Origin of the sequence: Nitrobacter hamburgensis X14, assembly GCF_000013885.1 — a bacterium.
GTDB classification, from domain to species: domain Bacteria; phylum Pseudomonadota; class Alphaproteobacteria; order Rhizobiales; family Xanthobacteraceae; genus Nitrobacter; species Nitrobacter hamburgensis.
In genome coordinates this window covers 1421089-1478759 of sequence record NC_007964.1, presented here as the reverse complement: position 1 = coordinate 1478759, position 57671 = coordinate 1421089, and the positions used below count along the sequence as shown (strand labels likewise).

Genomic DNA, 57671 nt, shown 5'->3' with positions numbered 1-57671 from the left:
ACCGATATCGGGCATTTCGTCAACGAGAAGGTGCAGGTCATTCCCGGTATTCAGGATACCCACACCATCATCACTTTCAAGGCATTCGGAACGAAGTAGGCTCGCCCTCCGATACCCGATGCGGCCAGACGGTTCGGACGAAACGTCGGCGCGTAAAACATCCTGAACGGCGGAATGGCGAGACCTCCACCGAGCCGGGTCCGATCGGACGGTTTGGGGTTTGGGTACACCGCGCGGCCAAAGGAACATCCGACGGCGGTGAACGTTGTCAGGCCCGGAGTCGAGGCCCGGCAGCGTGCTGGCCGGAACGAACCTATGAGCCCAGGATCGTCAGCCACGGCACCCGGCCAAACCTCCGACGCACGCAGTCCGAAACAGTTCGGCAAAAATTGCGAATACCCTTGTTGGAACTTACGCCAACCCTGAACACTATGAGGAGAAAACGATGAAAACCACCAGGATTTTTCTCGCCGCCCTCACCCTCGCGGCTATTACGTTCGCAGGTCAGGCATCCGCTGAAAAGCTGAAAGCAACCCTGAACGGCGCATCCGAAGTGCCCGCCAATACCAGCAAGGGCACCGGGACGGTCGATGCGAATTACGATCCCGCGTCCAAGAAATTGACCTGGAAACTGACCTATTCGGGTCTGACCGGTCCGGCGACGGCCGCCCATTTCCATGGTCCGGCAGCCGCCGGCCAGAATGCGGGCGTTGCAGTTCCAATTCCCCATGCGACGTCGAGCCCGGCCGAAGGCAGCGCCACGCTGACCAATGCGCAAGCCGCCGAACTCCTGGCCGGCAAGCTCTATGTCAACGTCCATACCGCAGCCCATCCGGGCGGCGAAATCCGCGGTCAGGTTACGAAGTAAGCTCCGACCCAAATCGCGCGCACAAGACGTTCGGTAAAAGGGGCGAATCCGTTATTCGCCCCTTTTGTTGTTCGCCGGACAGTCACAGGCGATGCTGGCGCTGGCGCTCGCGGATCGCCATCCAGACCCGCTCGGGCGTGGCCGGCATGTCGATGTGGTCGATCCCGTACTCCCGCCACAGGGCGTCGATGATGGCGTTGACCACCGCCGGGCAGGAACCGATGGCGCCGGCTTCGCCCGCCCCCTTCACCCCGAGAGGATTGGTGACGCAGGGAACGTTGTGGGTCTCGAAGGTGATCGAGGTGCCGTCGGCCGCGCGCGGCAGCGCGTAATCCATCAACGTGCCGGTAATGAGCTGTCCGTCACTGGTATCGTAGACCGCTTGCTCCATCAACGCCTGACCGATGCCCTGCATGGTGCCGCCATGGATCTGCCCGGCCAGCAGAAGCGGATTCAACGTCATGCCGAAATCGTCGACGACGACATAGTTCACCAACTGGATCTTGCCGGTCGCCGGATCGATCTCGACTTCCACGACATGGGTGCCGTTCGGATAGGTGCCGTCGGCGCTGCTGAAGCTTTCGTTGGCCGTCAGCTTTGCAGGATCGGCGGCGCGCTTTGCGAGATCGACGAAGGAGATGGAACGGTCGGTGCCGGCGATCCGAACCGAGCCGTGGCTGATCTCGAGGTCGGCTGCACTGGTTTCGAGCGCCTCGGACGCGATTTCGCGGAGCTGGTCGCCGAGCTTGCGGGTCGCCCGCTCGACGCTGACGCCGCCAGAGGGAATCGAACTCGATCCGCCGGTGCCGAGACCGGAGACGACCACGTCGGTGTCGCCCTGGATCATATGAACCCGCTCAGGCGGAATCCCGAATTGATCGGCGATGATCTGCGCATAGGCGGTGGCATGGCCCTGCCCGCTCGACTGGGTGCCGATCAGCACCGTGACGTCGCCGTTGGGATCAAGCCGCACGTCGGCCCGTTCCTGGCCCATGGTGCCGCAAACCTCGACATAGCTTGCAAGCCCGATACCGCGCACCAGCCCCCGCTTTTTTGCGGCCTTGGCGCGCTTCGGAAATTCCTTCCAATTCGCGATCGCCATGGCACGCTTCAAATGCGCTGCGAAATTGCCGGAGTCGTAGACCTTGCCGGTCGCGGTCTTGTACGGCATCGCTTTCGGCGAAATGAAATTCCTGCGTCGGATCGCGTCCGGCGTCATGCCGAGCTTGCGCGCCGCGGCGTCGACCAAACGCTCCACCACATAGGCCGCCTCCGGGCGGCCCGCGCCGCGATAGGCGTCGACCGGCACGGTGTTGGTGAACACGGCGCGGACACGGCAATGAAACGCCTGGATATCGTAAAGGCCCGGCAGCATCCCGGCCCCGCCATACGGAATGTAGGGAGCGAAGGTCGAGAGGTAGGCGCCCATGTCTCCCATCAGATCGACATCCATGCCGAGAAATCTGCCGTCTGCCGCCAACGCCATGTGCGCGGTCGTGACGTTGTCGCGTCCCTGCGAATCTCCGATGAAATGATCCGACCTCTCGGCCGTCCATTTAATCGTCCTGCGAAGTTTTTTCGAGGCGACCGCCATCAGCGCATATTCGCGATAAGGAAACAGCCTGGTGCCAAATCCACCGCCGACGTCGGGGCAGATCACGCGCAGCTTCTCCATCGGCATCTTCAGAACAGACCGGCAGAGAATTTCGCGTAAGCGATGACTACCCTGACTGCCGACCGTCAGCGTCAGGCGATCGCGCCTGGCGTCATATTCGCAGACGGCGGCGCGCGTCTCCATGTAGTTGGTGACGATGCGCGGATTGACGATCGAAATTTCGGCCACGGCATGCGCCGTGGCGAGGGCTGTACCAGCCGCTGTCTTGTCGCCGATCGAAACGTCGAACAGCACGTTGCCGGCGTGATCGGGCCAGACCTGAGGCGCCCCCGTCTTCACCGCATTGGCGACACCGACGACCGAGGCAAGCGGCGTCCATTCGATCGCGATGGCCTCGAGCGCGTCGCGCGCGTGCTCGACCGTGTCGGCGACCACGAAAACAACGGCATCGCCGACATGCCGCACCTCGTCGCGGACGAGGATCGGATACGGCGGCGCGGTGAAGGGCTGGTCGGGTAGATTGAACTGGCAGGGCAAGCCGCCGAGTTCGGCGACGTCGGCTGAGGTGAGGATCAGGGCGACGCCCGGCAGACCGCAAGCGCGGGACACATCGATCTTGAATGTCGCATGGGCGTGCGGCGAACGCAGCATCAGCGCATGCAGCGCATCGGACGGCGCATGATCGTCGGTATAGCGGCCCTTGCCACGAATGAGCGCATCGTCTTCCTTGCGCCGAACGCTCTGGCCGATGCCGAATTTTACGGGCGCCATGGTATCTCCAGCTACATTCTCGAATGATCGTGATATTGCAGCGGAACCGCAGCGAGGGCAATGCTAGGCTCGCACCAGCGCCTTCAGCCAGCGCGGCCCGAACAGCAGTAAAATCGTGCCCGCATAGACGGCCGCGCCGACGATCATCAGCACCCCAAGAGCCGCTTCATCGCGCATCGTGCTCCAGTGCGCGAACTGCCCCGAGGCGAAGCGCGCGGTGAACCACAGTGCCGCCGCGAGCACCGCACCCGCGATGAGGAATTTGCCGAGCGAGACCAGCAACGGACGGCCGACCTCGAAGTATCCCGCCCGCACCGCAAATCCGATCACGAGCAGCAGATTGATCCAGGCGCCGACCGCCGTGGCAAGCGCGAGGCCGATCTGCGCGAGCGATCCCACAAGCGCGATTTTCAGCGCGACGTTGACCGCGACCCCGGTCAACGCGGCCTTCACCGGCGTCGCGGTGTTCTTGCGTGCGTAAAAGGCAGCAACCGCGCTGCGGATCAGGACAAAGGGAATGAGCCCCACCGCATAGGCGGCAAGCGTGGCGCCGGCTGCTGCCGCGTCCGCTTTCGAAAAAGCGCCGCGTGCGAACATCGCCCGCATGATCACATCGGGGACAGTCAGGAACGCGGCCACGAACGGCACCGAAAACAGCAACGTGAAATCGAACGCCCGGCGCTGCGATGCCATCGCGCCCTGGTGATCGCCGGCGGTGATCCGCCGCGACATCTCGGGCAGCAGCACGGTGCCGATGGCGATGCCGATCACGCCGATCGGCAGTTGATTGAGCCGGTCGGCGTAATACAGCGCCGACAACGCGCCGGCGGCGAGGAAGGTGGCGATGATGGTGTCGGCGAACATCGCGATCTGCGTGCCCATCGAACCGATCGTGGCCGGCCCCAGCGCGCGAAAGAAGCCGCGCACGTCGGCGTCGAGCGTTGGTCGCGTCAGGCGCGGGAGCAGACCCTGCCGCGCGGCGTCGGTCGCCAATAGAAAATATTGCAGGAAGCCCGAGATCAGCACGCCCCACGCCGCCGCATACCCGGCATTGGGGAAGAATGCCGCAAGCGCCAGCGTCACGATCATCGACAGGTTGAGGAAGATCGGCGCCGCAGCCGCGCTGGCGAAACGGTGCATGACGTTGAGCATCCCGCCGTACAGCGTCACCAGCGTGATCAAGAGAAGATAAGGAAAGGTAATCCTCGTTAGCGAAATGGCGAGTTCGCCGCGCACCGGGTCATCGACGAATCCGGGTGCCAGCAGCGCGATGACCTGCGGCATGAACAGCCATGCTATCGCCAGCAGGATCACCTGCGACAGCAACAGCAGCGTGAAAATGCGGTTGGCGAACAGCTTTGCGGAAGCCGGGCCGCCGCCAGCGACATGCGCGTAAGCCGGCACGAACGCCGCGTTGAAGGCTCCTTCGGCGAAGATCGCCCGGAAATGATTCGGCAGCCGCAGCGCTACGAAGAAGGCATCTGCGACCGGTCCGGCGCCGAGGATCGCCGCAAGCATGATGTCGCGCGCAAACCCCGTCAGTCGCGAGAGCAGCGTATATCCGCCGACGGTGAAAATGCGTCCAAGCATCCGGCGTTTCTACAGGATCGCCTCCCGGCGCAAAACGCCGAAATCAGTTCGGAAGCGCGGCGCGCACAGCCTCGATGATCCGGTCCTGAGTCGATTCATCCAGATAGGCATGCATCGCCAGGCTGATGACCTCGGTCGAGAGCTTTTCGCTGACCGGCAGGCCGGCGGCCGCGACCGGGAAATTCCGGTACGCGGTCTGTTGGTGCAGCGACCTCGGATAGTAGATCGCGGTCGGAATACCCTGCGCCTTCAGCGTCGATGCCAGCGCATTGCGACCCCCGTTCGGCGGCCGGATGGTGTATTGCGCCCATACCGACGTGCAATCCGGCGCCACGCGGGGCACGATCGCAACATGCCCAAGGCCTTCATTGTAACGCCTGGCGGCCGCGTCCCGCGCCGCAATTTCATCGGGAAATATCTTGAGCTTTTCGATCAGGATGGCCGCCTGCACGGTATCGATGCGTCCCGTGAGACCCAGCCGCACGTTGTCGTACTTGTCGGAACCTTGCCCGTGCACGCGGACGCTGCGCAATGTGTCCGCCAGCTCAGCATCGTCGGTGAAGATCGCTCCACCGTCACCATAGCAGCCGAGCGGCTTGGCGGGGAAGAAGCTGGTCGCGGTCGCGAGGCCGAACGTACCCAGCCGCCGCCCTTTGTAGGTCGCGCCAAAACCCTGTGCGGCGTCATCCAGAACGAACATGCCCTCGGACGCGGCCACCGCCGCAATCGCATCGTGATCGGCGGGCTGACCGAACAGGTCGACGGGAATGATGGCTTTGGGCTTGAGGCCCTGCTTTTTCGCGACCGCAATGCCGCTTTTGAGCGAGGCGATGTCGATATTGAACGTCGTCTCATCGACATCGACAAATACTGGCGTGGCTCCGAGCAGCGCCACGACTTCACCCGTCGCGCAGAATGTGAATGTCGGGCAGATCACCGCGTCGCCAGGACCGACATTTTTCGCCAGCAGCACCATCAACAGCGCATCCGTGCCGCTGGCGCAGGCCACCACATGCTTCGCGCCGCTGAAAGCCGCGAGATCGGCCTCCAGACGGGCTACCTCCGGCCCGTTGATGAACTGGCAATGCGTCAACACCCGAGCAACGGCGTCGTCGATACGCTTGCCGAGACGACGGCGCTGTTCGACAACGTCGATGAACGGAATCGCCCGAGCAGGCATGTGTTGCTGCATTCAGTCCTCTAAACAATCAGCCGGCGATGAGGCGCGCGGCTGGCCGCATCGGCGGCGCGACGGAAGACGGGGCTTCGAGGCACTTGATCGCGATCTCGAGGCTGGCGACGCCTTCGCCGCCACTCACCGCCGGATCTTTGCCCGAACGCACCGCATCGACAAACGCAATCAGTTCGGCGCGCAGGGGTTCGTCGTGGCCCACCGGAAGGTGGCGCATGGAGTAACTGCCGTCCGGTTGGAAACCGAAGCATTCGGCCACCTGGCGGGTCAGCAGATCACCCATCACGTATTTGCCACGGGTTGCGACCGTGACGTTGCGGGCCTTGAAGGGCGTCAACCAGTTCGTATTGATGTGCGCGAGCACGCCGGACGCGGTCCGGAACTGAAGCAGCGCGATATCCTCCCGCTCGGCGACGGCGCTGGAGAGTTGGGGCTGCACGTCGATGATTTCGGATCCGGTAAACCAGCGGATCAGGTCGATGTCATGCACGGCAAGGTCGATCACAACGCCGACATTCGACATGCGCGGCGGGAATGGACCGACCCGCGTAATCGCGATCGAGAGAATGTCCTCACCCTTGATCGCCTGCTTGATGGCAGCGACAGCAGGGTTAAAGCGCTCGACATGGCCGACCATCAAGGTCAGACCGGCTTGCCGAGCCGCGGCGACGATCCTGAGGCCCTCCTCGACCGTCGAGGCGATCGGCTTCTCGACCAGAACGTGAACGCCGCGCGCAATGCAGGCCAGCGCGAGCTCACAATGAAGGTGTGTCGGTGCGGCAATGGTGACAGCGTCGACGCCGGCCGCGAACAGCTCATCGAATGTCTCGAAGGTTCGGCACCCGATCATCTCGGCCGCGCGGGCTCGATGCGCGGCCAGGGGGTCAACGATGCCGACCAGCCTGACGCCGGCAAGACCGGCCAGCACGCGGCCGTGATTGCTGCCCATGACGCCGGCCCCGATCACACCGACGCGCAGCAAGCGCTCGGGCCCTGCAGTCTTCACTGCAGATGGCTTCAATGCAGGCGGCTTCAATGCAGATGGCTTCGAACTCATCAGGTACCCCAAAATCGATTGGCTAGCGCGTATTCCACAAAACTGGATACCGGCTTTGCGATCAGAATACGCGCAAGTTATGGTCGAGAGCATTTTCTCTCGGCTAACCGGATTCCACTTAGCCAGAAAACGTTCTCAGCACCCCCGAACCCGACCGTGCGCTCTCCCTAGCACGCCCTCACAACAGTGGCGATTAGAGGAATAACAATCCCAACACGTTTTGATTCAAAGAATTACATGACGCTTAAACTTGTACGACGATTAATAGCGTCGCTGGAACAGGGTCTGGACCATGTTTCCACAGATTAGCCGATTCGGCGCTCGCATCGAAGCTCAGCTTCGCCGATAGTCATCCTCGATGCGGATAATGTCGTCGTCGCCAAGATAGCTGCCGGTCTGCACTTCGATCAGTTCCAGTGGAATCTTGCCGGGATTTTCCAGCCGATGGGTGGCTCCGATCGGAATATAGATCGATTCGTTCTCGTGCACGGTCTTGACGAGGTCATCGACCGTTACCTTCGCGGTGCCCCGGACCACGACCCAGTGCTCCGAGCGATGATGGTGTTTTTGCAGCGACAACCGCTCGCCGGCCGTCACCGTGATGTGCTTGACCTGATGCCGCTCGCCCCTGTCGATCGACTGATAGGCGCCCCAGGGCCGATGGACCCGGAGATGCTCTTCCGTGACCTGCGGCGCCAGCGCCTTCAACTTTGTGACCAGGCGTTTCAGCCCGTTGGCGTCCTTCTGGCGCGAAACCAGCACGGCATCCTGCGTCGCCACCACCACGAGATCGTCGACGCCTTCCAGCGCGACCAGCGCCTTGTCGGTCGAAACATTGCAGTTGCGGGAATCCTCGAACACTGCGGTCCCTTGCGCCGCATTGCCCTGACCGTCCTTGTCCGACAACTCCCATACCGCGTGCCACGATCCGACGTCCGACCAGCCGCAATCGACCGGAACCACGGCGGCATGCGCGGTCTTTTCCATCACCGCGTAATCGATCGAAATCGCCCGCGCCTTCGAAAAGGCGTCCGGGTCGAGCGTGACAAAGCCGAGATCCCGGCCGGCCTGGGCCACCGCATTGGTCACCGCCCGGACGCTTTCGGGATCGACGCTACGGTATTCATCGAGCAGCATCGCCGCACGGAACATGAAGTTGCCGCTGTTCCAGAGATACCCCGCCTCGACGTAGCCCGAGGCGGTTTGCGAATCGGGCTTCTCGACGAACGTCGCCACCGCGCGCACCTCGCCCGCAACCGCCGCACCCAGGCTGATATAGCCGTATTCGGTTGCCGCCCGCTCCGGCCTGACGCCGAAGGTCACGATGCGGCCGGCATTCGCTGCAGCTAATCCCTGACGGCAGGCGGAGACGAACGCATCCGTGTCGCGCACCACGTGATCCGCCGCAAGCGCGAGAACAACGGCCGCGTTGTCACGCATCTGCGCGAAGGCGGCTCCCGCGGCGATCGCCGGTCCGGAGTCGCGCCGTGCCGGCTCCAGCAGAATGTCCGCTTCAAGTCCGATCTCCGCGAGCTGTTCAAGCACCATGAAGCGGTAGGCGGCGTTGGTGACCACGATCGGCCGCTCGAACAGCGCGGGATCGGAAACCCGCCTCAGCGTATCCTGAAACGTCGAACGCGGCCCGAACAGCGGCAGAAACTGCTTCGGGCGGTCCTCGCGCGAGGCCGGCCACAGCCGGGTTCCAGCACCGCCACACATGACGAGCGGAATGATACGCTCACTCACAAGACAATCTCCACTTGTTGATTTGTCCATTAGCGTGTCGGTTCCGACGTTCGCATATCCCTTGCAGCCACCTTGATGCGAACCCGGATCATAGGGATACTCAAAACCTTATGATCATGACGTGCTTGGACTGAGACGTTCGCTGGACGGGACGGGATCGGGTCATGAGGCAATCCTAGAGCCGGATCACTAGCCGACCCGATGATAACGACAATACCACGCTGCAAAACGATGGATACCGTCTTCCAGCGGCGTCGAGGGACGGAAACCCACGTCGCGGATGAGATCGTCGATATCGGCGAACGTGGCCTGCACGTCGCCGGGCTGCATCGGCAGCATTTCCTTTTGCGCGGTCCGCCCCAGCGCCTTCTCAAGGAAGGCGACGACGCTCATCAACTCCGCCGGCTTGTTGTTGCCGATATTGTAGATCCGCCAGGGCGCCGGACTGGTCCCGGGGTCCGGCGCATCGCCCGACCAGTTCGCTTCGCCACGCGGAACATGATCGATCAGGCGGATAACGGCTTCGACGACGTCATCGACGTAGGTGAAATCGCGCCGCATGTCGCCGTGATTGAACAGCCTGATCGGCTGCCCCCCGACGATCGCGTCGGCGAACTTGTAGAGCGCCATGTCGGGCCGGTACCACGGACCGTAGACCGTGAAGAAGCGCAGTCCCGTTATCGGAATGCGGTAGAGGTGACTGTAGGCATGCGCCATCAGTTCGTTGGATTTCTTGGTCGCCGCATACAGGCTGATCGGGTGGTCGACGTTGTCGCGGACGGAAAACGGAAGTTTTGTATTTGCACCGTAAACAGAGGACGACGAAGCAAACAGCAAGTGAGGGCACTCGGCGTGCCGACATCCTTCGAGGACATTTGCAAAAGCCGTGAGGTTGGAATCGACGTAGGCGTCCGGATTTTGCAATGAATAGCGCACGCCCGCCTGGGCTGCGAGATGGAGCACGACCGAACGGCGGTTTTCAGCAAACAGGGCGGCCGTCGCCGCGCGATCGGCAAGATCGGCCTTGACGAAACGGAATCGCGAATCCTTGCGCAGGATTTCGAGCCGGCCGTCCTTGAGCGCGGGATCGTAATAATCGTTGAGACTGTCGATGCCGACAACCCGGCGGCCCTCCTTCAGGAGCCGGCCAGCGACGTGAAATCCGATGAAGCCCGCCGCGCCGGTGACCAGTATCGGGTAATCCGACATTTCACTCCTCAGGGTGTGCAGGTCGCGACATACGATATTTTGTTACCCATGGCCTCGAAGGGATCGCCATGCTCGGCCGGGCGACTATTGCCAGATGCCGTCCAAAACCATACCAAGGCAACCGGGCCCACTGATTGTCGTCCCGAAGATCCCGACGGCCAACTTAACCTCGGCACACACAAGCGCAATGCGCCAGATCCTGCTTTCAACGGCAAAAATACTGGTCTCGGCTGCGCTGCTCTACCTTGCGCTCCGCAAGGTCGATGTCTCCGACCTCGTCTCGCGCCTCGGTTTCACCAGCGTTGGCTGGATCGCTCTCGCCGTGGCCGTGACGTTGTTGCAGGTTCTTGTCAGCGCCCTGCGCTGGCGGGAAATCAGCGCCGACTGCGGTGCGCCTCTCTCGGTCGCGCTGGCGGTGCGCTATTGCATGATCGGCTCGTTCTTCAACCAGACCCTGCCTTCGTCCATCGGCGGCGACGCCATGCGGCTCTGGCTGGTCGGACGCGGCCCGTCCGGTTGGCGGGCAGCGGCCTATTCGATCTTCGTCGACCGCGCGATCGGCCTGACTGCGCTCGCCGTGCTGATCGTCGCGAGTCTGCCATGGAGTTATCGGCTGATCGGCGATCCTCAGGGCCGGCTTGCGCTGCTGTTCGTCGATTTTGCCGCGCTGGCCGCCGCCGGAGGATTCCTGCTTCTCGGCAGATTGCATTGGCCCTGGCTCAGCAATATCCGGGCCGTGAAGCATCTTCGCACCTGCTCGGTTATCACCAACCATGCCATCTTCAATCGCGAGCGCTGGTGGAAGATTGCGTCTCTGTCGCTGCTCATCCATATCCTCGCCGTCGTGGTCGCGTGGTGCGTCGTGAGGGCGATCGCCGCGCCGATCCTGTTCAGCGAGATCTTTCTGCTTGTTCCACCGGTCATGCTGATTACGATGCTGCCTATCTCGATAGCCGGCTGGGGCGTGCGCGAGGCCTCCATGGCCCTGGCTTTCGGATACGCCGGACTAGCGACCAGCGAAGGCATCAATGTCGCGCTGTTGTACGGCGCGGTGTTTTTTGTCGTCGGCGCGCTCGGCGGGCTTGTCTGGATCTTCAGCGTCGAGAGGGCCGAGAAGGGACCGGCTTCGATCGAACTCACAAAATAGCGACGCAAGCCTGTTCGCGCGCAAGTCTGTTCGCGCGACAGTATCAGGCGAGAGGCGATGTCTGTCCGGCGGGTGCCCCGAATTCCGGCACGGCATCTTTCAGGACCGAGCGGATCGTCGACTTGTCCTCGTTGGCGACGGCTGCCGTCAGGACCATGATCCACTTGTGCAGCATGTCTATCGGCGGCTCGTTCGGCTTCGCCGCCAAAATCCCCGGCAAGCCGATGTCGATCGTCGGCTCCTCGCTCGCAAACAGGATTTCATTCAACCGTTCGCCCGGCCGCACGCCGGTGAAGACGATCTCGATGTCTTGATGGGGCTGCAGGCCGGACAGGCTGATCATGCGTTCGGCAAGATCGACGATCTTCACCGGCTGGCCCATGTTCAGGACATACACCGATACATCATGTCGTTCCGGCATCGCTGCATGGCTGGCCGCGGTGATGACGAGATCGCAGGCTTCGCGAATCGTCATAAAGTAGCGCACCATATCCGGATGGGTGACGGTCACCGGACCGCCGGCTTCGATCTGCGCCTTGAACTTCGGCACCACCGATCCATTCGACGCCAGCACATTGCCGAAGCGAACCGAAATCAGCCGCATCGGAATCTTGCCCTCGGTGCGCTGCGCCAGTTCGCGATCGAGCGCTTGGCAGTACATCTCGGCAAATCGTTTGGTCAACCCGAGCATCGACACCGGTTCTATCGCCTTGTCGGTGGAGACCATCACCATGGCTTCGGCACCCGACGCCAGCGCCGCATCGGCGACATTGATCGACCCGAAAATGTTGGTCTTGACGCCCTCGCTCCAGTCTCGTTCTAGAATGGGCACATGCTTGAGCGCAGCCGTATGAAAGACGATGTCTGGCTTGAATTCGTCCATCAAGCGCATCAGCCGCTCGCGGTCGCGAATGTCGGCGATGCGGCCTTCGACGACAGCGGTCCGACTTCTGTCGCCCAGTGTTTCCACGATCGCGTAAAGTGCGGGTTCGGAGTTTTCGATGATCAGCAGCCGGCTCGCACCGAACGTCACGATACGCTTGCAGATTTCGGATCCGATCGATCCGCCACCGCCGGTCACGACAATCGACTTGTTCTTGACCAGCCCTTCGAGCCGCTCATAGTCGATGGTACGGCTTGGGCGAAGCAGAAGATCTTCAACGGCAACCGGTGTCAGGCGCGGAATCTCGCCTCCCTCGCCGAGCGACGGCAACCGGCTTACCTTGAGGCCCAGTTTGCGGCCGCGTGCGAGAACGGTCTCCGGTTGGGCATCGGACTCGAATGCGGATGGCGTCATGATGATGCGCTTGATCGGCCCCTGCCGCGCGGCAAAATCCGCTATCACCTCCTCGAGCTCGTCCACTCCGCCCAGAACTGAAACGCCACGTATCGTCTGGCCGATGTCGGCGGGCGACGGCGACAGCAGGCCGACCGGCCGCAATCGCTTGACCGCCCCGCTTTCGACCGAGCGGAACAGAATTTCGGCATCGGCGGCGCGACCGACGACGATCGCCGGAGTCGCGTCGTCGGCCTTTACGTGAACCAGGGTTCGCTTGTAGCGGAAATATCGGTAGGTAAAGCGTGTGGCCGCGAGTAGAAATATCTGCAACAACCAGTAAAGTATGATCGTCTTCCGTCCGAGAAAGAACGTGCCATAGAGATTGGGCGCGATGATGATATAGTCGAAGACAAGAATGACAAACGTCAGAAGCGAGGAGGCCTTGACGATGTTGAGAGCGTCGACAAGAGAAATGAACCGCCATTTTGTCGTCGTCAGGTTAAAGACATAAAAGACAACGGAGCTGATGACGAGGAAATAAGGCAGCGCCTGCAAAAGCAACGGCAAGCGCACGGCAAGATCATGATCGTCAAAACGGAAGTAACAGCTCACGAGCAGCGCCACCACGACCGTTATCAGGTCATGCAGCGCGATCAGAGCATTTCGGGAGGTAAACTTACGACGCGGATTCATCAAGCGATCGTCCAGACAGTACAAGAATTGGAAACGGTTCGGTCGCTCCCGAACAAGGCGGCTCTCATGCCCGGCCTCCGGCGCGCTTCACCAGCGACGTGGTGCTGAAGCCCCGCAGAATATCGATCAACACGACCTCGCCACCTCGTGCAGTAACTAGCTCCTGACCGACGACCTGCTCAAGAGAATAATCCCCGCCTTTGACCAGCACGTTCGGCTGAATCCGCTCGATCAGGTTCATCGGCGTGTCTTCCTCGAAAATCACCACGAGATCGACAGCCTCGAGCGCGGCCAGAACCTCTGCCCGCGCCCGCTCATCCTGGATCGGGCGGCCCTCGCCTTTCAGCCGGGTCACGGACGCATCGCTGTTCAATCCGACAACCAGCCGGTCGCAAGCGGCACGCGCTCCGGTCAGCACCTTGACGTGCCCGGGATGCAGGATATCGAAGCAGCCGTTGGTAAAACCGATCCGCAAACCTTGCTCACGCCATGCCGACAGGCGTTGGTCGAGATCGTCCGTCGATTGCGCGATTTTCTCCTCGGCGGCGAGAAAGGCTGGCGGCAGGATCTTGCGGCGCAATTCTGCGAGCGTGACGACCGCCGTGCCGCTCTTGCCGACCGCGACCGCCGCGGCGGCGCTCGCCGTCCGCAACGCGGTCTCCCAATCGGCGCCCGCTGCGAGCGAAACCGCGAGCGTGGCGACGACGGTGTCGCCGGCGCCCGTCACGTCGCGAACCTTGACGGTGTGCGCGGGAACGTGAATGACCTCGCCCTCACGCGGCACCAGCGTCATGCCGTGCTCGCTTTGCGTCACCAGCAAGGCTTCGCCGTCGACGAGCCGCATCACCTCGCGAGCCGCCGCCGCAATGCTCGCCTGGTCGTCGGCGCGGCTACGGGTCGCGTCCGCAAACTCCTTGCGGTTCGGCGTGAGCAGCGTCGCGCCGCTATAGATACCGAAATTGGCGCTCTTCGGATCGACGATCACACGCTTGCCGAGCCCGCGGGCGGCATCGATGACGTCGCGGATCACCCGCGCCGTCAACACCCCCTTGGCATAGTCGGACAACAAGACGATGTCCGCGCGCGGCAGTTGCGGCAGAATGGCATCGATCAAGGCCTGCTCCACCACCCCGGACGCCGGAGCGGGCGTTTCCCAATCGGCGCGCAGCATGTGGGTCGAGAAATGATCCGAAACGAAACGCACCTTGCGCGTCGTCGGCCGTGCCGGGTCCGAAATCAAAAGCGGCTCGATCAGGCCTTCGCGCGAGAGCGTGGTGCGCAGCCTGACGCCCGCCTCATCCTCGCCCGCCAATCCGACAAAGATGCAGCGCGCACCGAGCGCAGCGATGTTACGCGCGACGTTGCCGGCGCCGCCGACATTGATTTCGCTGCGTTGAACCGCGATGACCGGCGCCGGGGCCTCCGGCGAAATCCGCGAAATCTCGCCGTACACGAACTCGTCGAGCATCAGGTCGCCGACGCAGAGCACCGTCTGGCAGGAAAACGCATTCGACAAGCCGTCAAAATCGAACATCAAACCCTTTACCTGCTGCTGGAGCCTGATCCAATTCCCTTGAATCGGACTCTAGCCTTGTCCTTCTGGTTGAGCATGATCTATCCGAAAACCGGTTTCCACTTTTCGGGATCATGCTCTGGTCAACGAAAGCGATCGTCGCGGTCGAGATAGCCTTTGACATAGGCATCGACCGCTTCCTCCAGCGGCGTGAAGCCGCCGTTGTAGCCTGCGCGTTGCAGGCGCTCGACCTCGCCTTGCGTAAAATACTGGTAGGCACCGCGAATCTGCCCGGGCATATCGACGTATTCGATATTGGGCTTCGCGCCAAGCGAGACATAGGCCGCCGCCATCAGATCACGAAAGCTGCGCGCCTTGCCGGTTCCCACATTGAAGAGACCACTGACCGAAGGCGTGGCCAGCAGCCACATCATCACGCGCACCACGTCGTCGACGTAGATGAAGTCGCGGCGCTGGTCGCCGTCGGCAATGCCCTCGCGGTGCGACTTGAACAACTGTACCGGGCGGCCGGCTTTGACGTCGTCGAAACGGCGCGTCAGCACGCTCATCATGGTGCCCTTGTGATATTCATTGGGACCGAACACGTTGAAGAACTTGAGACCGGCCCATTGCGGCGGCAGCGCGTCACCGTCGGCGGCGCGGCCAGCGACCGCCATGTCGAACAGGTGCTTGCTCCAGCCGTAGAGATTCATTGGCCGGAGCGTCCGCAGCGCGCCCACCGATTGATCGTCGCGAAAGCCCTGCCGGCCATCGCCGTAGGTCGATGCCGACGAGGCATAGATGAAAGGCGTCGCCGTCGCCGTACACCAGTCGAGCAGCCGCAGCGACAGCCGGAAGTTGGTCTCGATGACGAGATCGCCGTCGGTCGCGGTGGTCTCGGAGATTGCGCCGAGGTGAACGACGGCGTCGAGACGACGGCCATCGAGCCAGCTCATCAGCTCTGCGGGCGGAACGATATCCGCAAGCTGCCGCTTGGCGAGATTGCGCCATTTTCCATCATGCCCCAGCGTATCGCAGACCGTCACATCCCCGCGCCCGGCGTCGTTCAACGCGGCCACGAGATTCGATCCGATAAAACCGGCGCCCCCGGTCACCAGCAGCATGATGTCCCCGTCATGGATGTGCGACTCACGGTTTGCCCCAGTCCCGCCTGTGAGGCAACTTGGATAGCGTGACGCGGCGAAATCACTCGCCAAAAGCATCGCAAGAGATAACTTTACCTCTGGCGTGGGAGCGGATAGGGAGGATTTTTCATCCGTCCCGGTGTTACTCGTTCGTTAAGTTATGAAAACAGATTCAACAGTAGAGCGGAAAGTTGTCAGCGACCCGGACGATACCCGGCCCATTCTGATTGTCCCCTACATGTGGATCGGCGACTTCGTCCGCGGCCACACGGTGGTGCGGGTGCTCAAGCAGCGCTGGCCGAATCGACCGGTGGATATTCTGGTGACAACACTCTGCGCCCCGCTGGTCGATTACATGCCCGGTGTGCGCGCCGGCGTGGTCTGGGATCTACCCCGAAGCCGGCTGGCGCTGACGCAACAGTGGGATCTCGCCCAACAAATGCGCGCGCAGGGGTACGGAACCGTGCTCATCATGCCACGCACCTGGAAATCGGCTATTGCGCCCGCGCTGGCCGGCATCCCGGAAAGGGTGGGATTTGTCGGCGAAGCGCGATTCGGGCTGCTCAACCGCTGGCGCTGGGGCGAACGAGCCCTGCCGCGCATGATCGACAGGAAGGCCTCGCTGGCGCTTCCGGCCGGGGCGGAACGGCCGCCCGAATGGCCCGCACCGCAGCTTCGGGTTTCCGGCGAGGAGGTGACCCGCTGGCGGCAGGCGCAGGGATTGGGCACGGGGCCGGCGGTGGCGCTGGCACCGGGGGCGGTCGGCTCCAGCAAGCGCTGGACCTCCTACGCCGAGGCCGCCCGGATGCTGGCCGAGCGTGGAATCGACCTTTGGGTGGTCGGCGGCCCCAACGAAAAAGCGATCGCCGCCGAAATCGTGGCAACCGGGGGCTCGCGGGTCAGGAATCTGACGGGTCACGACTTGCGAAACGGCATTCTGGCGATGGCGGCGGCCACGCTCGCGATTTCGAACGACTCCGGCCTGCTGCACGTCGCGGCCGCGATCGGAACGCCCACGATGGGAATTTTCGGACCGACCAGTCCCTATCACTGGGCGCCTTTGAACGGGCTCGCCGCGACGATTCAGGCAAAAACGTCCATCCCGTGCCGACCGTGCCACCGCCCGGTCTGCACCATGAACGACCATCGCTGCATGAGGGACATTCCAGCAGCCGAGGTGGTTGCGATTGCGGAACAGGTGCTCGCGGAGGCTGGCGCCCGCGTATCGCATTGATGCAGCCACACTTGCGTGGGCATGACGCGTTCATTACCACTGATCACAGAGCGGGATGAGGAAAAGTGTGTAGCGGTTTTCCGCCCGCATCCCGCTTCTCAAAATATTAGAATCGATCACGTTCATGATTTTGAATCGATTCGATCCAAAATCATCGTGATCTGATCACGGCGACAAAGGTGCGTCTTGAGCCAGAACCAGATCGCGACCCATTTTCAACAATCGCTCGCGGCCCTTGAGCGCGCGGCCAACGACGCGGCGCTGCTCGCGGTTACAAGCGATATTGCTCTCGCCATCGTCGATGCGATCCGTTCCGGAAACAAGGTGCTTCTGATCGGCAACGGCGGAAGCGCCGCCGACGCCCAGCACATCGCCTCGGAAATCGTCGGACGCTACAGGAAGGAGCGCCCCGGCTACGCCGCCGTCGCGCTGACCACCGACACGTCCGCCCTCACCGCCATCTCCAACGACTACGGCTTCGAGCAGATTTTCGCCCGGCAGGTCGAGAGCCTCGGAAGGCCAGGCGACGTACTGCTGGCACTGTCCACCTCGGGCCAATCACCAAACATCCTCGCCGCTCTTGCCGCCGCGCGTCAACGCGGACTCGTCATCGCTGGCTTCACCGGCCTCAAGGGCAAGAGCCTGCACGACGTCTGCGACCATCTTTTCGTCGCGCCAAGCGACGACACTCCTGTCATTCAGCAAATCCACATGACGGCAGCCCACGCGATCTGCGACAGCGTCGAGCGCGCGCTGGCGGACGGGGTCGGCGACAAGTGAGCGGCGCGGAGATCGCTCAGGCCTCCAGGCCCGCCGCATTCCTGGATCGCGACGGCGTCATCAATCACGACGACGGCTACATGGGCACGCGCGAACGCATTCGCTGGATGCCCGGCGTCGCCAAGGCGATCCGACGGCTGAACGATGCCGGATATTTCGTTTTCATCTTCACCAATCAATCCGGCGTCGCGCGCGGCTTCTTCAGCGAGGATGATACGCGCAACCTGCACCTGTGGATGCAGTCGCATCTCACATCGCAGGGCGCACGAATCGACGACTTCAGATATTGCCCGCACCATCCCGACGGCAGCGTCGCCGGCTATCTGGAAGATCATCTCTGGCGTAAACCGAAGCCCGGCATGATCCTCGACCTGATGCAGCATTGGCCGGTGCGGCAACAAGGCAGCTTCGCCATCGGCGACCGCGAGAGCGATATCGAAGCAGCAGGCGGTGCGGGAATTCCGGGCTTCCTGTTCTCAGGTGGCGATCTCGACGCATTCGTCGCGGGGGTGCTTGCAAACATATCGCGCGCGACGGCGTCGATCTAGTTAAGCGAGCACTCGCTCGGCGGCCTCGATCGCCTGCCGCGCAGCCGGTGGACCGTTCCTGCCGCCCAGCACCGCCATGCGTCCACTGCCGACCGGCCCCGTCAGGCCCGGATCGGTGCTGACATAGATGCCGACGAGCGGAACCCGATACGCCGCGGCGAGGTGCATCAGGCCGGTATCGACGCCGATCACCAGTGCCGCATTGCCGATCACTTGCGCGGTCAGATCGAGGCTTTGGCGCGGCAGCACGCGACTGCCCGCGATTTCCCGCGATAACCGTTCGGACAGCAGGCGCTCGGCCTCGGTGCCCCACGGCAGGACGGTCTGCAATCCATTCGCCTGCAGCCAGCGACCCGTTTCGATCCAGTCCTCGACACGCCACTCTTTCGAGCGCCGGGACGTTCCGTGAAGCAGCACGGCGTAGCGTTGGCTATCCGTCTGCAAAGGACGGATCAAACCATAGTCGACATCGTCGGGCGGCCGATATCCGAGCGAGAGACCGGTCAGGATCCGGTTTCGAGTCACGGCGTGCAGATCCCGCCTCACCGCGTGCCTGACGTCGTAGAATCGCGCGGCCAGCGGTTCGCGGATGCTGTGGCCATCGTAACCATGACGCTCGCCGCGCGCGACGCGCGCCATGATCGCGGAGCGGATCAGGCCCTGGGTGTCGATCACCTTGTCGAACGCCCGCTCGCGCAGGCGCGCGCGGAACCCCGCGATCTCGCGCCATGTCGCACCAGTGGCGAGTTGTGAACGCCAGCGCCGCGTCGCAACGGTCGTGACGTCGGCGACCGACGGGTGCAATCGCGCCAGCGGCGCGAACGCCTCTTCCACCAGCCACGTGACCCGCAACTGCGGACATGCGCGCGAGGCATCGACGATCGCGGGCATCTGATGCACCACGTCGCCGAGCGAGGAGGTCTTGATGATGAGAATGTCAGTCATCGACGCCGAAGGCCGCTCAGAAAAAATCGGCTCTCGTTACAGTTTGGCAACTATAATGTCGATTCCCCGGCTCGAAGGGCGGAAAATCGGACCGATCACGGCCATGCTATACGGCAATTCCACCGTTTTATGCGAGATTTCGGCAAACGCGAGCGAGCCCGCCTCGAACCCTCGCCCGGAGGAACAGACATGACCGTGCTCGTTACCGGTGGCGCCGGCTATATCGGCAGTCACATGGTTCTCGCGCTGGCCGAGGCCGGCGAAAGCGTCGTCGTCGTCGACAACCTGTCCACGGGTTTTTCGTCCGCGCTGCCGGACGGCGTGCCGCTGTTCATCGGCGACGCAGGCGACGAAAATCTCGTCGAGAACGTTATCGCCCAGCACGGGGTCGAGAGCATCATTCACTTTGCGGGTTCCGTGGTGGTGCCCGAGTCGATGCGCGATCCGCTCGCCTACTATCGCAACAACACGATGACGACGCGCAGTCTGCTGAATGTCGCCGTTAAATGCGGCGTCAACCGGTTCATCTTTTCGTCCACCGCCGCCGTCTACGGCAATCCCGACCGGATGCCGGTCCCGGAAGACGCGCCGACCCGGCCGCTCTCCCCTTACGGATCGTCGAAGCTAATGAGCGAGATCATGCTGCACGATGTCGCGACTGCGCACGGCCTGAATTACGTCGTGCTGCGCTACTTCAATGTCGCGGGCGCCGATCCGCTGGCGCGGATCGGACTGTCGACCGCGGGCGCCACGCATCTTCTGAAGATTGCGGTCGAAGCCGCGACCGGACAGCGCACCAAGATCGACGTGTTCGGCACCGACTACCCGACGCCGGACGGAAGCTGCATCCGCGATTTCATCCACGTCAGCGATCTGGCGCAGGCGCATCGTGCCGCACTGACATACTTGCGAAACGGCGGACGTTCGACCACGCTGAACTGCGGATACGGACGCGGCTACTCCGTTCTGGAAACGATCGAAGCGGTGCGGCAGGTCTGTGGCCGCAACTTCGCCGTTCACTATTCCGACCGTCGCCCCGGCGATATCATGACCATGATCGCCGACACCGGCCGGATTCGCGCGGCGCTCGACTGGACGCCGCAATACGACGACCTCGCAACCATCGCCGCGCACGCTCTCGCCTGGGAAGAGAAGCTGGCGCAGCGGCACGCCGCGGGCAAGCTCGCAGCATCGGCCTGATAAATCGGGCGAAAACCCGGTTTCGGCTTGAAAAAAACCGCCATTGCGGGCATTGAGTCGGTCGCTTTCGCAACAATCCTGACGCGCGGGCGATAGCCGACTTACGGCGTCAATGGAACGCGATGACCGAGCCTCCGAAGAAAATTACCGACGATCCCTATGGCGCGGCCATCCTGATCCGCCGCCTGATCACGGAACAGGGCATGGCCTATTGGCGGCGCTACCTCGCCGCATTCGGGTTGATGGCCGTCTCGGCGGCAACGACGGCGGGTTCCGCCTACTTGCTCGGCGAAGTCATCAATCAGGCTTACGTCAACAAGGACGTGCGCGGTATCGCCATTCTATCGCTCGTCACGGTCGTGATCTTCACCATCAAGGGCGCGGCGACCTACGGCCATTCCGTGATCCTGTCGCAGATCAGCAACGCGATCCTCGCCAACAACCAACGCCGTCTGTTCGCCAAACTGATGAGCGAAAGCATCGGCTTCTTCTCGGCGCGGCATTCGTCGGAGTTTCTGGCGCGGCTGACCGCCGGCGCCAGCTCCGTCACGCAGGTGCTCAGCCTGCTGATCAACGCCGTCGGCCGCGACCTGCTCTCGCTGATCGGACTGATCATCGTGATGGTGACGCAGGATCCATACATGGCGCTGTTCGGCCTCCTGGTCGCCCCGCCGGCGATGCTGGTGCTGCGCAAGCTGGTGAAGCGCGTCAAGGGGCTCGCCCACAACCAGTTCAGCGGCACCACCGACATCATGGAGATCATGCAGGAATCGCTGCAGGGCATCCGCACCGTGAAGGCGTTCACGCTCGAGCGGACCATGGGCGAACGGATCGACGCCAGCATCGCAGCCGTCGAGCAGACCAACAACAAGATGGCGCGGGTCTCGAACCGCGCCAGTCCGCTGATGGAAACGCTGGGCGGTTTCGCCATCGCCGGCGGGCTGATGTACGGCGGCTATCGCGTCGTCGCCATGGGCGCGACGCCCGGCCAGTTCTTTTCGTTCCTCACCGCCTTTCTGCTGGCCTATGAACCGGCCAAGCGGCTGGCTCGCCTCAACATCGAACTCAACAGCAACCTGATCGGCGCGCGCAAGCTTCTAGAGATCGTCGACGGCCCCGCCAGCGAACCCGACGACAGCGACAAACCGGCGCTGAAACTGACGACCGCCTGCGTCGAGCTGCGAGACGTCACGTTCGCCTATCGTGCCGACGAACCCGTCCTCAACCGCATGAGTTTCGTCGCCGAGCCCGGCAAGATGACCGCGCTGGTCGGCCCGTCGGGTGGGGGCAAATCGACCGTGCTGGCGCTGCTGCTGCGCCTGTATGAGGTCACCAAAGGCGACATCCTGATCGACGGACAGGTCATCTCCGGCGTCTCTCGGACCTCGCTGCGCCGGCAGACCGCCTATGTCGGACAGGACGTTTATCTATTCCGGGCCAGCATCCGCGAGAACATCGCGTTCGGCCGCCCCGGTGCCGGCGAGGCTGAGATCATCGCCGCGGCGAAAGCCGCCTGCGCTCACGATTTCATCATGAGCTTTCCGCTCGGCTACGACACGCCCGTGGGCGAACACGGCGCGCAACTTTCCGGCGGGCAACGCCAGCGGATCGCCGTGGCGCGCGCGCTGATCAAGAACGCACCGATCATCCTGCTGGACGAGGCCACCGCCGCGCTCGATTCCGAGTCCGAAAAGCAGGTGCAGGAAGCGATCGGGCATCTCTGCCAGAACCGCACCACGATCGTGATCGCACACCGCCTGCACACCATCATGCACGCCGACGCGATCCTGGTGGTCGAAGGGGGCGAGATCGTCGAGCGCGGCCGGCACGACGATCTGCTACGGCGCGGTGGACGCTATGCGTCGTTTTTTCGATTACAGCATCGCGACGCGGCGCCTGCCCTGGCCCCTCTCAGCGCATCGGCGTAAGCACGCCTGCCGTGGCGCGGTCATCCGCGTCGCGCAGCCGCATACAGACCGCGGAGAACCGCATGAGCGCAGGGTCTTTCGTGATCCCACAGCCGCCCCAGGCCGCTATTGCGGTCGCGGGTGAAGGCGGATTTTTTCCGGTCCGCCGCATCTGGTGCGTCGGCCGCAATTATCTCGACCATATCCGAGAGATGGGCAACGACGAGCGCGCGCCACCGTTCTTCTTCGCAAAGCACCCCGACATGATTGAGCCAGACGGCGCGGTCATCCCCTATCCGCCGCTGACCAGCGACCTGCATCACGAGGTCGAGCTGATCGTCGCGATGAAGGGCGGAGGCCTGCGCATCCCCGCCGACAAGGCGCTCGACCACGTCTACGGCTACGCCGTCGGTATCGACCTCACCCGGCGCGACCTGCAGAACGCCGCGCGCAAGAAGGAGCGGCCCTGGGAGATCGGAAAATCGTTCGATCACTCCGCGCCGTCGAGTCCGATCCAGCAGGCCGCGAAGATCGGCCATCCGTCGAAGGGCCGCATCTGGCTCACGGTCAACGGCAAGGAGGCCCAGGCCGGCGATCTCGCGCAGATGATCTGGAACGTGCCGGAGATCGTCTCGCAGCTCTCGCAACAGGTCGAGCTTCGGGCCGGCGACATCATCATGACCGGCACGCCCGCCGGCGTCTCCCGGCTCCAGCCTGGCGACGAGATCGCGTGCGGCTGCGACGGCGTCGGCACGCTGAAGGTGACGATCGGTCAGCCGGCGGCTTGAGCGGTCCGTCATTCCTTCCTCGACGCGCCCGGCTTGCGATCGCCTACCCCTCGATCAGCTTTAGCCACTCGTCTTCGGAGATAACCTGGACGCCGTGCTTCTCCGCGTCCTTCAGCTTCGATCCCGCGCCGGGGCCGGCGACGACGAGATCGGTCTTCTTCGACACCGAGCCCGAAACCTTCGCGCCCATGCGCTCGGCTGAGGCCTTGGCCTCGTCGCGGGTGAATTTTTCCAGCGAGCCCGTGAACACCACGGTCTTGCCGGCAACGGCGGAATCGTTGCGCGCTTGCGCGACCGGCAGCACCTCGATTTCCTCAAGCAGATCGTTCAGCGCCTTGACGTTGCGCGTCTCCGCGAAGAACTCGACCACCGCGTCAGCCACGATATCGCCGATACCGCTGATGTTGTTGAGATCGGCATAGGCCTCGGAGGCGTTGCCATCGTCGGTCTGCGCCGCAGCGGCTTCGCTCATCGCCGCGCGGAATGCGTCGATGCCGCCGTAATGCCGCGCCAGTAATTTGGCATTACCTTCGCCGACGTGGCGGATGCCGAGCGCGAAGATTAGCCGGTTGAGTTCGATCGTGCGGCGCGCATCGATCGCAGCGAACAGGTTACGCACCGAGACTTCGCCAAAGCCCTCAAGCTCCTCAAGCTTGATCTTTGGATTGCGTTCCCTGAGCGTGAAGATATCGGCCGGCTCCTTGATCCAGCCCCGCTCGTGAAATTCCTGAATCTGCTTCTCGCCGAGACCGTCGATATCGAAGGCGAGACGCGAGACGAAATGCTTGAGCCGCTCCACCGCCTGCGCCGGGCAGATCAGCGCGCCGGTGCAGCGGCGCACCGCCTCGCCCTCCTCGCGCACGGCGTGGCTGCCGCAGATCGGGCACGTATGCGGAAACGCGTAAGGCTGTGCGCTGTTCGGCCGCTTGTCGATGACGACGCTGACCACTTGCGGTATCACGTCGCCGGCGCGCTGCACCACCACGGTATCGCCGACGCGGAGATCGACGCCGTCGCGGATCGGCTGGCCGTCATTGCCGATGCCTTTGATGTAATCTTCGTTGTGCAGCGTGGCGTTCTGCACGACAACGCCGCCGATGGTGACGGGTTCGAGCCGCGCCACCGGCGTCATCGCGCCGGTGCGGCCGACCTGGATGTCGATACCCTTGAGGATCGTGGTCGCCTGCTCGGCGGCGAACTTGTGCGCAATGGCCCAGCGCGGCGAGCGCGACACGAAGCCGAGGCGCTCCTGCCAGTCGAGCCGGTCGACCTTGTAGACGACGCCGTCGATGTCGTAGCCGAGGGAAGCGCGCTGCTCGCCGATCTTGCGGTAGAACTTCAGCACCTTCTCGACGCTGTTGCACAATTCGATCAGCGGATTGACTTTGAAGCCGACGTCCTTGAGCCACTCCAGCATGTCGTGTTGGGTGTCGGCGGGTCGATCCGTCATCTCGCCCCAGGCATAGGCGAAGAATTTCAGCGGCCGCGACGCGGTGATCGCAACATCCTTCTGCCGGAGCGAGCCGGCGGCCGAGTTGCGCGGGTTGGCGAATACGGTGTCGCCGGCATCCTCCTGCTTTTTATTCAGCGCGAGAAAGTCGGTCTTGAGCATATAAACTTCGCCGCGCAGCTCGCAGGCGGTTGGGATGTTGCGGCCTCTTAGGTTGTGCGGAACGTCCTTGATGGTACGCACATTGGCAGTGACGTCCTCGCCGGTGAAGCCGTCGCCGCGGGTGGCCGCGCGCACAAGCTCACCGTTTTCATAACGTAGCGACAGCGACAGTCCGTCGATCTTCGGCTCGGCGACGATGGCGGGAATGTCGTCTGGCCCAAGTTTCAGGAAACGCTGGATGCGTTCGACGAATTCAGCGACTTCCTCGTCGCTGAAGGCGTTGCCGAGCGATAGCATCGGCACCGCGTGCTGCACCTTTGCGAAGCCGCGCGCGGGGGCGGCGCCGACCGTCTGAGTCGGCGAATTGGCAGTAATCAGATCGGGGAAGCGCGCCTCGATTGCTTCAAGCCGCTGCCGCAGCGCATCGTAGGCGGCGTCGGAAACCGTCGGCGCATCCTTCTGGTAGTAGCGCTCGTTATGCGTTTCGATCTCGAGCGCGAGCCGCTTGTGCTCGATCTTCGCCTGCGCCCTCGTGAGGGAATCGACGGGCGGAGGCGTTTTGGGCTTTGCCGCCATAGCGACTTACCCCGCCGCCTTCAACAGCCGGTCGGCAGCGGCGCGGGCCTCCGCCGTGATCTCGGCCCCCGCCAGCATCCGCGCGATTTCCTCGCGGCGGTGATCCTGCGCCAGCGTCGCGACGCGGGTGGCGACGCGCTTGCCGCGATCGAGTGCGTCCTTCGAAATCAGCAGATGCTGGTCGGCGCGCACCGCGACCTGCGGCGCATGGGTCACCGCCATCACCTGCACCTTGCAGGCCAACCGCGCCAGCCGCGCACCGATGGCGTCCGCCACCGCACCTCCGACTCCGGTGTCGATCTCGTCGAACACCAGCGTCGGCGCTGAGCCCTTATCAGAAAGCACCACCTTCAGCGCCAGCAGAAAGCGCGACAGCTCACCGCCGGAGGCGACCTTCATCAGCGGCCCCGGCCGGGTGCCCGGATTGGTCTGCACCCAGAACTCGACGCGATCGAAGCCTTGCGGCCCCGGCGTCGCGGAGTCGGATTCGATCTGCGTGGAAAATGTCGCGCGATCGAGTTTCAGCGGTGCCAGTTCCGCATTGACCGCCTTGTCGAGTTTTTCCGCGGCTCTGGTGCGCGCTACGGAGAGTTTCGCGGCCGCCGCCGCAAAGCGCCTGTCGGCTTCAGCCGCTTCCTTTTCCAGCACGGTCAGTCGATCCGCGCCGGCGTCGATCAGCGCGACGTCGTTCGCGAACTTGGCGGCGAGCGCAGCGAGCCCGTCCACCGGCGTCGTATATTTGCGTGACGCCGCGCGCAGCGCGAACAGCCGTTCCTCGATGCGCTCCAGCTCGGCCGGGTCGAAATCGGCAGCAGTGAGCGCCGCCGCGAGATGCTGGTCCGCTTCCTCCAGCGCGTTGATGGCGGCATCGATGGCTCTCACCGCCGGCTCGACCAGTTGCGGCGAACTCGCGGCCCGCCGTTCCAGCCGCCGCACCGCCGCCGCCAACACGCTCACCGGCGAGCGGTTGCCGCTGACGGCATCTTGCGCCTCGCGCAGGTCGGCCGCGATCTTTTCGCCGGCCATCATCGTGGTGCGGCGTTCGGCCAAAGCCGTTTCCTCGCCGTCCTGCGGCGCGAGTTGTCTTAACTCGTCGGACGCATGACGCAGATAGTCGGCCTCGCGCGCGGCGCGCTCCATACCGGCGCGGTGATCGTCGAGCGCCGCGCGGGTGGTGCGGCGGCCCTCCCACAACGTTTCCAGCGCAGCGACATCGGTCTCCAGGCCGGCAAAGGCATCGAGCAGCCGCCGGTGGGTCGAGGCATCGACCAGCGCCCGCTCGTCGTGCTGACCGTGAATTTCCACCAGCGCCGCGCCCACCGCCTTCAAGGTCTGCACGCTGATCGCCTGATCGTTGATGAAGGCACGGGTGCGGCCGTCGGCGAGCTGCACCCGGCGCAGAATCATCTCACCCGAATCTTCAGAAATAGAGCCCTCGATGTCGTTGGCGGCGAGGATCGCGCTGGCCGGATGGTTTTTTGGAATATCGAAGGTGGCGGTGACTTGCCCCTGATCCGCGCCGTGGCGGACCAGCCCGGCGTCGCCGCGACCGCCGAGCGCCAGCGCGAAGGCATCGAGCAGGATGGATTTTCCCGCACCGGTTTCGCCGGTCAGCACCGCAAGGCCGGCGGCGAACTCGATATCGAGCCGCTCGATCAGGACGATGTCGCGGATCGAAAGGCGCGCAAGCATCGGAGGCCGGTTCCTGCCAGGGTGTCGTTGAGAGGTGCGGAGAAGCGTAGCGCGGAGTCTAGCGAAGTTCGGTGCGCGAAACTAGCCGAGCCCCATCTTCCTGAACGCCTTGCTGATCCACGAGCCCCGATTCTCGCTCGGCTCGCTCCCGCCCGACTTCACGAGATTGTAGGCATCTTTGTACCAGCGGCTGTTCGGAAAGTTGTGGCCGAGCACGGCCGCGGCGGTCTGCGCCTCGCCGACGATTCCGATCGCCATATAGGCCTCGGTCAGCCGCGCCAGCGCCTCCTCGACGTGCCGCGTGGTCTGGTAGCGGGTCACGACGGTCTTGAAGCGGTTGATGGCGCCGGTGTAGTCGCGCCGCTCCATGTAGTAGCGGCCGATCGCCATTTCCTTGCCGGCGAGTTGATCGCGCGCGCCCTGAAGCTTCTTCTTGGCTTCGCCGGCATATTCGGACGTCGGATACTTGCGGATCACCTCCTCGAGCGAAGCCATCGCCTTCTCGGTACGGGCCTGGTCGCGCGAGATATCCGGAATCTGGTCGTAGTTCGAGGCGGCGATCAGGTATTGCGCATAGGCGGCATCGGGGCTGCCGGGATGCAGCGTCACGTAGCGCGACGCGGAGCCGATGCAGGTATCGTAGTCGCCGGCCTGATAAGACGCGTAGGCCGACATCAGCAGCGACTTCCGCGCCCATTCCGAATACGGGTGCTCGCGGTCGACCTCGTCGAACTTCTTCGTGGCCGCCTTGAGGTCGCGTTGATTGTTCATCAGGAACAAGCCCTCGTTGTAGAGCTTGTCCGCCGGTTCATCGCTGAAGGTCTGTTCGTCCTTCGCCAAGAACTTGTCCCACAGCGCACCCGTGCCGCAGCCGCTCAGGGTCGTCCCCAGAATCACAAGACCGACGACGAGCCGCAGTTTCCGGCCGAGCCGATCGAGGAGAGCGGCGCGTTCCGTCAATGCGTTCCGTCCGAGCGCCATACGCTTAGCCAACATCGATGAAAACCTGACGTCCGTGATTACGGTAACCAATGCGCCCCCACGCACGATAAAGGGCATAACCAACCAGCCCCGGTGGTGCGCCGCCCTCGCGACCGCGAACCCGTTCTAGAGCCATTCCGGCTTTGATCGAATCAAAGCCGGCTCCAAGCTTTTTGTTTTGACGCGTTTTCTTGACGCGAACCGACACCCGCTTCGCTCGAAAACGCTATAGCCGAAACAAATCCGCTAACCAACCGGGTACGCAGGTATTTCGCCGGGATTAAGGCGAAACGCCAGAGTCTGATCCAACGCATTGGACCAGCCTCTAGCCTTATTCTTTTGATTGAGCATGACCTTATCAGAAAACCGGTTTCCACTTTTCGGGGTCATGCTCCAGGAGCTCCCGCAACGCTCCGATACGACCGAACGAATGGCTCAGGCAACCGCCGCGACGGAAAGCAGCCGGACAGTGCAATGCCCGCGCCAAGCGTATGGATTGGAGGATCGGCGCTCTGCGAATCAGGACACGTTGGGACCGTAGGCCGCAACCATGCCGCCAACCATTCCGCCGACCGCTTCGCCCTGACTGCGCGGACGCGAGGCCGGCTGGCCCTCGACCACCCGCCAGGCGGTCCGATCGGCCATCAGGGCCGAGAGAACGGCATGGTTGAGCTTGTGCCCGCCGCATACCGAGTGATAGCCGCCGATCAGCGGCAACCCTGCGAGTGCAAGATCGCCGATCGCATCGAGAACCTTGTGTCGCGCGCACTCGTCGGCGTAGCGCAGGCCCCCGACATTCAACAGGCGCTCGTCGTCGAACACCATGGAGTTTTCAAAGGAGGCGCCCCGCGCGAAGCCGGCCCTCCAGAGCTTCGCGACATCGTTCAAGCAGCCAAAGGTACGGGCGCGGCTGATTTCGCGGCGGAAGGTTTCGGGGTTGAGATCGAGGGCATAATCCTGATGACCGATCACCGGATTGGCGAAATCGATCTCGACCTCAACGCGGAGACCGCGCCCGTATGGACGCAGCTCGCCGAAGGCCTCGCCCCTCTTCACCCGCACCGGTTTGAGCACCTGAATGAAGCGGCGCGCCGCAGACTGCTCGACGATGCCGGCCTGGTCGATCGCGGCGACGAATGCAGTCGAACTGCCGTCCATGATCGGCACTTCAGGCCCGTCGATTTCGATGGTGGCATTGTCGACGCCGATGCCGCGCAGCGCGGCAAGGACGTGCTCGGCGGTGGAGACAAGCGGGCCCTGCTGGTCGCCCAGCACCGTGGCGAATTCGGTCGATGTGACGGATTTCGCGACGGCTGGCACCCGGCGTTCAATTCCATCGGCGCCGGTCCGGATAAAAATAAAACCCGCATCGATCGAGGCAGGCCCAAGGGTCAGACTGACAGGTGATCCGGAATGAACACCGACACCCGTCACGGTGGCTTGCGAACGAAGCGTCGTCTGGCGGTTGAATTTCATAAACCCTGGCCCAAGTGACTCATCCCGAATACCGAATTCTCCCGCCTGAGAGGCGGCGAATCGATTCGTGATTCCCCAAGTCACCGGTAAAACATACCGGCAGCCCCAAAGCGCGCCAACTCACGCTTCTTTACCAATTGTTACCCTATCTCCGCCGCAATCACGCCGCCTGTTAACCAAATTTGCGGCCCGGCGCGACCTTAAAGCGAAACATGAGATACATAATTTTTAGTTAAGTTACAATCGCTTGTCTACAGATAGTAAAATACCGGATCAAGAGCAGAAAAGGGCTCCGGCTTGATCGTCGAAGCCCCTCCGATTTCCAATTGTTACAGGTCTCAGTTGGCCTGGCGGCGCAGAAAAGCGGGGATATCCAGGTGGTCGTCCCCCTGTGGCGCCGGTGCTACGGGGGCCGGACGGCCGTGGGAGTCCAGTCCTTGTGGCGCCGGACGCCGGGCATACTCTGATACCGGCTCGTTGCCGGCGCTCGCGGCCATCTGCTCGGCGACGCTGCGCTGCGGCCGACGCTCCGGCAATGGAGGCATCGAAGCCATGGCCGGCCCGGAGCCACGGGCCGCGATCGGGGGTTCGGTATCCTGGTCGCGGCGGCCGAGGCCGACATTGGCAAGTCGCTGCAACAGCGACAGCCGGCTCTTCTGCGGATGCTCCTCCTCGGCCTCGCCCCTCGCCTGGCGGATTTCGTTTTGCGCGGGCATCGGCAGTTCCTCGATCCTCGGCATCCGCGGAGCGCGGACCGGGGCGCGTTCGGCCGGCTGCGGGATGAAGTTCTCGGGCGGCGGCGGCTCCTGCTTCTCGCGCGGGGCGGGATCGTGATCCGGGAACAGCGTCGGCTTCTGCGCGATCGGCCGAACGGTGACGTCGCCGTAAGATGCCGGCTGCATGGCAGCCGGAGCGAGCGGCTGCACCGGTTCGGCGACGGCCGCGGCAATGGCCTCAAGCGCCGCGCGCTCGACATTGGCGCTGGACGCGACGGGGTGCTGCTGCGGCGCCTGGGCGGGATGGGCGGCGGGACGCGGCGGCTCGGCGGTCTTCTGCGCGGCGCCGGCGGCTAGACGCTTGTTGTCCTCGCGCAACTTCGCGGTCAGATCGGCCACACGGGTGTCCATCGCGATCGACCCCGCAGATCCCGGCTTCGTGGCCGGGGTAGCCGGCGTGGCCGCGTTGCGCGCAATGGTGCTCTGGTCGATGCCGGTAGCGACCACCGACACGCGGATGATGCCGTCAAGGCTCTCGTCGAAGGTGGCGCCGACGATGATGTTCGCGTCCTGGTCGACCTCCTCGCGAATGCGGGTGGCGGCCTCGTCGACCTCGAACAGCGTCAGGTCCTTGCCGCCGGTGATCGAGATCAGAAGACCCCGCGCGCCCTTCATCGAGCTGTCGTCGATCAGCGGGTTGGCGATCGCGGCTTCGGCGGCGGTGAGCGCGCGCTTTTCGCCGGAGGCCTCGCCGGTGCCCATCATCGCCTTGCCCATCTCGCGCATCACGGCGCGGACGTCGGCGAAGTCGAGGTTGATCAAACCCTCCTTGACCATCAGGTCGGTGATGCAGGCGACGCCCGAATAGAGCACCTGGTCGGCCATCGCGAAGGCGTCGGCGAAGGTGGTCTTTTCGTTGGCGACCCGGAACAGGTTCTGATTGGGGATGATCAGCAGCGTATCGACCACCTTGTGCAGCTCGCCTATCCCTGAATCGGCGGTGCGCATGCGGCGCTGGCCCTCGAAGTGGAACGGCTTGGTGACGACGCCGACGGTCAGGATCCCCATCTCGCGCGCGGCCTTAGCGATCACGGGCGCAGCGCCGGTGCCGGTGCCGCCGCCCATTCCCGCGGTAACGAACACCATGTTCGCGCCCGAGAGGTGATCGCGAATTTCGTCGATGACTTCCTGCGCCGCGGCCGCGCCGACATCCGGCTGCGAACCCGCGCCCAGACCCTGGGTGACCTGCGTGCCCATCTGGACGATGCGCTGCGCCTTCGACATGGTCAGCGCCTGCGCGTCGGTGTTGGCAACGACGAAGTCGACTCCGACCAGCCCGGCGGTGATCATGTTGTTGACCGCGTTGCCGCCAGCGCCGCCGACGCCGAATACGGTGATCCGCGGCTTCAGCTCGTGAATGTCGGGAACGTTGAGATTGATAGTCATGGCTGCCTCTCGATTACACGCGCGGTGTCGCTATGCCAGCGGTCGTCGACCGCGGGAGTTGATGGAAATCTGCTGATCGGCGGAAAATTCATCAGAAGCCCTCCCGGAGCCATCGTCCGACCTTTCCGAAATAGCCGTCCGTCCCGGTCCGGAGCTGCCGCGTATGCCGCGGTTCGACGTGTTCGAGATGCGCGTATTGCGGATAGACCAGCAGGCCGGTGGGAACCGCGAACGACGCACTCTTGGCCTCATTGGGCAGCCGGCCGAAGCCGAGCGGACGGCCGATGCGGACCGGACGGCCGAGGATGCGCCTTGCAAGCTCGGGAACGCCGGTAAGCTGCGACGCACCGCCGCTCAACACGACCCGCGCCCGCGGCTCGGCGGCAAAAGGGGAATCCGCGAGCCGGTCCCTGACCATTTCAAAAATCTCCTCGACACGCTGGCGGACGATGTTGGCGATGGTCGCGCGCGACACGACCTGAGGCGCGTCGCTGTCGCTGTCTCCCGCTGCCGGAACAGTCATCAGTTGGCGTACGTCGGAACCGCCCGTCAGCACCGTGCCATATAACGTCTTGATTCGCTCGGCATCCGCAATGCACGCACCCAGCCCGCGGGCGAGATCCATCGTGACGTGGTGGCCGCCGACGGCGAACCCGCTCGCATGAACGAAGCGGCCGGCCGAATAAATCGCGATCGTGGTGGTTCCGGCTCCCATCTCCACGACCGCGGCGCCGAGATCGGCTTCGTCGCCGGTCAGAACCGACAGGCCGGCCACATAGGGGCTGGCAGCCATGGCTTCGACGGTGAGGTGGCAGCGCTCGACCGCCAGCATCAGGTTTTTCGCGACCGTCGCCTCCGAGGTCACCACGTTCATGTCGACGCCGAACCGGCGCGCCACCATGCCGCGGGGATCGCGGATACCCTTTACGCCGTCGAGCGAATAGCCGACCGGCAGCGCATGGAGCACGGTGCGTCCGGGGGCGGTGGCGTGACGCATGCCGGCCGAGATGACGCGGCTGACGTCGGACGGCGTCACCGCACCGCCCTGAATATGGGAAGCCGCTTCGATCAACTGTCCTTGCAGCCGCCCGGCCGATACCGGCAGCAGCACGGATTCGACGCGGACTTTTGCCATCTGCTCGGCCAGCGACACCGCCTGGCGCACCGCCTGTTCGCATTGGGCGAGATCGACCACCGCGCCGGCCTTCATGCCGCGCGACTGGATCTGGCTGTAGCCGATCAGCTCGACTGTGTGGGTTCGTCCGCGCAAGGCTTCGTTCGGCGCGCTCGGCTTCAGCCGCGCAATCATGCAGGCGATCTTGCTGGTGCCGATGTCCAGCGACGCCACCAGCGCGCTGCGATTGTGCTGCATCGGCCGCATCTTCGGGGTCTGGTTGCGGTCGAGGCCGGTCATGCGCTGCCGGCCTTTTTGCTGGACTTCTTGAACTGCTCTTCGCGCGCCTTCGCGGCCTCTTCCGAAAGCCGCACGGTCAGGCGGCCGGGCAGCCGCATGTCGATGGCGGTGATGTCACGCGACAGCAGCTTGTCTTCCCTGTCGTATTTCACGAGCGCGGCCAGCGCGCGGCCGACGTCGGTCTCCGGAAGCCGGATGTCGAGTCCGTCCTTGAGGCGCAGATTCCAGCGCCGCTCGCCGACGAAGATCGCCGCCTTGAGCTGACTGTTCACCACCGGATAATTCGCAACCAGCGCGAGGAAATCCCTGGCGCGGGTTTCCGCCCCCTTGCCGACCACGAGCGGCAGCGACGCAAAACGGCGGGTGACGTAGGGTTCCAGCACGGTTCCGTCATCCGTGATCACCGAGAGCTTGCCGTTCTCCTGCCACAGCGCGAAAGGGCGACGCTCGGTGATGTCGATCTGCAGCGCGCCCGGATAAAGCTTCAGCACGGTCGCGTCCGCGATCCACGGATCGGCCTTCAGGCGATCACGCACGCCGGAGGCATCGAGGAACAAGAGCGAGGAACGGCCGTTGACGCCGCCGGCGGCCAGCACCTCGTCCTGCGTCAATTGCGTGCGGCCGTTGACGGTGACGGAGGTGATGCGGAAGCCCGCGGCATTGGCGAGCGCATTGCGGGTGTCGCTTAAGGCGCCGATCGCCGCATCGACGTGCCCGCCCGCGACGACGCCCAGCGCGGCGCTGCCGCCGAGGATGATGATGGTCAGGGCCGCGCCGAGCCGGCGCGGAACATGACGCTCGAGAAAGGTGATCGCACGGTTTGGATTTCTGGCGCGCGCGTCGAGACGTTCCGCCCGGGCGCGCTTCAGCTTCGCGATCTGCTCGCGCAGCAGAATGCCTGCGCCGCTGGCGGCCAGCCTGATCAGGTTGGCCTCCTTCAGCAGGCCAGCCCCCCTCAGCGAGTCAGCCCTCTTCAGCGAGTCAGCCTTGGACCCCGGCGATCTCAACGACCGATCGAGACGACCTCCACCATCCATTGCGCGAACCCGTCACACGTTTTGCCCCGCCCCGCTTACCCGCAGCGCCGAACGCAGGAACTTCAGATCAGGGGACACGCGCAACATCCTGGCGATTCCGGGCAGGGCGCCGACCTCGCCGCAGGTCCGCTGTTCCCTCGATGCGATCGTCGAAGCGGAAAATCCGCACCAGCTCACGCCCCGGCAGCCAAGCGCCACATGCGCCGCCAGCGTTAACCTTCGGACGTCCTGGTAAACAAAGTGTAAAACCGGTGCGGGCAGGCCGCGTTTTGATACGATAAAAGAATGCCTTGCGGCTTTCCGGCCGCGGCCGATCCGGGCCGTCCGCACGCCCCGGCGGGTTCCCTCACCCGGCGGCCAGCCCAGAGCCTTTTCGCTTCTGACGGAATCAGAAGCGAGGCTGTTTTAATTTTGACGCGTTTTCTTCACGCGAACCGGTCCCCATCCTCGGGTCACGCCCGAGGACATGCTTCGCTGAAAACGCTATGAGCCGGGCGGCCGGCCTTTTCGGCAAGTACGATCTGATCGCGTAGAAAATCCGCGAATCCGATCCCCTGCGCCTTGAGCGCCTTGGGATAGAGCGAGGCCGCGGTCAGACCCGGCAGGGTGTTGGTCTCGAGATAGACCGGTTCCTTGCCGGTCACGATGAAGTCGGTGCGGGAATAGCCACGGCAAGACAGTGCACGATGCGCCCGCAGCGCGTGATCCATGATCCGCGCGGTGATAGAGGACGAAAACCGGCCGGGGCAGATCTCCTGCGTCGTTTGGGCCAGATATTTCGAGGCGTAGTCGAACCGGCCCTCCGCCGGCACAATCTCGACCGGCGGAAGCGCGACGACGGTGCCGTCGGAGCGCTCCAGCACGCCGCAGGTCGCCTCGATGCCGGACACGAACGGCTCGATCACATATTCCTCGGTCTTCGCCGCATGGCGGACGGCAACGAAATCCTGCTTCGCGTTGACGAAGATCAGTCCATAGCTCGATCCGTCGCGCGCGGGCTTTGCGATCAGCCGGCCGTGCTCGGCGAATGCGCGGTCGATTTCCTCCAGCGGTACGCCGGCAGGCGTGGTGACGCCCGCCAACGCCGCGAACCGCTTGGCCGCGACCTTGTCGAACGCAAGGTGCGAGGCGGCCGAGCCCGATCCTGTAAAGGGAATGCCGCGCAGTTCGCACATCGCCTGCAGCTCGCCGTTTTCGGCGCGGCCGCCATGAAGGCCGAGCACCAGCACGCGGCCCTCGGCCCTGGCCCGGTCGAGCGCCTGCTCAAACGGCATACTGGTCCCGCCGGGGACGAACTCGTCCTCGAACGGCCGCGCATGATCAAGCAGCACCTCGGAACGCACGTTATGGACATCGTCACGTATATCCCAGAACCACAGGTCCGCCTCCGGCAGGGCGCGGTGCAGCGCCTGCGCGCTCGCCACCGAGACGAGACGCTCCTTGTTGCTGCCGCCAAAAAGAATGGTGATGCGCATCGGCCTACTCTTGGAGTCTGATTCGACTACGTTGAATCAGACTCTAGCCTTAATCTTTTTGATTGAGCATGATCTTATCCGAAAACCGGTTTCCACTTTTCGGGATCATGCTTCTAACCCGATCCGCTTGATTTCCCATTGCAGATCGACGCCAGCGTGCTCCTTCACCCGCGCGCGCACGGTCTCGCCCAGGGTTTCGATGTCGCGCGCGGTGGCCTCGCCGGTGTTGATGAGGAAATTGCAGTGCATCTCCGACACCTGCGCGCCGCCGACGCGATGGCCGCGCATCCCGGCGGCGTCGATCAGCTTCCACGCACTCTGCCCCGGCGGATTCTTGAAGGTCGAGCCGCCGGTCTTTTCGCGGATCGGCTGCACGGTCTCGCGGTGACTCTGCACCTCGTTCATGCGCGCGCGGATCGCCTCTGGTTCGGCCCTGCGCCCGCGAAACGTCCCGCCGGTGAAGATGACCGACGGATAGATCGCGCTGTTGCGGTATTCGAACTTCATCCCGGCATTGTCGACCGTGATCTTGTCGCCACGGCGGCTGACGGCGCGCGCCTCAACCAGAACATCCTTCGTTTCGCTGCCGTTGGCGCCGGCATTCATGCGCAGCGCGCCACCGATGGTACCGGGAATGCCGAAATAGAATTCGAGCCCGCCGATATCAGCCGCGGCCGCCGCTTCCGCGACGCGCTTGTCGAGCGCGGCGGCGCCGGCGTGCACGGTGTCGCCATCGGTCGTGACCTCACCGAATCCGCGCGGCGCGAGCCGGATCACCACACCCGGCAGGCCGCGGTCGCGCACGATCAGGTTGGAGCCGACGCCGATGCAGTAGATCGGAATTTCCTCCGGCAGATGGCGCAGGAAATAGGCGAGGTCGTTCTCGTCGGCCGGCGTGAACAGCACCTGCGCCGGACCGCCGACGCGAAACCATGTCAGCGGCGCCAGCGGCTCGTTCGCCAGCATCCGCCCGCGCAACTCGGGCATCTGCGATTTCAGTTTTGTCGTGATGTCGGCAAACATCAATACAGCCAGCTCTGATATTCAGCGCTTGTTCGCACCCGCTCGCTAAACAGCCAGACCATGCGATCATTGAACCATGACTTGCCTGCCAGCACATTGACAGTGCTCACAATCATTAATGCCGCATCGGATTGCACAATTCCCCAGCCCAAAGCAGAGATATTCGCCAGCGCTATCGCGGTCAGCACGAGAAAAAACCGTGGATTTTGATCCGGAAGGAAACATTTGCCCTCCTTCAGCCAGACACGTTCGCCCAACACGGCCTTCGATGCCCAGCTTCGGGTCGAGCGCGGCGGCGGGAAGAGCCATGGATTGATGTAAAGGAAACCGACCGTGACCGCTACCGGCACGACGGCCCACCAGCCGATAGCGTGATAGCTCCACACTGCAAGAACCAGCAACGGAAACGCCGCGTAACGCGTCCACACGCTCCACGGATTGGCATGGCGCCGCCATGTCTCGTCGCTGAGAACGGCCATATCCATTCTCCTTGCCTATCCCAAGCGCGTGCTCATCCCAGCGCCTTCAACTCGCCCGGCAGCGCGTAGGCCCATTGGGTGATGTTGCCGGCGCCGAGACACACGACATAATCGCCGGGCTTCGCGAGACCTGCAATGACGCCCGCCAGCGCCGCCGGCTCCTGCAGCGGCACCACCTCGCGGTGGCCGTGGGCGCGCAGGCCGAGCACGAAGTGGTCGCGGTCGATACCTGCGATCGGCGCCTCGCCCGCCGGATAGACTTCGGCGACGACAACGGTATCCGCATCGTTGAAGCAGGTGCAGAATTCCTCGAACAGCGATTGCAGGCGGGTGTAGCGATGCGGCTGCACCACGGCGACGACCTTGCCGCCGGTCGACTCGCGCGCCGCTTTCAACACCGCGGCAATCTCGACCGGATGATGGCCGTAGTCGTCGATGATGGTGACGCCGTTCCACTCGCCGGTCTTGGTAAAGCGGCGCTTGACGCCGCCGAACGCCGCGATCGCCTTGCGGATGGTGGCGTCGGGAATGCCGAGTTCGTGCGCTACCGCGATCGCCGCCGTGGCGTTGAGCGCGTTGTGACGGCCCGGCATCGGCAGCACCAGATCGGAAACCTCGTGCGCGGCATCGGTCTTGCGATTGCGGAACACCACCTTGAAATGCGAGCCGCCGCCGTTCGGCGCAAGATCGACCAGCCGCGCATCGGCCTGCGGATTCTCGCCATAGGTGACGATGCGGCGATCCTCGATGCGGCCGACCATGGACTGCACCACCGGATGATCGATACACATCACCGCAAAGCCGTAGAACGGTACGTTCTCCACAAAGGAGCGGAATGCGTCCTGCACGGCGTCGAAGGTCTTGAAGTGATCGAGATGCTCGGGGTCGACATTGGTGACGATGGCGACATCGGTCGGCAGCTTGAGGAATGTGCCGTCGCTCTCGTCGGCCTCCACCACCATCCACTCGCCGGCCCCTAACCGCGCGTTGGTGCCATAGGCGTTGATGATGCCGCCGTTGATGACGGTGGGATCGAAATCGCCAGCGTCGAGCAGCGCCGCGACCATGGAGGTGGTCGTGGTCTTGCCGTGGGTGCCGGCGATAGCGACGCAGCTTTTCAGCCGCATCAGTTCCGCGAGCATCTCGGCACGGCGCACCACCGGAATGCGCTGCGCGCGCGCCGCCATCAGTTCGGGGTTGTCGCGCCTGATCGCGGTAGAGACGACAAGCACGTCCGCGCCGCTCACGTTCTCGGCCCGGTGGCCGACCGTGACCTTGATGCCTTTGTCGCGCAGGCGCACCACATTGGCGCCTTCGGAGGCGTCCGAGCCCTGCACGGTGTAGCCGAGGTTGCATAACACCTCTGCAATGCCGCTCATGCCGATGCCGCCGATACCGACGAAGTGGATGGGGCCGATTTCGCGCGGCAGTCTCATGGGTCGTGTTCTCGCAAAAGTCCTGATGCCCGCTACCCGGGACTCGCCGGCACTCGGCGTTGGCCGGAACAAGTCCGGCCATGACGGCAAATGTCAAGCGGTCATGCCGGCGAATCGAGTCGCGCCACCTTCATCACCAGATCAGCCAACCGTTCGGCGGCGTCGAGGCGACCCACGGTGCGCGCGGCGGCAGCCATCGCAGCGAGCCGCGCCGGATCGGCGGCCAGCGCGGACAGTTCGGCGGCCAAGCGATCCGGGGTGAAATCCGATTGCACGATGCGGATCGCGCCGCCGACATCGGCGAGTACGCCGGCATTGGCGAACTGATCCTGATCGATCGCGCCGGGCAGCGGCACGAGAATAGAGGGACGACCAATGGCTCCGAGTTCGGCCACCGTGCCTGCGCCCGAGCGGGAGACGATGATGTGACTCGACGCCAGCCGTGACGGCAGGTCGGCGAAGAACGGCGCCAGCTCGGCGTTGATCCGGAGTCGCTCGTAGACCGCGCGAACCCGCGCCATGTCTTCGTCGCGCACCTGTTGGGTCAAAACCAGCCGCTGCCACAGCGGCGATCCAAGCTTTTCGATCGCGCCCGGCACGATATCCGACATCACCCGCGCGCCCTGGCTGCCGCCGACCACGAGCACGCGGAGCGGGCCGTCCGATCCTGGAGTCGCAAACGGCACCGTGGAAGCGGCGAGAATCGCAGGCCGCATCGGCGTGCCGGTCGTCGTGGTCTTGCCGATCAGCGACGGTTCCTTGTCGAGCACGCCGGGCAGCGAGGTGGCGATGGCGTTGACGCGGCGCGACAGCAAGCGGTTGGCGCGGCCCATCACCGCGTTGGCGTCGTGGATCACGGTCGGAATGCCTTTGAGCCGTGCGGCGATCAGCGGCGGCAAGGTCGGATAGCCGCCGAATCCGATCACGGCGGCCGGCTTCAGACGGCGCATCAGGTTGAGCGCGACGACGGTGCCGGTCGCGAGCATCAACCCGGTGCGCGCCAGCGCCAGCGGCGAGCGGCCGCGCACCGTCTCGCTTGGCACCACGTCGGTCATGTCCTTCGAGAACAGCCCGCTGTAGCGCAGCGCGCGCGAGTCCGTCACCAGCCGCACGCGCAAGTCCCGCTTCATCAGTTCGACACCGAGCGCCTCGGCGGGAAACAGGTGTCCCCCGGTGCCGCCGGCAGCGAGGAGAATGAGAGGCGTAGTGGTCATGAGATTTGCATTCCGAACGTCATTGCGAGCGTAGCGAAGCAATCCAGGAACCGAAAGAGAAGAACTGGATTGCTTCGCTACGCTCGCAATGACGGAGTTTCTTCAGCAGTGCCACGTCAAGCGTAGCTGGCAGCGGCGGCGTCGCCGATCGATTCCATTTCCGTGCGCGACCGCTGCCGCGTCAGCGCCAGCATCATGCCGACGCCGTAAGCGAGCGAGACCATCGACGAGCCGCCATAGGAAATGAACGGCAGCGTCATGCCCTTGGCGGGGATCAGATGCAGGTTGACCGCCATGTTGATGGCCGCCTGCACGCCGAACATGATCGCGAGCCCGGACGCCGCAAAGCGCGAGAACAGGTCCTCCGACGCGTAGGCGCGCGACAGCGTACGGATGACGATGAAGGTGAACAGCGCCAGCAGCCCGAGGCACATAATGATGCCGAACTCTTCCGCGCCGACGGCGAACACGAAGTCGGTGTGACTGTCCGGAAGACTCCGCTTGGCGATACCCTCGCCGGGACCGAGCCCGAACCAGCCGCCGTTGGCAAATGCCTCCATCGCGGTATCGACCTGGAAGGTATCGCCCGAGGCCGGATCCATGAAGCGCTGGATGCGGGTCGCGACGTGCGGCACCAGCATGTAGGCGGCGAATAGCCCGGCGGCCGCCGTGCCCGCCAGCCCGAACACCCAGATGATGCGCATGCCGGCAATGAAGAACAGCGCACCCCACACCATCAGGATGAGCATGGTCTGGCCGAAGTCCGGCTCCAGCACCAGGAGCGTCACCACTCCCAGAAGCAGCGCGAGCGCCATCGACGTCGCCGGCATCTCGGGCTTGCGCGCGGACTCCGAAAACAGCCACGCCACCAGCACGACGAAGGCGGGTTTTGCGGATTCCGAAGCCTGGATATTGACGCCGAGGATCGTGATCCAGCGTTTCGCGCCCTTCACCTCGGGCCCAAGCCAGAGCGTGGCCACGATCAATACGACGCTGAGCGCAAATACGATCAGCGCCGAACGGCGGATCTGGCGCGGCGACAGGAACGACACGCCGACCATCACGATAATCGACGGCAGCAGAAACAGCACGTGACGATGAAAGAAGTGAAATGGATCGAGCCCGATCCGGGTCGCGACCGAGGGACTGGCCGCCAGCGACAGCACCACGCCGGTCAGCATCAGAAGCACCATGGCCGCCAGCAGCAGCCGATCCACGGTCCACCACCATTCCGAGAGCGGCGTGCGTTGTTCACGTGAAATCATGGCGGGTCCTGCGGGCGGAGATCATCCCATTGGTCCCCCATCATGGTTACCGGAGGGTTAAGGAAGCTGGACAAGTTTTCGGACCATATCCCCCGTCATACCCGCGAAGGCGGGTATCCAGTACGCCGCAACTTTCGATCATTCGCAGACGCCACGGAATACTGGGTCACCCGCCTTCGCGGGTGACGACGTGAGAATAACCGAGGTGCGGCCTCACGCGACCGGCGTCACGCCCGGCAGCGCCCGCACCAGCTCGCGGAAACGGTCGCCGCGAGCCTCGAAATTGCGGAACTGATCGAACGAAGCGCAGGCCGGCGACAACAGCACCACGGCGTCCGCAAGGCCGGAGCCTTCCGCATCACGCGCGGCGGCAGGCACTGCGGCCTCCAGCGTCCCGCTGATCTCGTAAACCACCCTGCCCTCCAGCGTGCCCGCGAATTCCTCCGCCGCCTCGCCGATCAGATAGGCTTTCCGGATGCGCGGGAATAACTCGGCGAGCGGGGCGATGCCGCCGCTTTTCGGCTTGCCGCCCGCGATCCAGAAAATCTCGGCGAAGGACGACAGCGCCTTTTCGGTGGCGTCGGCATTGGTGCCCTTGGAGTCGTTGACGAACAGCACGTTGGCCTTGCGTCCCACCTGTTCCATGCGGTGCGCGAGGCCGGGAAAACTGCGCAAGTCCTGTTGCAGGATGTCGCGGCCGACGCCGAGCGCGAGCGCCGCCGCCGAAGCGCACGCGGCATTCTGCGCATTGTGCCGCCCGCGCAGCGAGCCGATGCCGCCGATATCGGCGATTTCGGCCTGCGCGCCACCGGAGGCGCGCACGATCCTGTCGTGATCGACGCTGATGCCATCCGCCAGCGGCCGCTTCACCGAGACGCGCACCACGCGCTTGCCGGCCTGTTCGATGCGATCCGCCGCGGTGCGGCTCCAGATATCGTCGACGCCGACGACAGCCGTGCCATGCGGCTGCACGGCGGCGATCAGCCGTTCCTTCACCGCCGCGTAATGCTCGATGGTGCCGTGGCGATCGAGATGATCGGGACTGACATTGAGCAGGATGCCGACGGTCGGATCGAGCGAGGGCGTGAGGTCGATCTGGTACGACGACATCTCGATCACATGCACACGCCCCTTGCGCGGCGGCTCCAGCGACAGGATCGCGGTGCCGATGTTGCCGCCCATCTGCACGTCGTGCCCGGCCTCGCGCATCAGATGCGCGACCAGCGCCGTGGTGGTGGACTTGCCGTTGGTGCCGGTGATGGCGACGAAGGGCGCATCGGGCGCGTGGCGTGCGCGCTCGCGGCAGAACAGTTCGATATCGCCGATCACCTCGACGCCGGCCTGTCGTGCCGCCAGCACACTCCAGTGCGGCTTCGGATGGGTCAGCGGCACGCCGGGCGCCAGCACCAGCGCGGCGAAATTTACCCACGATACGTTGCGCAGATCGGCAGTGATGAAGCCGGCCTGCGCCACCTTGGCGAGATTGTCGGCGTTGTCGTCGCCCGCGATCACTTCGGCGCCGCCGGCCTTCAGCGCGTGACAGCTTGCAAGGCCGGAGCCGCCAAGGCCGAACACCGCGACCGTCTTGCCGGCGAAGGAGGTGACGGGGATCATGTGAATACCTTGTCATTCCGCGGCACGCGAAGCGTGAACCCGGAATTTCGAGATTCCGGATAGCTGCTGCGCAGCTTCCGGAATGACGAGCATGCCAACATGTCCGCCGCCGCGCCCATCACCGCAGCTTCAGCGTCGAGAGGCCGGCCAGCGCCAGCATTACCGAGATGATCCAGAACCGGATCACGATCTGCGGCTCGGTCCAGCCGAGCTGTTCGAAGTGGTGGTGGATCGGCGCCATCTTGAAGATGCGCTTTCCCGTGAGCTTGAACGACGCCACCTGCACGATCACCGACACCGCTTCCAGCACGAACAACCCGCCGATGACGGCCAGCACGATCTCGTGCTTCACCGCGACCGCGATCGAACCGAGCATGCCGCCGAGCGCTAGCGAACCAGTGTCTCCCATGAAGATCGAGGCCGGCGGCGCGTTGAACCAGAGGAAGCCGAGGCCCGCCCCGAGCACCGCGCCGCAGAGCACCGCCAACTCACCGGTGCCGGCGATGTAGTTGATCTGGAGGTAGTCGGCGAACACGGCGTTGCCGGCGAGATAGGCGATCATGCCGAAACTCGCGGCGGCGATCATGACAGGTACGATGGCGAGGCCGTCGAGACCGTCGGTGAGGTTCACCGCGTTGCCGGCGCCGACGATGATGAAGGCGCCGAAGGCAAGGAAGAACCAGCCGAGATCCACCACCACGTCCTTGAAGAACGGGATCACCAGCGCGGTCGAAAACGGCTCGCGGCCCAAGCGGATCAGCGCATAGCACGCCGCCAGCGCGATCAGGAGTTCGAGCAGGAGGCGGGTCCGCCCGGCGAACCCGGCATGGGTCTGCTTCGTCACCTTCAGATAGTCGTCATAGAATCCGATAAAACCGAAACCGAGCGTCACCGCGAGCACGATCCAGACATACGGATTGAGCGGGTTGGCCCACAGCACGGTCGAGACGACAAGCCCCGACAGGATCATCAGGCCGCCCATGGTCGGCGTGCCCTTCTTGCTGACGAGGTGCGACTGCGGCCCGTCGGCGCGGATCGGCTGTCCCTTGCCCTGGCGCAGGCGAAGATTGTCGATGATCCAGGGGCCGAACAGGAACACGAACAACGCGCCCGTCACCATCGCGCCGCCGGTACGGAAGGTGATGTAGCGGAAGACGTTCAGCATCGGCTTGAAAATACTGAGCCCCGGAACCGTGTTGGAAAGATCGATCAGCCAGTAAAACATGTCTTGAAACCCTAGACCGCGGCTTCGTCATGCACGGCGTTGCCGGGAAATCGCTTTTCAAGCGCCGTCACGATCACTTTCATCCGCGAGCCGAGCGAGCCCTTGACCATGATGACGTCGCCGGCGCGGATCGCCGCCACCACCTGCGATTCGAGCGCGACCGATCCCTCTGCATAGCCGCCCCGCTTGCCGGAGGAAAGCGCATCCCACAGGTTGCGCATCAGCGGGCCGCAGCAAAATACCATGTCGATGGCGTTGGCATTGATGGCCTCGGTCAGGCCGCGGTGCAGGTCGGCGCCGCTGGAGCCGAGTTCCAGCATGTCGCCCAGCACGGCGATGCGGCGGCTCTGCGTGCCGACCCCGGCCTGGCCGAGCACGGTCAATGCCGCAGCCATCGACGCCGGATTGGCGTTGTAGCTCTCGTCGATCAGCGTCGCCTCGCCGTTCGGCACCATCAGAACATGGCGCACACCACGTCCCGCGGCCGGCTGCGCCTGCGACAGCGCAAGACCCGCAAGCGCGAGATCGGCGCCGGCCAGCGACGCCGCCGCCAGCACCGCCAGCGAATTCATCGCCATGTGACGGCCGGGCATGGCGAGCTTGTAGGTCAGCTCATGGCCGAGAATCCGGGCGTGTACGGCGGAGCACGCCGGATGCAGCGCAACGTCAAGCAGGCGGGCGTCGGCCTTCTCGTCTGCGCCGAACGAGACGATCTTCGCGATCCCGAGTTTCTTCGCACGCCGCTGCAACCGTGCGAACTGTGCATTGTCGCGATTGAGCACGACCGCGCCTTTCGGCTCGACGCCTTCGAAAATTTCCGCCTTGGCGTCGGCGATCGCCTCGATGCCGGAGAAGAATTCCAGATGCACCGGCTCGACCGTGGTGATGATCGCGATATGCGGCCGCACCATTTTCACCAGCGGCGAGATCTCGCCGGCGTGATTCATCCCGATCTCGAAGATCGCGAAGCGCGCGTCCTCCGGGCAGCGCGCCAGCGTCAGCGGCACGCCCCAGTGGTTGTTGAACGAAGCCACCGAGGCGTGGGTCTTGCCCTGCGCGCCGAGGACGCTCCGCAGCGCCTCCTTGGTCGAGGTCTTGCCGACCGAGCCTGTCACCGCGATCACCTGCGCGGCGAGGCGCGCGCGCGACGCCCGCGCCAGATCGCACAAGGCGGCGAGCACATCGTCAACGATCAGCAAGGGCGCATCGGCGGCGAACTTGTCGCGCTGCGCGGCCTCAATCACCGCCAGCGCCGCGCCAGCCTTCAAGGCAGCATCGACGAAAGCGTGGCCGTCGTGAACGTCACCCTTGATCGCGAAATAGACATCGCCGGGCACAATGGTGCGACTGTCGATGGAAATGCCGGTGATGGCCGCGGGCAACGCGCCGCGCCTCTCGGCGCGCATCGCCGCAGCCATCACGTCCAAGGTCCAGAGTGGTTCGCTCATGTCGCCCTCGAAGTCAGCGCTGCGATGGCGGCGTCATGATCGCTGAACGGCAGCACGCGATCGCCGACGATCTGCCCGGTCTCGTGGCCCTTGCCGGCGATCAGCAATGCGTCGCCCGGTTGCAAGCCGACAATCGCAGTTCGGATCGCCTCGGCGCGATCGCCGATCTCGCGCGCGCCTGTGGCGGCGGCGAGGATCGCTGCACGAATGGCGGCGGGATTTTCGCTGCGCGGGTTGTCGTCGGTGACGATGACCACGTCCGCGTTGGCGGCGGCGACCTCGCCCATCAGCGGACGTTTCCCCGCGTCGCGATCGCCGCCGGCACCGAACACCACTACGAGTTTGCGGCTAGCGTAAGGTCGCAACGCCTGCAACGCCTTCGCTAGCGCGTCCGGCTTGTGGGCGTAATCGACAAAAACCGGCGCGCCGTTGCGCTCGCCGACCAGCTCAAGCCGTCCTTTCGCGCCTTCGAGATGCTCGAGTGCCGCGAACACCTGATCCGCGTCGCCGCCGGTGCCGATGACGAGCCCCGCCGACACCAGCGCGTTCTCGATCTGGAATTCGCCGACCAGGGGCAGACGAATGATACGCTCGCGTCCGGCGTGTTCGAGAGTCACCCGTTGCGCAAAGCCCTCGATGACCGCATCGGCCAGACGAATGCCGCTATGCGTGCCGTCGCCGCGGCGGCCGACACGCATTATCCGGACGTTACGCGCGCTCGCCGCCTCGATCACCGTGCCCGAACAGTCGTGATCGGCGGAAATCACCGCGACGCCGTCCGGCTCGACCAGATCGCGGAACAGCCGCAGTTTTGTATCGAGATAGTGCGCGACGGTCGGGTGATAATCCATGTGGTCGCGCGACAGGTTGGTGAAGCCGGCGGCGCGCACACGCACGCCGTCGAGTCGATATTGATCGAGTCCGTGCGAAGACGCTTCCAGCGCCAGATGCGTGACGCCCTCGCCCACAAGCTGATCGAGTTCGCGATGCAATGAGATCGGATCGGGCGTCGTCACCGAGCCGTACACCGCACGCGACGGCGCAACCACGCCGATGGTGCCGATGCTGGCGGACGGGTGCCCGAGCCGCTGCCAGATCTGCCGTGTGAAGGCTGCGACCGAAGTCTTGCCGCTGGTGCCGGTGACAGCGGCGATGGTCGCGGGCTGCCGCGGATAGAATTTCGCCGCCGCCAGCGCCAGCGCCCGGCGCGGATTCGATGTGGCGACGGACGGAACACAGGCACCCGCCGGCGCGTGGTCACCGACGACCGCAACCGCGCCGGCCGCGATCGCGGCATCGATGAACCGCGCGCCGTCGGTCTTTGTGCCGGCAAGCGCGAAGAAAAGATCGCCCGGCTTCACCTCGCGGCTGTCCACGGCGAGGCCGGTGACGGCAAGCTCGCCTGTCCGCGCGTCCATGGCGGCATCGTCGCCGAAAAGCTCGCGAAGTTTCATGGTCTCCTGGTCCCGGCCGCATGGCCGAACCTGCGTCTACTGCGTCGTTCTGGATGCCGCAAGAATGAGGCGCTCGGACGGCGGCAAATCGAACCGCGGCTGCACGCCGAGAAGCGGCGCAATGCGCGCGATCACCTTGCCGCCGGTCGGCACCGCGTTCCAGCCGGATGTAATAAAGCCATGGGTTTCCTTGAGCGGCTGCGGCTCGTCCAGCATGACCAGAAGCTGGTATTGGGGATTGTCCGCCGGCAGAATCGCGGTGAAGGCGTTGAGCACGCGCTTCTTGGCGTAGCGGCCGTTGATCACCTTTTCGGCGGTGCCGGTCTTGCCGCCGACATAGTAGCCCTTGACGTCGGCCTTCCTCGCGGTTCCGACCTCCGCGTTGAGCCGTAACAGGAAGCGCATCTTGTCGCTGGTTTCCTTTTTGATGACGCGCTTGGCGAGTTTCATCGCGTCCGCCTCCGATCGCTTCAGGAAGGTCGGCGGAATCAGCCAGCCGCCGTTGACCAGCGCATCGATGCCCATCACCGCCTGCAACGGCGCCACTGCGATGCCGTGGCCGTAGGCGATGGTAACGGTGTTCAGCTCACCCCACTTGCGCGGCAGGATCGGCGCGGCGCTTTCCGGCAGTTCGGTGCGCAGGCGATCCATCTGGCCCAGCTTGCGCAGGAACGCCTTGTGCGCCTCGACGCCTTGCGCAAGCGCGATCCGCGCCGCGCCGATATTGGATGAATAGGTGAACACCTCTTTCATGTTGATGAAGCGGCCGAGCCGATGGTCGTCATGGATCGTGAAACGGCCGTAGTGCAGCGGCGCACGCGCATCCCACATCGAATTCAGATCGTACTTGCCGGAATCGAGTGCCATCGCCAGCGTGAAAGCCTTGAAGGTCGACCCCATTTCGTACACGCCCGTGGTCAAACGGTTGATGCGATCAGGATCATGCGCCTCCTTCGGGTTGTTCGGATCGAAGTCCGGCAGAGAGACCATCGCCACGATCTCGCCGGTCCGCACGTTGGAGACGAGGCCCGAGGCGGCCTTGGCGTGATAGTGCTCCTTGGCCTTGACCAGTTCGTCGCGCAGCGCGTGCTCGACGCGCAGGTCGACCGACAGCTCCACGGGCTTTTGCAGGCGGTCGGTGGCGAAGCCGGCGCGATGCAGATCGGCGAGCCCGTTGCTGTCGAGCCACTTCTCCATGCCGGCGATGCCCTGGTTGTCGATGTTGACCAGGCCGATCAGATGCGCCACCTCGCGGCCGCTTGGATAGACGCGCTTGTTCTCGCGCAGAAAGCCGATACCAGGAATGCCGAGATTATGGATTTCCTTCTGCTGCGACGGGGTGATCTCGCGCTTCAGCCAGACGAAGCCCTTGCGGGTACCGAGTCGCTGGCGGACCTCGGCGGTCTCGAGGTCGGGGAGCGTCGCCGTCAGCAACTCGACTGCTTCGTCCCTGTCGATGATGCGGCGCGGCTCGCCGAACAGGCTTGGCGCCTTGACGTCGGTGGCAAGAACCTGGCCGTTACGATCGACGATATCGGGCCGCGCGGTGGCGATCGCATCCTGCGACGCGGTGCGGTGTCCTCCCCGGTCGTCCGGGAACGCTGCAAACATGACGAGGCGTGCCGCGATCACCGCATAGATCAGGCCGAATACGATGATGACGAGGCCGACGCGCACCCGCGCCTTGGCGGCGCGATCGACATTGCGCCCGTAGAGCAGGTTGCGGATCATGCGCTGGCTCCACGCCACGGACGGCGCGTGACTGCCGCGATCGGGCATGTTCTGGCCGGTCATCGCGGGTCCTCCGACGACGGCAGCGAGCCGGTGACGACATCGGGATCGACGATCTCGATCATGGCGCCGATCGGATCCGAGGTGCCGGGCGGCACCAGGCTCGGCGGCCGTTCCGGCAGGTTCTTCAGCGAGTCGAACTGCGTGGCTTCGATCGGCTTCAGTTTCAGATGCCGCTCGGCCAGAATCTGCAGACGCCTCGGCGCATCGAGCCTGGCCCATTCCGCACGCAGCACCGCGATCGCCTCGCGCTGCTCACGCACCTGCGCATGGAGCCGCAACACGCGCTCGGTGCGGGCCGTCGAATCCATCTTGATGCGATAGACATACGATGCCGCATAGACCAGCGCGCAGACCACGAGGAAATGGATGATCCGCATCGATCAACCTCCCCGCATCACGTTTGCGAGCGAGGGCCAGCCCGGAGACTCGCCATCGTCAGCGGTTGCGGGCGCAGCGGTCCGCTCGGCGGCGCGCAGCTTGGCGGAGCGCGCCCGCGGGTTGGCGCTCACTTCTTCCTGTCCGGCCGTCACCGGACGCCTGGTCAGGATGGCAAAGCTCGGCGCGGCCCGTTCGATTTCCGGCCGGTGGCGCGAGCCGCCGCCCGTCTTGCCGCGCAGGGCGAAGAAATTCTTGACGATTCGGTCTTCCAGCGAATGAAAGGACACCACCGCAAGCCGGCCGCCTGGCCTGAGCACGCGTTCCGCCGCCGCCAGCGCCGCGATCAGTTCGTCGAGCTCCTCGTTGACGAAAATCCGCAGCGCCTGGAACGTCCGCGTCGCCGGATGAATCTCGTGCGGCTTGGCGCGCACCACCTTTGATACGATATCGGCCAGCGCCCGCGTGGTCGCGACCGGCGCGTCCCGCCGTGCCGCGACGATGGCGCGGGCCACGGCGCGCGAGCGGCGCTCCTCGCCGAAGATATAGATGATATTGGCGAGATCGGTCTCGGAGGCGCGCGCCACCACGTCGGCGGCGGTCGGCCCGTGCCCGCTCATGCGCATGTCGAGCGGCCCATCGAGACGAAACGAGAAGCCGCGATCGGCCTCGTCGAGCTGCATCGAGGACACGCCGACATCCATGACGATGCCGTCCACGACGTCGGCACCCTCCGCCGCGCAGACCGCGGCGAGATTGGAGAAGCGGTCCTCGACCAGCGTCAGCCTGCCGCCCGACTCCTCTACCAGGGCAAAGCCGCCGGCAATGGCGCTACGGTCGCGGTCGATCCCGATCACGCGGGTATCCGCAACGGCGAGAATGGCGCGGGAATAGCCTCCGGCCCCGAAGGTCGCATCGACGTAGACGCCGCCGGCACGCGGCGCGAGCATGGCGACGGCCTCGCGGCCGAGCACGGGCACATGCCGAACCGGGGAAGCCGTCATGATCCGGCCCCCGTCCGCAGATGCCTCGCTCTCGACACGCGCGCGCCCATTCCACCCCAAATGCCAGAAAATCAACCGGCCCTTGCGGTCCTGAAGCCGGGTCCCCACGGCAAAGCCGCCCGGATCGGCGCCCAATCGCTCCCCCACAAGAGGATAAGCTGGCAAACCCGGGCTTCCGCATGGAATTTGAGGGGCTGCCATGGGGGTTTCGAGCGCAAATGGGACCTCGGCCGCCCCAAGACCGGTTCGGCTTTTCACCACTTAGTAACGGCGTTCAGCGTTAAGAAAGGGTTGATGGTTCTGGCGGGAATCGAACTGTCGCGCACCGCGACGCGCCGCGGATGATGCAGCGCTCCCACAATGAACAGGAAAGACGAAACAGTTAACAGATAAAGGCGAAAAGGTGTCACGCTCTCATTGCATGCTGGGTCGCGCGTCCGGATAGTCATCCTGTGAGTCGCCGATAAATGAGTCGCCGATAAATCGGGATGCGCTTTGGCTGGATCCCGTGCCGTTCTCCTGCCTGTTTTGGGTCGTTGCATGTTCGCGTCTGCCAGTTCCGATTTGAAGCGTCGATGCCCCCTCCCGATCCCCAAGGCCCTCGCTGGAATGTCGACCTTCGTCCCGGACTCATCGGTCGTCTCCGACACCGTGCCTTCCTTGAACTTCGGCGACCGCGCCAAAGGACGGCAGCCGGACATGATCGTGCTGCACTACACCGGGATGCCCGACGTCGAGGGCGCGCTGGCGCGGCTGTGCACCTCCGGAACCGACGTGTCCGCACATTATGTCGTGCTCGAGGACGGTCGCATTGTGCAGTGCGTCCAGGAGGCGAAGCGAGCCTGGCACGCCGGCGTCGCCTCATGGGCCGGCGAGGAAGACATCAACTCCTGTTCGATCGGGATCGAGATCGTCAATCGCGGCCACGACTGGGGCTATCCGGATTTTCCGCTACGGCAGGTCGCGGCTGTCATCGCGCTGTGCCGCGGTATCATTCTTCGACGCGATATCCCGGCTCATCGCGTTGTCGGCCATTCCGACGTCGCTCCTGCGCGCAAGAAAGATCCCGGCGAAAAATTTCCGTGGCATTCGCTGGCAGATTCCGGCGTCGGCCACTGGGTCCGACCTTCGCCGATCGTGCGCGGCGACGTGCTGAAGACCGGCAGCGAGGGCGACGATGTCCGTGCGCTACAGCAATCGCTGGCGCGATACGGCTACGGCATCAAGGCCAGCGGGACATTCGACACTCCGACCATGGAAGTTGTCACGGCCTTTCAGCGTCACTTCCGGCCCGAACGCGTCGACGGGGTCGCCGATCAATCGACCTTGAACACGCTGCGAACCCTGCACGAAAGCCTGCCGGACCCCGACCGCCGTCGCGGCATCACGCGAGACCAGCTAAGGGCTTGACGGCAGCCAGCGCGAAAGTCGAAAACGCTTTTGAGGGCGGGTTTGAACCTGCGGGTTAAGCTCTTAAGCGTTGATACTTTTCCGCCAGGGACTGCGGTTGCAGCACGGTTCGTCTGCACCCAAAGCCTCTCGTATCACAGCGATGGAAAAGCTCATGAAACCAGCGTATGCTCCCGTGCGTTGTCGGTGGCACACGCTGGGTGACAACCGGCCGCGACGGGGATGATGGACGTAGCCTCTTTTGCCGGTTTCAGGCTGCGGCACCAACGCATTGGCACGCGTTTTGTCTAACCCGTTCCCGGCGTGTGCAGCCTTTACGGCAGCGCCTTTACGGGCATCGACCTTCCTGGGAAGGGCAGCGGCGATCAATTGGCCCCTCACGCCGGCAGGTCCGCAACGAATTCGGGCACTTCAAGACCGGAATCGGCAAAGAACGACATGATCGCGGCCTTCGACCAATATTGCGCGATCAGCAATCTGGCGAAGCGCTCCTTTTCTCGCGAAAACATCGCTGTGAGTGCATCGATACTGTCAGGCTTCCTTCCAAGTAGCTCGGCATTCCACGGATGCTCGTTGAAAAAGTCATGTTCGAGGACCATTCGTTCGGATACATCGTCGCCCTCCTCCGCCTCGGCGCGCCGTGCGAGCACGGCTTCCGACACCTCTGTGATCAGGGTGAAAAGCCGTGCCTGGTCTATTAGAAAATCCTGGGTCGGAAAAACATTCTCAACCAGAAGGCCCGGAACAAAGTCTCGCGCCAGGGCGGTCGCAAGTTGCATCCACGCATCCTCTGGCGATCGCGCGGTGATCTTGTAAAAGTCGAATAGCTCCATCCACCGGGCACGCAATTCCTCGACCTGTGAGGCGTACCATTGCGACCAGATCGGATGGTCAACCGAGCCATCGGCTTTTCTGGCAGCGTCAATGCGCGCCAGCAATCCCAGGTCAACCCGCATGGGACTGCTCAACCGTTCGGGAAAATCAGGCGCGCTGTATTCCTGAAGGTCGTGAGTGAACGCGCTTGCGTCGGGATCCGGAAAGGACGTTTTGTATTTTCCGCTTCCAGTTTTCTGCACCATGCAATGACTCCTATAGCGTTTTCGAGCGAAGCGTGTCCTCGGGCTTGACCAGAGGATGGGTAACGGTTCGCGTCAAGAAAGCGCGTCAAAACAAAAAGCTGGAGCGCGGCTTTGAGTCCATCAAAGCCGGAATAGCTCTGGGACATGAACCCATAAATTTGCCGGGGTCGGCTACGTCCCGCTTTCCTGTGCACCGCGGACTCACGCAACCTTCTCTGCCAGCCCCGGGGGAATGTCACCCCTCATCGTACAAATGCCGGAGCACAGGCTCTGGCGAGCGCGTGTCGTGCCCATAATTTGGCGCCCCAGCAATCACCGGTTCCGCAGACGAGGCGTCTTTACCGCGGAACTGTCGTTTTCTCACGGGTGCGACCATTTGTCATGGCGGCAAAACCAGAACAAAGCCCGATCATCGGCCTTGTTAGTCTCCGTCGCTCGAAACGATTGAAGGAGGGTTAGCAATGGACTGGAACCGAATTGAAGAAAATTGGGATCAAGTCAAGTACAAGGTGAGAGATCAGTGGGGTAAGTTCACTTTCGATGACCTCTGGGAGATCTCTGGTAAGCGTGAGCAACTCGAAAAGAAGCTGCAGCAGCGCTACGGGTATGGGAACGACTACGCAAAAAAAGAAGTCGACCAGTGGTATACGAAGGCTCAGACTTGGCCTGACAAGTCAAACGAACCGCCTCGCTGGGCGGGGTATTAGAAGCATTTTCCGGCTAAGTGGAATCCGGTTAGCGTGAAGGAAATGCTCTCAATCAATAACTTGCGCGCATTCTGATCGCAAAACCGGCGTTCACTTTTGCAGGATACGCGCAAGTCTGCGGTTTGGCCGCTTCGTGAATTCGATCTCGCCGCCGGGGAATGTCAGCTGGCCAACAAAGTGGCCGGTGCGCACACCTCCGGCGGCGATGGAAAGTAAGCCGGTCTGGCTCAAGATGCCTGATAAGCTCACAGCGCCAGCGGTTGCGAAGGCTACCGCACGCTCTTCGCGATACGAGATTGCGGATTTGGGGCAGCTGGGACTCAGACTGGTTGTTCAGCCGCCCGGCGCAAAAAGTTGGGGTCACAGATACGAACGTTCTGATGGCACACGCGTGAAGATCACGCTTTGGTCCGGCAGCGGGTCCGGGGACTCTCTCCTTAAAGAAAGCTCGTGTGGCGGCAAACGACGCAATGCGCCTCCGCTTCGATGGCACAGACCCCGCAGACCGAAAGCGCGCCGTCCGTAAGGCGGAGTTGGCGCGGATCGAGGCGGAGGAACGCGAAGGCCGGCGGCGGGATGAGTTGGTCGGGTTGGTGCTTGACCGCTATTACCGCGACAAGGTCAACGCGATGAAGTCCGCCCCGGAACAACAGCGGCGATGGTCGCTTAGCAGGCTGTTGAAAAAGCCAGTCGTGGCCGAGCTGTAAGCATGATTCATTGGCTCCGATGCGATTTGGAGATGATGAGTGCGCGGTGGTGACAGTCTGACTGGCGAGTTGTTCAGCTACGTTGATCTGGAGGCGCGGGTTCGACGCGATCACCCGCTTCGCGCCATCCGGGTCATGGTGAACGAAGCGCTTGTCGCTTTCGAGCGGGAGTTCGCGGCGCTGTATTCGCCGATCGGGCGGCCGTCGATCCCACCCGAGAAGTTGCTCAGGGCGATGCTCTTGCAGGCGTTCTACTCGATCCGCTCGGAGCGGTTGCTTATGGAGCGGCTGGAATACGACCTTCTGTTCCGCTGGTTCGTGGGCATCGGCGTCGACGATCCGGCCTGGGACCATTCGGTGTTCTCGAAGAACCGCGACCGGCTGCTTGAGGTTGACATCGCGGCAAAGTTCCTGAGTGCGGTGCTGGCCCAGCCCAAGGTGAAGAAGCTGCTGTCGAGCGATCACTTCTCGGTCGACGGCACGCTGATCGAGGCCTGGGCTTCGATGAAGAGCGTCAAACCGAAGGACGGCTCTGGCGAGCCGCCGGCCGGCGGCGCCGGGCGCAATGCCGAAGCCGACTTCCACGGCCAGACGCGGACTAACGACACGCCTGCCTCAACCACCGATCCGGACGCAAGGCTCTACAAGAAGGGCAAGGGCAAGGAGGCGAAGCTGTGCTTCATGGGTCATGGGCTGATGGAGAACCGCCACGGCCTGTTGGTCGACGCCTGCCTGACGCTGGCCGACGGACATGCCGAGCGGGTGGCGGCGTTGCACATGATCGAACCTCGCGCCGACCGGCCCCTGGCCATCACACTTGGCGCTGATAAGGCCTATGGCACGGAGGGCTTCGTCAACGAGCTGCGCGCGATGAAGGTGACGCCGCACGTGGCGCAGAACACGAGCGGCCGGAGCTCGGCGATCGACGGACGCACAATGCGGCACAGCGGCTATGCCGTCAGCCAGCGTATCCGCAAGCGCATTGAGGAAGCCTTCGGCTGGATCAAGACGGTCGCCAGCCAGGACAAGACCCGCTTCCGCGGCCGCGACCGCGTCGGATAGGCCTTCACCTTCGCAGCCGCCGCTTACAATCTGGTGCGACTGCCGAAGCGCATGGCGGTGCCAGCATGACCCGCCGTCCCACGGCCACGCCAAACTGCTCGACGGCGGCTCGATCCAGATCACTTTCGCCTATCACAACGGCGATCAAGCCATCCCGAAAGCCAGACCGGACACTTCTTCAACAGCCTGCTAGGTAAAGTGCTCACCTATTTGAGACTGCCGTTTGGATCGCCGAGAAACGAGTTGAGCACGTAAACGCAATTGCATGGCTGAACCAGTCATCTTCTGCTGATTTTTATTTGGTCAAGATCGAAGCGTTCAAGATCGGGAACTCCGACGTTGCTCCGCTGCTGACGTTGATTGTTGGTCCAAGTCCTGAAACAAAAATAGTGGCGGAAGAAAAAGAAAAATCTCACGCTCGATTCGTTGAACGCCTAAAGTTTTGGGAAGGTCTGTTGGAGTTCGCCAGCAAGAAAACCCAACTGCACGCGGGCCGCTCTCCTACAAAGGATAACTTGATCGGTGGACCGACCGACATCACCGGCATCAATTTGAACTACGTAGTGCTCGAACACGAAGCGAGGGTAGAGATTTGGATCGGTCGCGGCAGTGGGCGGGCGGCCGAAAATGAGGATATTTTCAAACGACTCTTCGATCAACGACAAGCGATCGAACATGCGCCTTCAGCAGCCGATAGACCGAAGCCTCGGAGACGAAGTACTTTCTCTCATCGGTGAAGCGAACCGCCAACGCCCGCGGCGACCGCTCGGAAATCTCCAGCGCCAGGTCGAGGATCTGACGGCGCACATCGTCGGGGATGCGATTCCAGACCCGGTCCGGCCTCGACCGATGATCGGCCAACGCCTCAATGCCGCCCGCGCGGTAGCGATCGTACCAGCGATAAAACGTGGCCCGGGGGACACCAGGCTTGTCCAGCGTGCGCTTGGCCGGTAGATGCGATTGCTCGACCAGCTCGATGATCTCGGCTTTCTCGGACGCAGGGTACCTCATGCCTCGTCCTCCCCATCTCTCACCCGGCAGGGGAATGCGAAGCATTCACCGATAGGACCCGTTCAGACTTTTTTTGAGCAGGCGATTCTCCAGGGTGAGATCGGCCACGACCTCCTTGAGGGCGGTGGCCTCGCGACGAAGGTCCTTCACCTCGCCGGACGTGGCAGCACGGGCGGTGTCTCCCGCCAGACGGCGCTTGCCGGCTTCCAGGAACTCCTTCGACCAGCCGTAATACATCGAGGCGGCTATGCCCTCGCGGCGGCACAGCTCGGAGATGTTCTCCTCGCCGCGCAGCCCTTCCAACACGATACGGATCTTCTCTTCCGCCGAGTACTGCCGGCGTGTCTGACGCCGGATGTCCTTCAGCACTTGTTCTGCCGGCGCTTTGTCCGGCCCGGATTTCTGTTTCATCGGCGCTCCTTGCGGCTATGATGAACCAGAAATCCTCCCTCCGTGAAGTCCCTCAATTGGTCTCAGGGGCCCTGACGGCGAACAATGAGAAGTCGCGCCTCCGCCCCGCTCGTAGGCGCTGGTGAAATCTGGAGACAGGACAACGTGACTGATTATCGAGTGTACATCCTCAACGACAAAGGTCATATCCAGAGCGACACGCTTATAGTGAGCGCAGATGACGCTCAGGCAGTCGAATCTGCAAAGAAGATAGTCGGCGCCCGTAACGTGGAATTGTGGGACGGCGAGCGCTTGGTTGGACGCTTCAAAACGACGCCTAGCAGTTAGCCGCGCGGCGTTGATTAGCGCCGCGCCGCTATGTCGGAGATGTTCTCCTCGCCGCGCAGCCCTTCCAACACGATACGGATCTTCTCTTCCGCCGAGTACTGCCGGCGTGTCTGACGCCGGATGTCCTTCAGCACTTGTTCTGCCGGCGCTTTGTCCGGCCCGGATTTCTGTTTCATCGGCGCTCCTTGCGGCTATGATGAACCAGAAATCCTCCCTCCGTGAAGTCCCTCAATTGGTCTCAGGGGCCCTGACGGCGAACAATGAGAAGTCGCGCCTCCGCCCCGCTCGTAGGCGCTGGTGAAATCTGGAGACAGGACAACGTGACTGATTATCGAGTGTACATCCTCAACGACAAAGGTCATATCCAGAGCGACACGCTTATAGTGAGCGCAGATGACGCTCAGGCAGTCGAATCTGCAAAGAAGATAGTCGGCGCCCGTAACGTGGAATTGTGGGACGGCGAGCGCTTGGTTGGACGCTTCAAAACGACGCCTAGCAGTTAGCCGCGCGGCGTTGATTAGCGCCGCGCCGCTATGTTCGCGACAATACCACCTGCGCGCACTTTTAGGCTGCAAAGAATGTTCTTTCGCGAGCTCCCGACAGAAAAAAGCCCGTCTCTGAGGTACCTCAGAGACGGGCTGAGTAGTGCAAACGAAAATTAGGAACGAAGGCCGGACAATCAGGTAAGGAAAATCGCCATCAAAGCGATAACGGTGACGGCGATCCCAGCACCGATCGTCCCGATTTTGATGAAGGACTTATACGTTGTCTCATGCGCTGGATAATCCATTCCTTCCGCGGTCGAGTATAACAATTCGCCATGATCAGACATGTCGCGTTTCCCAAGTACGGTTGATCTTGTATCTCTCACAACGACGACCGGTGAGACCGATATAGCTGCCCGCGATCGCCGCCAATTCATGCAGTTCTGCGAGCTTACCTTTGCGGGTGTTCGCGGTGGTAAGCTGTGGTCT

At 63.6% G+C, this 57671-nt stretch carries 46 protein-coding genes and 4 pseudogenes (1 of these 50 running past the window's edge); 14 read left to right on the top strand and 36 right to left on the bottom strand.

Annotation, left to right across the window (positions count from 1 at the left end; genetic code table 11):
- Both NHAM_RS06680 and NHAM_RS06675 read left to right on the top strand, forming a co-directional pair.
- Positions 1-99, top strand: partial view of an Lrp/AsnC ligand binding domain-containing protein gene (locus tag NHAM_RS06680; protein ID WP_011509826.1) — the 3' end only. It extends 147 nt beyond the left edge of the window; the window shows 99 of its 246 coding nt (coding positions 148-246); the start codon falls outside the window, past its left edge; the stop codon is at positions 97-99.
- Between the two features lie 346 nt (positions 100-445).
- Positions 446-868 (top strand): CHRD domain-containing protein, encoded by a 423-nt coding sequence (locus tag NHAM_RS06675; RefSeq protein ID WP_011509825.1) that lies wholly within the window; start codon positions 446-448, stop codon positions 866-868.
- 82 nt (positions 869-950) lie between these two features.
- Here the strand turns inward: NHAM_RS06675 and NHAM_RS06670 are convergent, their stop codons facing one another.
- The 6 genes from NHAM_RS06670 to NHAM_RS06645 form a co-directional block, all read right to left on the bottom strand.
- A complete protein-coding gene (locus NHAM_RS06670; RefSeq protein ID WP_011509824.1) occupies positions 951-3254 on the bottom strand; it encodes a xanthine dehydrogenase family protein molybdopterin-binding subunit in 2304 nt (767 codons plus the stop codon).
- A 63-nt stretch (positions 3255-3317) separates the two neighbouring features.
- Positions 3318-4844: a murein biosynthesis integral membrane protein MurJ gene (gene murJ / locus NHAM_RS06665; protein WP_011509823.1), complete on the bottom strand. Its 1527-nt coding sequence runs from the start codon at positions 4842-4844 to the stop codon at positions 3318-3320.
- Between the two features lie 43 nt (positions 4845-4887).
- Positions 4888-6036 (bottom strand): DegT/DnrJ/EryC1/StrS family aminotransferase, encoded by a 1149-nt coding sequence (locus tag NHAM_RS06660; RefSeq protein WP_011509822.1) that lies wholly within the window; start codon positions 6034-6036, stop codon positions 4888-4890.
- Positions 6037-6052: 16 nt separating this feature from the next.
- Positions 6053-7093, bottom strand: a complete 1041-nt coding sequence (locus NHAM_RS06655; protein ID WP_011509821.1) for a Gfo/Idh/MocA family protein — start codon at positions 7091-7093, stop codon at positions 6053-6055.
- Between the two features lie 333 nt (positions 7094-7426).
- Entirely contained in the window at positions 7427-8839 is a 1413-nt protein-coding gene (locus NHAM_RS06650) for a mannose-1-phosphate guanylyltransferase/mannose-6-phosphate isomerase (protein ID WP_011509820.1), read from the bottom strand.
- 189 nt (positions 8840-9028) lie between these two features.
- Positions 9029-10048: an NAD-dependent epimerase gene (locus NHAM_RS06645; RefSeq protein ID WP_011509819.1), complete on the bottom strand. Its 1020-nt coding sequence runs from the start codon at positions 10046-10048 to the stop codon at positions 9029-9031.
- A 187-nt stretch (positions 10049-10235) separates the two neighbouring features.
- Between NHAM_RS06645 and NHAM_RS06640 the strand changes: the two genes are divergently transcribed.
- Entirely contained in the window at positions 10236-11195 is a 960-nt protein-coding gene (locus NHAM_RS06640) for a lysylphosphatidylglycerol synthase transmembrane domain-containing protein (protein WP_041357793.1), read from the top strand.
- Between the two features lie 43 nt (positions 11196-11238).
- Here the strand turns inward: NHAM_RS06640 and NHAM_RS06635 are convergent, their stop codons facing one another.
- The 3 genes from NHAM_RS06635 to rfaD form a co-directional block, all read right to left on the bottom strand.
- Complete coding sequence (locus NHAM_RS06635) at positions 11239-13167, bottom strand: nucleoside-diphosphate sugar epimerase/dehydratase (RefSeq protein WP_011509817.1); 1929 nt, start codon at positions 13165-13167, stop codon at positions 11239-11241.
- Between the two features lie 64 nt (positions 13168-13231).
- Positions 13232-14701 (bottom strand): D-glycero-beta-D-manno-heptose-7-phosphate kinase, encoded by a 1470-nt coding sequence (rfaE1, locus tag NHAM_RS06630; RefSeq protein WP_011509816.1) that lies wholly within the window; start codon positions 14699-14701, stop codon positions 13232-13234.
- Positions 14702-14823: 122 nt separating this feature from the next.
- A complete protein-coding gene (rfaD, locus tag NHAM_RS06625; RefSeq protein WP_011509815.1) occupies positions 14824-15804 on the bottom strand; it encodes an ADP-glyceromanno-heptose 6-epimerase in 981 nt (326 codons plus the stop codon).
- 181 nt (positions 15805-15985) lie between these two features.
- On the opposite strand from rfaD, the gene waaF reads away from it, so the two are divergent.
- The 3 genes from waaF to NHAM_RS06610 all read left to right on the top strand — a co-directional run bounded on the left by waaF (position 15986) and on the right by NHAM_RS06610 (position 18387).
- Complete coding sequence (waaF, locus tag NHAM_RS06620) at positions 15986-17059, top strand: lipopolysaccharide heptosyltransferase II (RefSeq protein WP_011509814.1); 1074 nt, start codon at positions 15986-15988, stop codon at positions 17057-17059.
- Between the two features lie 186 nt (positions 17060-17245).
- The gene (locus tag NHAM_RS06615) at positions 17246-17839 is read left to right on the top strand and encodes a D-sedoheptulose 7-phosphate isomerase (protein WP_011509813.1); all 594 of its coding nucleotides are present in this window, start codon (positions 17246-17248) and stop codon (positions 17837-17839) included.
- Positions 17836-18387 (top strand): HAD family hydrolase, encoded by a 552-nt coding sequence (locus tag NHAM_RS06610; RefSeq protein WP_011509812.1) that lies wholly within the window; start codon positions 17836-17838, stop codon positions 18385-18387. The genes NHAM_RS06615 and NHAM_RS06610 overlap by 4 nt, the downstream gene beginning before the upstream one ends.
- Here NHAM_RS06610 and waaC read toward each other — a convergent pair whose 3' ends face one another.
- Positions 18388-19332 carry a lipopolysaccharide heptosyltransferase I gene (gene waaC / locus NHAM_RS06605; protein ID WP_011509811.1) on the bottom strand — a complete coding sequence of 315 codons (945 nt, stop codon included), beginning with the start codon at positions 19330-19332 and terminating at the stop codon, positions 18388-18390.
- A gap of 189 nt (positions 19333-19521) precedes the next feature.
- On the opposite strand from waaC, the gene galE reads away from it, so the two are divergent.
- From galE to NHAM_RS06590, 3 genes are all read left to right on the top strand, one after another.
- Entirely contained in the window at positions 19522-20532 is a 1011-nt protein-coding gene (galE, locus tag NHAM_RS06600) for a UDP-glucose 4-epimerase GalE (protein ID WP_011509810.1), read from the top strand.
- Between the two features lie 122 nt (positions 20533-20654).
- A complete protein-coding gene (locus NHAM_RS06595) occupies positions 20655-22460 on the top strand; it encodes an ABC transporter ATP-binding protein (RefSeq protein ID WP_011509809.1) in 1806 nt (601 codons plus the stop codon).
- Between the two features lie 62 nt (positions 22461-22522).
- Positions 22523-23227, top strand: coding sequence for a fumarylacetoacetate hydrolase family protein (locus NHAM_RS06590; RefSeq protein WP_011509808.1), 705 nt, complete (start codon positions 22523-22525; stop codon positions 23225-23227).
- A gap of 43 nt (positions 23228-23270) precedes the next feature.
- On the opposite strand, the gene ligA is transcribed toward NHAM_RS06590, so the two are convergent.
- The 22 genes and pseudogenes from ligA to rsmH all read right to left on the bottom strand — a co-directional run bounded on the left by ligA (position 23271) and on the right by rsmH (position 49983).
- Complete coding sequence (gene ligA, locus NHAM_RS06585) at positions 23271-25415, bottom strand: NAD-dependent DNA ligase LigA (protein WP_011509807.1); 2145 nt, start codon at positions 25413-25415, stop codon at positions 23271-23273.
- 6 nt (positions 25416-25421) lie between these two features.
- Entirely contained in the window at positions 25422-27107 is a 1686-nt protein-coding gene (gene recN / locus NHAM_RS06580; RefSeq protein WP_011509806.1) for a DNA repair protein RecN, read from the bottom strand.
- 81 nt (positions 27108-27188) lie between these two features.
- A complete protein-coding gene (locus NHAM_RS06575; RefSeq protein WP_086008308.1) occupies positions 27189-28103 on the bottom strand; it encodes an outer membrane protein assembly factor BamD in 915 nt (304 codons plus the stop codon).
- Positions 28093-28296 carry a hypothetical protein gene (locus NHAM_RS06570; protein WP_041357790.1) on the bottom strand — a complete coding sequence of 68 codons (204 nt, stop codon included), beginning with the start codon at positions 28294-28296 and terminating at the stop codon, positions 28093-28095. Before NHAM_RS06570 ends, NHAM_RS06575 begins: the two co-directional genes overlap by 11 nt.
- 311 nt (positions 28297-28607) lie before the next feature.
- On the bottom strand, positions 28608-29564 hold the full coding sequence (gene lpxC, locus NHAM_RS06565; protein WP_011509804.1) for a UDP-3-O-acyl-N-acetylglucosamine deacetylase: 957 nt from the start codon (positions 29562-29564) through the stop codon (positions 28608-28610).
- Between the two features lie 338 nt (positions 29565-29902).
- The gene (ftsZ, locus tag NHAM_RS06560; protein ID WP_011509803.1) at positions 29903-31726 is read right to left on the bottom strand and encodes a cell division protein FtsZ; all 1824 of its coding nucleotides are present in this window, start codon (positions 31724-31726) and stop codon (positions 29903-29905) included.
- A 91-nt stretch (positions 31727-31817) separates the two neighbouring features.
- Entirely contained in the window at positions 31818-33140 is a 1323-nt protein-coding gene (gene ftsA, locus NHAM_RS06555; protein ID WP_011509802.1) for a cell division protein FtsA, read from the bottom strand.
- Positions 33137-34177 (bottom strand): cell division protein FtsQ/DivIB, encoded by a 1041-nt coding sequence (locus NHAM_RS06550; protein ID WP_011509801.1) that lies wholly within the window; start codon positions 34175-34177, stop codon positions 33137-33139. The genes ftsA and NHAM_RS06550 overlap by 4 nt, the downstream gene beginning before the upstream one ends.
- A 121-nt stretch (positions 34178-34298) precedes the next feature.
- Positions 34299-34450 (bottom strand): annotated as a pseudogene (locus tag NHAM_RS26535) (D-alanine--D-alanine ligase); the annotation flags it as partial.
- 179 nt (positions 34451-34629) lie between these two features.
- A complete protein-coding gene (locus NHAM_RS06545) occupies positions 34630-35652 on the bottom strand; it encodes a D-alanine--D-alanine ligase family protein (RefSeq protein WP_011509800.1) in 1023 nt (340 codons plus the stop codon).
- Between the two features lie 105 nt (positions 35653-35757).
- Entirely contained in the window at positions 35758-36675 is a 918-nt protein-coding gene (gene murB / locus NHAM_RS06540) for a UDP-N-acetylmuramate dehydrogenase (protein ID WP_011509799.1), read from the bottom strand.
- Complete coding sequence (locus NHAM_RS06535) at positions 36675-37154, bottom strand: DUF6653 family protein (RefSeq protein WP_049769309.1); 480 nt, start codon at positions 37152-37154, stop codon at positions 36675-36677. The genes murB and NHAM_RS06535 overlap by 1 nt, the downstream gene beginning before the upstream one ends.
- A 32-nt stretch (positions 37155-37186) precedes the next feature.
- Positions 37187-38590, bottom strand: a complete 1404-nt coding sequence (murC, locus tag NHAM_RS06530) for a UDP-N-acetylmuramate--L-alanine ligase (RefSeq protein ID WP_011509797.1) — start codon at positions 38588-38590, stop codon at positions 37187-37189.
- A gap of 101 nt (positions 38591-38691) precedes the next feature.
- On the bottom strand, positions 38692-39804 hold the full coding sequence (gene murG / locus NHAM_RS06525; protein ID WP_011509796.1) for an undecaprenyldiphospho-muramoylpentapeptide beta-N-acetylglucosaminyltransferase: 1113 nt from the start codon (positions 39802-39804) through the stop codon (positions 38692-38694).
- A gap of 116 nt (positions 39805-39920) precedes the next feature.
- Positions 39921-41069: a putative lipid II flippase FtsW gene (ftsW, locus tag NHAM_RS06520; RefSeq protein ID WP_011509795.1), complete on the bottom strand. Its 1149-nt coding sequence runs from the start codon at positions 41067-41069 to the stop codon at positions 39921-39923.
- Positions 41070-41282: 213 nt separating this feature from the next.
- Positions 41283-42683, bottom strand: coding sequence for a UDP-N-acetylmuramoyl-L-alanine--D-glutamate ligase (gene murD / locus NHAM_RS06515; RefSeq protein WP_011509794.1), 1401 nt, complete (start codon positions 42681-42683; stop codon positions 41283-41285).
- 118 nt (positions 42684-42801) lie between these two features.
- Complete coding sequence (gene mraY, locus NHAM_RS06510; protein ID WP_011509793.1) at positions 42802-43908, bottom strand: phospho-N-acetylmuramoyl-pentapeptide-transferase; 1107 nt, start codon at positions 43906-43908, stop codon at positions 42802-42804.
- A gap of 11 nt (positions 43909-43919) precedes the next feature.
- Complete coding sequence (locus NHAM_RS06505; protein ID WP_011509792.1) at positions 43920-45356, bottom strand: UDP-N-acetylmuramoylalanyl-D-glutamyl-2,6-diaminopimelate--D-alanyl-D-alanine ligase; 1437 nt, start codon at positions 45354-45356, stop codon at positions 43920-43922.
- Entirely contained in the window at positions 45353-46810 is a 1458-nt protein-coding gene (locus NHAM_RS06500) for a UDP-N-acetylmuramoyl-L-alanyl-D-glutamate--2,6-diaminopimelate ligase (RefSeq protein WP_011509791.1), read from the bottom strand. The genes NHAM_RS06505 and NHAM_RS06500 overlap by 4 nt, the downstream gene beginning before the upstream one ends.
- Before the next feature lie 36 nt (positions 46811-46846).
- On the bottom strand, positions 46847-48604 hold the full coding sequence (locus NHAM_RS06495) for a peptidoglycan D,D-transpeptidase FtsI family protein (RefSeq protein ID WP_011509790.1): 1758 nt from the start codon (positions 48602-48604) through the stop codon (positions 46847-46849).
- Positions 48601-48981, bottom strand: coding sequence for a cell division protein FtsL (gene ftsL, locus NHAM_RS06490; protein WP_011509789.1), 381 nt, complete (start codon positions 48979-48981; stop codon positions 48601-48603). The genes NHAM_RS06495 and ftsL overlap by 4 nt, the downstream gene beginning before the upstream one ends.
- A 3-nt stretch (positions 48982-48984) precedes the next feature.
- Entirely contained in the window at positions 48985-49983 is a 999-nt protein-coding gene (gene rsmH / locus NHAM_RS06485; RefSeq protein WP_041358836.1) for a 16S rRNA (cytosine(1402)-N(4))-methyltransferase RsmH, read from the bottom strand.
- 540 nt (positions 49984-50523) lie between these two features.
- Between rsmH and NHAM_RS06480 the strand changes: the two genes are divergently transcribed.
- Positions 50524-51393 (top strand): N-acetylmuramoyl-L-alanine amidase, encoded by an 870-nt coding sequence (locus NHAM_RS06480; RefSeq protein ID WP_011509787.1) that lies wholly within the window; start codon positions 50524-50526, stop codon positions 51391-51393.
- A 377-nt stretch (positions 51394-51770) separates the two neighbouring features.
- Here NHAM_RS06480 and NHAM_RS06475 read toward each other — a convergent pair whose 3' ends face one another.
- A complete protein-coding gene (locus NHAM_RS06475; RefSeq protein WP_011509786.1) occupies positions 51771-52472 on the bottom strand; it encodes a hypothetical protein in 702 nt (233 codons plus the stop codon).
- Positions 52473-52933: 461 nt separating this feature from the next.
- Here NHAM_RS06475 and NHAM_RS06470 point away from each other — a divergent pair, with 461 nt between their 5' ends.
- From NHAM_RS06470 to NHAM_RS29250, 4 genes and pseudogenes are all read left to right on the top strand, one after another.
- The gene (locus tag NHAM_RS06470) at positions 52934-53179 is read left to right on the top strand and encodes a CsbD family protein (protein ID WP_011509785.1); all 246 of its coding nucleotides are present in this window, start codon (positions 52934-52936) and stop codon (positions 53177-53179) included.
- Positions 53180-53631: 452 nt separating this feature from the next.
- Entirely contained in the window at positions 53632-53886 is a 255-nt protein-coding gene (locus tag NHAM_RS06465) for a hypothetical protein (RefSeq protein WP_157043551.1), read from the top strand.
- Positions 53887-53925: 39 nt separating this feature from the next.
- Positions 53926-55017 (top strand): annotated as a pseudogene (locus NHAM_RS06460) (IS5-like element ISNha8 family transposase).
- Positions 55018-55337: 320 nt separating this feature from the next.
- Entirely contained in the window at positions 55338-55685 is a 348-nt protein-coding gene (locus tag NHAM_RS29250; RefSeq protein ID WP_430707703.1) for a DUF4268 domain-containing protein, read from the top strand.
- Here the strand turns inward: NHAM_RS29250 and NHAM_RS24720 are convergent.
- The 3 genes and pseudogenes from NHAM_RS24720 to NHAM_RS24715 form a co-directional block, all read right to left on the bottom strand.
- Positions 55624-56370 (bottom strand): annotated as a pseudogene (locus tag NHAM_RS24720) (transposase); the annotation flags it as partial. The gene NHAM_RS29250 and the pseudogene NHAM_RS24720 sit on opposite strands and share 62 nt — an antisense overlap.
- 347 nt (positions 56371-56717) lie before the next feature.
- Positions 56718-56873: pseudogene (locus NHAM_RS26530) on the bottom strand (IS3 family transposase); the annotation flags it as partial.
- Positions 56874-57376: 503 nt separating this feature from the next.
- Positions 57377-57529 (bottom strand): aa3-type cytochrome c oxidase subunit IV, encoded by a 153-nt coding sequence (locus tag NHAM_RS24715; protein ID WP_011509779.1) that lies wholly within the window; start codon positions 57527-57529, stop codon positions 57377-57379.
- Positions 57530-57671: the final 142 nt, after the last annotated feature.

What these genes read in the sequence shown, in the direction of transcription:
- ftsA (WP_011509802.1), bottom strand. Translation starts at nt 33,140, where the DNA reads ATGACCGGCCTCGACCGCAACCAGACCCCGAAGATGCGGCCGATGCAG.
- NHAM_RS06500 (WP_011509791.1), bottom strand. Translation starts at nt 46,810, where the DNA reads ATGAAACTTCGCGAGCTTTTCGGCGACGATGCCGCCATGGACGCGCGG.
- NHAM_RS06645 (WP_011509819.1), bottom strand. Translation starts at nt 10,048, where the DNA reads ATGTCGGATTACCCGATACTGGTCACCGGCGCGGCGGGCTTCATCGGA.
- ftsW (WP_011509795.1), bottom strand. Translation starts at nt 41,069, where the DNA reads ATGATTTCACGTGAACAACGCACGCCGCTCTCGGAATGGTGGTGGACC.
- NHAM_RS06475 (WP_011509786.1), bottom strand. Translation starts at nt 52,472, where the DNA reads ATGGTGCAGAAAACTGGAAGCGGAAAATACAAAACGTCCTTTCCGGAT.
- NHAM_RS06590 (WP_011509808.1), top strand. Translation starts at nt 22,523, where the DNA reads ATGAGCGCAGGGTCTTTCGTGATCCCACAGCCGCCCCAGGCCGCTATT.
- murB (WP_011509799.1), bottom strand. Translation starts at nt 36,675, where the DNA reads ATGTTTGCCGACATCACGACAAAACTGAAATCGCAGATGCCCGAGTTG.
- NHAM_RS06595 (WP_011509809.1), top strand. Translation starts at nt 20,655, where the DNA reads ATGACCGAGCCTCCGAAGAAAATTACCGACGATCCCTATGGCGCGGCC.
- NHAM_RS06535 (WP_049769309.1), bottom strand. Translation starts at nt 37,154, where the DNA reads ATGGCCGTTCTCAGCGACGAGACATGGCGGCGCCATGCCAATCCGTGG.
- lpxC (WP_011509804.1), bottom strand. Translation starts at nt 29,564, where the DNA reads ATGAAATTCAACCGCCAGACGACGCTTCGTTCGCAAGCCACCGTGACG.
- NHAM_RS06495 (WP_011509790.1), bottom strand. Translation starts at nt 48,604, where the DNA reads ATGACCGGCCAGAACATGCCCGATCGCGGCAGTCACGCGCCGTCCGTG.
- rsmH (WP_041358836.1), bottom strand. Translation starts at nt 49,983, where the DNA reads ATGACGGCTTCCCCGGTTCGGCATGTGCCCGTGCTCGGCCGCGAGGCC.
- NHAM_RS06575 (WP_086008308.1), bottom strand. Translation starts at nt 28,103, where the DNA reads ATGTTGGCTAAGCGTATGGCGCTCGGACGGAACGCATTGACGGAACGC.
- rfaE1 (WP_011509816.1), bottom strand. Translation starts at nt 14,701, where the DNA reads ATGTTCGATTTTGACGGCTTGTCGAATGCGTTTTCCTGCCAGACGGTG.
- rfaD (WP_011509815.1), bottom strand. Translation starts at nt 15,804, where the DNA reads ATGCTGCTGGTGACCGGGGGCGCCGGTTTTATCGGATCGAATCTCGTG.
- murC (WP_011509797.1), bottom strand. Translation starts at nt 38,590, where the DNA reads ATGAGACTGCCGCGCGAAATCGGCCCCATCCACTTCGTCGGTATCGGC.
- NHAM_RS06640 (WP_041357793.1), top strand. Translation starts at nt 10,236, where the DNA reads ATGCGCCAGATCCTGCTTTCAACGGCAAAAATACTGGTCTCGGCTGCG.
- waaF (WP_011509814.1), top strand. Translation starts at nt 15,986, where the DNA reads ATGAAAACAGATTCAACAGTAGAGCGGAAAGTTGTCAGCGACCCGGAC.
- NHAM_RS06670 (WP_011509824.1), bottom strand. Translation starts at nt 3,254, where the DNA reads ATGGCGCCCGTAAAATTCGGCATCGGCCAGAGCGTTCGGCGCAAGGAA.
- NHAM_RS06480 (WP_011509787.1), top strand. Translation starts at nt 50,524, where the DNA reads ATGTTCGCGTCTGCCAGTTCCGATTTGAAGCGTCGATGCCCCCTCCCG.
- ligA (WP_011509807.1), bottom strand. Translation starts at nt 25,415, where the DNA reads ATGGCGGCAAAGCCCAAAACGCCTCCGCCCGTCGATTCCCTCACGAGG.
- NHAM_RS06545 (WP_011509800.1), bottom strand. Translation starts at nt 35,652, where the DNA reads ATGCGCATCACCATTCTTTTTGGCGGCAGCAACAAGGAGCGTCTCGTC.
- NHAM_RS06655 (WP_011509821.1), bottom strand. Translation starts at nt 7,093, where the DNA reads ATGAGTTCGAAGCCATCTGCATTGAAGCCGCCTGCATTGAAGCCATCT.
- NHAM_RS06660 (WP_011509822.1), bottom strand. Translation starts at nt 6,036, where the DNA reads ATGCAGCAACACATGCCTGCTCGGGCGATTCCGTTCATCGACGTTGTC.
- ftsZ (WP_011509803.1), bottom strand. Translation starts at nt 31,726, where the DNA reads ATGACTATCAATCTCAACGTTCCCGACATTCACGAGCTGAAGCCGCGG.
- NHAM_RS06675 (WP_011509825.1), top strand. Translation starts at nt 446, where the DNA reads ATGAAAACCACCAGGATTTTTCTCGCCGCCCTCACCCTCGCGGCTATT.
- murD (WP_011509794.1), bottom strand. Translation starts at nt 42,683, where the DNA reads ATGATCCCCGTCACCTCCTTCGCCGGCAAGACGGTCGCGGTGTTCGGC.
- galE (WP_011509810.1), top strand. Translation starts at nt 19,522, where the DNA reads ATGACCGTGCTCGTTACCGGTGGCGCCGGCTATATCGGCAGTCACATG.
- NHAM_RS24715 (WP_011509779.1), bottom strand. Translation starts at nt 57,529, where the DNA reads ATGTCTGATCATGGCGAATTGTTATACTCGACCGCGGAAGGAATGGAT.
- recN (WP_011509806.1), bottom strand. Translation starts at nt 27,107, where the DNA reads ATGCTTGCGCGCCTTTCGATCCGCGACATCGTCCTGATCGAGCGGCTC.
- waaC (WP_011509811.1), bottom strand. Translation starts at nt 19,332, where the DNA reads ATGACTGACATTCTCATCATCAAGACCTCCTCGCTCGGCGACGTGGTG.
- mraY (WP_011509793.1), bottom strand. Translation starts at nt 43,908, where the DNA reads ATGTTTTACTGGCTGATCGATCTTTCCAACACGGTTCCGGGGCTCAGT.
- ftsL (WP_011509789.1), bottom strand. Translation starts at nt 48,981, where the DNA reads ATGCGGATCATCCATTTCCTCGTGGTCTGCGCGCTGGTCTATGCGGCA.
- murJ (WP_011509823.1), bottom strand. Translation starts at nt 4,844, where the DNA reads ATGCTTGGACGCATTTTCACCGTCGGCGGATATACGCTGCTCTCGCGA.
- NHAM_RS06470 (WP_011509785.1), top strand. Translation starts at nt 52,934, where the DNA reads ATGGACTGGAACCGAATTGAAGAAAATTGGGATCAAGTCAAGTACAAG.
- NHAM_RS06505 (WP_011509792.1), bottom strand. Translation starts at nt 45,356, where the DNA reads ATGAGCGAACCACTCTGGACCTTGGACGTGATGGCTGCGGCGATGCGC.
- NHAM_RS06550 (WP_011509801.1), bottom strand. Translation starts at nt 34,177, where the DNA reads ATGGATGGTGGAGGTCGTCTCGATCGGTCGTTGAGATCGCCGGGGTCC.
- NHAM_RS06635 (WP_011509817.1), bottom strand. Translation starts at nt 13,167, where the DNA reads ATGAATCCGCGTCGTAAGTTTACCTCCCGAAATGCTCTGATCGCGCTG.
- murG (WP_011509796.1), bottom strand. Translation starts at nt 39,804, where the DNA reads ATGACCACTACGCCTCTCATTCTCCTCGCTGCCGGCGGCACCGGGGGA.